The sequence below is a fragment of the Weissella bombi genome, from assembly GCF_900094835.1.
Classification (GTDB): Bacteria; Bacillota; Bacilli; order Lactobacillales; family Lactobacillaceae; genus Weissella; species Weissella bombi.
Map to the genome: position 1 here is coordinate 1 of NZ_FMAO01000002.1, position 57,671 is coordinate 57,671.

Annotated in this window: 51 protein-coding genes, 1 rRNA gene and 2 other annotated features (1 of these 54 running past the window's edge); of the genes, 20 read left to right on the forward strand and 32 right to left on the reverse strand. The window is 36.7% G+C overall.

Features of this window, described 5'->3' with window-relative positions:
- The 6 genes from GA0061074_RS02160 to GA0061074_RS02185 all read right to left on the reverse strand — a co-directional run.
- Window positions 1-167: ribosomal RNA gene (locus tag GA0061074_RS02160) — 16S ribosomal RNA — on the reverse strand; the annotation flags it as partial.
- Window positions 168-585: 418 nt separating this feature from the next.
- Window positions 586-1,287, reverse strand: coding sequence for an NAD-dependent protein deacylase (locus tag GA0061074_RS02165; RefSeq protein ID WP_092461472.1), 702 nt, complete (start codon window positions 1,285-1,287; stop codon window positions 586-588).
- 10 nt (window positions 1,288-1,297) lie between these two features.
- Window positions 1,298-2,248 (reverse strand): IpaB/EvcA family protein, encoded by a 951-nt coding sequence (locus tag GA0061074_RS02170; protein WP_092461473.1) that lies wholly within the window; start codon window positions 2,246-2,248, stop codon window positions 1,298-1,300.
- Window positions 2,249-2,263: 15 nt separating this feature from the next.
- Complete coding sequence (locus tag GA0061074_RS02175; RefSeq protein ID WP_341853152.1) at window positions 2,264-3,529, reverse strand: hydroxymethylglutaryl-CoA reductase, degradative; 1,266 nt, start codon at window positions 3,527-3,529, stop codon at window positions 2,264-2,266.
- A 143-nt stretch (window positions 3,530-3,672) separates the two neighbouring features.
- Window positions 3,673-4,143 carry a MerR family transcriptional regulator gene (locus tag GA0061074_RS02180; RefSeq protein ID WP_092461475.1) on the reverse strand — a complete coding sequence of 157 codons (471 nt, stop codon included), beginning with the start codon at window positions 4,141-4,143 and terminating at the stop codon, window positions 3,673-3,675.
- Between the two features lie 68 nt (window positions 4,144-4,211).
- Window positions 4,212-6,383, reverse strand: coding sequence for an LTA synthase family protein (locus GA0061074_RS02185; RefSeq protein WP_092461476.1), 2,172 nt, complete (start codon window positions 6,381-6,383; stop codon window positions 4,212-4,214).
- Window positions 6,384-6,539: 156 nt separating this feature from the next.
- On the opposite strand from GA0061074_RS02185, the gene GA0061074_RS02190 reads away from it, so the two are divergent.
- Entirely contained in the window at window positions 6,540-7,004 is a 465-nt protein-coding gene (locus GA0061074_RS02190; RefSeq protein ID WP_092461477.1) for a GNAT family N-acetyltransferase, read from the forward strand.
- Between the two features lie 59 nt (window positions 7,005-7,063).
- On the opposite strand, the gene GA0061074_RS02195 is transcribed toward GA0061074_RS02190, so the two are convergent.
- Together GA0061074_RS02195 and GA0061074_RS02200 are read right to left on the reverse strand one after the other, a co-directional pair.
- Window positions 7,064-8,032, reverse strand: coding sequence for a helix-turn-helix domain-containing protein (locus GA0061074_RS02195; protein ID WP_092461478.1), 969 nt, complete (start codon window positions 8,030-8,032; stop codon window positions 7,064-7,066).
- A gap of 148 nt (window positions 8,033-8,180) precedes the next feature.
- Window positions 8,181-10,547, reverse strand: coding sequence for an MMPL family transporter (locus GA0061074_RS02200; protein ID WP_092461479.1), 2,367 nt, complete (start codon window positions 10,545-10,547; stop codon window positions 8,181-8,183).
- A gap of 113 nt (window positions 10,548-10,660) precedes the next feature.
- Between GA0061074_RS02200 and GA0061074_RS02205 the strand changes: the two genes are divergently transcribed.
- A complete protein-coding gene (locus GA0061074_RS02205; protein WP_092461480.1) occupies window positions 10,661-11,164 on the forward strand; it encodes a TetR/AcrR family transcriptional regulator in 504 nt (167 codons plus the stop codon).
- 60 nt (window positions 11,165-11,224) lie between these two features.
- On the opposite strand, the gene GA0061074_RS02210 is transcribed toward GA0061074_RS02205, so the two are convergent.
- The 5 genes from GA0061074_RS02210 to GA0061074_RS02230 all read right to left on the reverse strand — a co-directional run bounded on the left by GA0061074_RS02210 (window position 11,225) and on the right by GA0061074_RS02230 (window position 17,550).
- A complete protein-coding gene (locus GA0061074_RS02210; RefSeq protein ID WP_092461481.1) occupies window positions 11,225-13,915 on the reverse strand; it encodes an HAD-IC family P-type ATPase in 2,691 nt (896 codons plus the stop codon).
- 194 nt (window positions 13,916-14,109) lie between these two features.
- Complete coding sequence (locus tag GA0061074_RS02215) at window positions 14,110-14,973, reverse strand: MetQ/NlpA family ABC transporter substrate-binding protein (protein ID WP_092461482.1); 864 nt, start codon at window positions 14,971-14,973, stop codon at window positions 14,110-14,112.
- A gap of 32 nt (window positions 14,974-15,005) precedes the next feature.
- Complete coding sequence (locus tag GA0061074_RS02220) at window positions 15,006-15,680, reverse strand: methionine ABC transporter permease (RefSeq protein ID WP_092461483.1); 675 nt, start codon at window positions 15,678-15,680, stop codon at window positions 15,006-15,008.
- Window positions 15,670-16,743: a methionine ABC transporter ATP-binding protein gene (locus GA0061074_RS02225; protein ID WP_092461484.1), complete on the reverse strand. Its 1,074-nt coding sequence runs from the start codon at window positions 16,741-16,743 to the stop codon at window positions 15,670-15,672. The genes GA0061074_RS02220 and GA0061074_RS02225 overlap by 11 nt, the downstream gene beginning before the upstream one ends.
- Before the next feature lie 36 nt (window positions 16,744-16,779).
- On the reverse strand, window positions 16,780-17,550 hold the full coding sequence (locus GA0061074_RS02230; protein WP_092461485.1) for an acetoin reductase: 771 nt from the start codon (window positions 17,548-17,550) through the stop codon (window positions 16,780-16,782).
- A 54-nt stretch (window positions 17,551-17,604) separates the two neighbouring features.
- Window positions 17,605-17,840 (reverse strand) — a binding site (T-box leader).
- Window positions 17,841-17,894: 54 nt separating this feature from the next.
- Window positions 17,895-18,134, reverse strand: a binding site (T-box leader).
- A gap of 107 nt (window positions 18,135-18,241) precedes the next feature.
- On the opposite strand from GA0061074_RS02230, the gene GA0061074_RS02235 reads away from it, so the two are divergent.
- Window positions 18,242-18,586, forward strand: a complete 345-nt coding sequence (locus GA0061074_RS02235) for a hypothetical protein (protein ID WP_092461486.1) — start codon at window positions 18,242-18,244, stop codon at window positions 18,584-18,586.
- Window positions 18,587-18,683: 97 nt separating this feature from the next.
- On the opposite strand, the gene GA0061074_RS02240 is transcribed toward GA0061074_RS02235, so the two are convergent.
- The 7 genes from GA0061074_RS02240 to dnaA all read right to left on the reverse strand — a co-directional run bounded on the left by GA0061074_RS02240 (window position 18,684) and on the right by dnaA (window position 28,881).
- Window positions 18,684-19,739, reverse strand: a complete 1,056-nt coding sequence (locus GA0061074_RS02240; RefSeq protein ID WP_174855272.1) for a Fic family protein — start codon at window positions 19,737-19,739, stop codon at window positions 18,684-18,686.
- Window positions 19,740-19,959: 220 nt separating this feature from the next.
- Window positions 19,960-22,539, reverse strand: coding sequence for a DNA gyrase subunit A (gyrA, locus tag GA0061074_RS02245; protein WP_092461487.1), 2,580 nt, complete (start codon window positions 22,537-22,539; stop codon window positions 19,960-19,962).
- 44 nt (window positions 22,540-22,583) lie between these two features.
- The gene (gene gyrB, locus GA0061074_RS02250; protein WP_092461488.1) at window positions 22,584-24,530 is read right to left on the reverse strand and encodes a DNA topoisomerase (ATP-hydrolyzing) subunit B; all 1,947 of its coding nucleotides are present in this window, start codon (window positions 24,528-24,530) and stop codon (window positions 22,584-22,586) included.
- A gap of 23 nt (window positions 24,531-24,553) precedes the next feature.
- Complete coding sequence (gene recF / locus GA0061074_RS02255) at window positions 24,554-25,705, reverse strand: DNA replication/repair protein RecF (RefSeq protein ID WP_092461489.1); 1,152 nt, start codon at window positions 25,703-25,705, stop codon at window positions 24,554-24,556.
- Entirely contained in the window at window positions 25,705-25,938 is a 234-nt protein-coding gene (gene yaaA / locus GA0061074_RS02260) for a S4 domain-containing protein YaaA (RefSeq protein ID WP_092461490.1), read from the reverse strand. The genes recF and yaaA overlap by 1 nt, the downstream gene beginning before the upstream one ends.
- Before the next feature lie 198 nt (window positions 25,939-26,136).
- Window positions 26,137-27,267 (reverse strand): DNA polymerase III subunit beta, encoded by a 1,131-nt coding sequence (dnaN, locus tag GA0061074_RS02265; protein WP_092461491.1) that lies wholly within the window; start codon window positions 27,265-27,267, stop codon window positions 26,137-26,139.
- A 201-nt stretch (window positions 27,268-27,468) separates the two neighbouring features.
- The gene (gene dnaA, locus GA0061074_RS02270; RefSeq protein WP_092461492.1) at window positions 27,469-28,881 is read right to left on the reverse strand and encodes a chromosomal replication initiator protein DnaA; all 1,413 of its coding nucleotides are present in this window, start codon (window positions 28,879-28,881) and stop codon (window positions 27,469-27,471) included.
- 700 nt (window positions 28,882-29,581) lie between these two features.
- On the opposite strand from dnaA, the gene rpmH reads away from it, so the two are divergent.
- The 5 genes from rpmH (at window position 29,582) to GA0061074_RS02295 (ending at window position 32,750) form a co-directional block, all read left to right on the forward strand.
- Complete coding sequence (gene rpmH / locus GA0061074_RS02275; protein ID WP_002828338.1) at window positions 29,582-29,716, forward strand: 50S ribosomal protein L34; 135 nt, start codon at window positions 29,582-29,584, stop codon at window positions 29,714-29,716.
- Between the two features lie 109 nt (window positions 29,717-29,825).
- Window positions 29,826-30,182 carry a ribonuclease P protein component gene (rnpA, locus tag GA0061074_RS02280; protein WP_092461493.1) on the forward strand — a complete coding sequence of 119 codons (357 nt, stop codon included), beginning with the start codon at window positions 29,826-29,828 and terminating at the stop codon, window positions 30,180-30,182.
- A 26-nt stretch (window positions 30,183-30,208) separates the two neighbouring features.
- Window positions 30,209-31,042, forward strand: a complete 834-nt coding sequence (locus tag GA0061074_RS02285) for a YidC/Oxa1 family membrane protein insertase (protein WP_092461494.1) — start codon at window positions 30,209-30,211, stop codon at window positions 31,040-31,042.
- Between the two features lie 150 nt (window positions 31,043-31,192).
- The gene (gene lepB, locus GA0061074_RS02290; RefSeq protein ID WP_092461495.1) at window positions 31,193-31,822 is read left to right on the forward strand and encodes a signal peptidase I; all 630 of its coding nucleotides are present in this window, start codon (window positions 31,193-31,195) and stop codon (window positions 31,820-31,822) included.
- Between the two features lie 124 nt (window positions 31,823-31,946).
- Window positions 31,947-32,750 carry a TIM barrel protein gene (locus GA0061074_RS02295; RefSeq protein ID WP_092461496.1) on the forward strand — a complete coding sequence of 268 codons (804 nt, stop codon included), beginning with the start codon at window positions 31,947-31,949 and terminating at the stop codon, window positions 32,748-32,750.
- A gap of 47 nt (window positions 32,751-32,797) precedes the next feature.
- On the opposite strand, the gene GA0061074_RS02300 is transcribed toward GA0061074_RS02295, so the two are convergent.
- Genes GA0061074_RS02300 through GA0061074_RS02320 form a run of 5 tightly spaced genes read right to left on the reverse strand, consistent with a single transcriptional unit; the run spans window position 32,798 to window position 39,743 of the window.
- Window positions 32,798-33,484 carry an ABC transporter ATP-binding protein gene (locus tag GA0061074_RS02300; RefSeq protein ID WP_092461497.1) on the reverse strand — a complete coding sequence of 229 codons (687 nt, stop codon included), beginning with the start codon at window positions 33,482-33,484 and terminating at the stop codon, window positions 32,798-32,800.
- On the reverse strand, window positions 33,471-34,412 hold the full coding sequence (locus GA0061074_RS02305) for an iron ABC transporter permease (protein ID WP_092461498.1): 942 nt from the start codon (window positions 34,410-34,412) through the stop codon (window positions 33,471-33,473). The genes GA0061074_RS02300 and GA0061074_RS02305 overlap by 14 nt, the downstream gene beginning before the upstream one ends.
- Window positions 34,413-34,420: 8 nt before the next feature.
- Window positions 34,421-35,281, reverse strand: coding sequence for an ABC transporter substrate-binding protein (locus GA0061074_RS02310; RefSeq protein WP_092461499.1), 861 nt, complete (start codon window positions 35,279-35,281; stop codon window positions 34,421-34,423).
- Between the two features lie 6 nt (window positions 35,282-35,287).
- The gene (locus GA0061074_RS02315; protein ID WP_092461500.1) at window positions 35,288-36,070 is read right to left on the reverse strand and encodes an NEAT domain-containing protein; all 783 of its coding nucleotides are present in this window, start codon (window positions 36,068-36,070) and stop codon (window positions 35,288-35,290) included.
- A gap of 4 nt (window positions 36,071-36,074) precedes the next feature.
- Complete coding sequence (locus GA0061074_RS02320; protein WP_092461501.1) at window positions 36,075-39,743, reverse strand: NEAT domain-containing protein; 3,669 nt, start codon at window positions 39,741-39,743, stop codon at window positions 36,075-36,077.
- A 196-nt stretch (window positions 39,744-39,939) separates the two neighbouring features.
- Between GA0061074_RS02320 and GA0061074_RS02325 the strand changes: the two genes are divergently transcribed.
- From GA0061074_RS02325 to GA0061074_RS02335, 3 genes are all read left to right on the forward strand, one after another.
- Window positions 39,940-40,608, forward strand: a complete 669-nt coding sequence (locus GA0061074_RS02325; protein ID WP_092461502.1) for a potassium channel family protein — start codon at window positions 39,940-39,942, stop codon at window positions 40,606-40,608.
- Window positions 40,609-40,898: 290 nt separating this feature from the next.
- Window positions 40,899-42,260: an amino acid permease gene (locus GA0061074_RS02330; protein WP_092461503.1), complete on the forward strand. Its 1,362-nt coding sequence runs from the start codon at window positions 40,899-40,901 to the stop codon at window positions 42,258-42,260.
- Window positions 42,261-42,399: 139 nt separating this feature from the next.
- On the forward strand, window positions 42,400-42,936 hold the full coding sequence (locus tag GA0061074_RS02335) for a helix-turn-helix domain-containing protein (RefSeq protein ID WP_092461504.1): 537 nt from the start codon (window positions 42,400-42,402) through the stop codon (window positions 42,934-42,936).
- A 53-nt stretch (window positions 42,937-42,989) separates the two neighbouring features.
- On the opposite strand, the gene GA0061074_RS02340 is transcribed toward GA0061074_RS02335, so the two are convergent.
- Window positions 42,990-43,514, reverse strand: coding sequence for a GNAT family N-acetyltransferase (locus tag GA0061074_RS02340; protein WP_092461505.1), 525 nt, complete (start codon window positions 43,512-43,514; stop codon window positions 42,990-42,992).
- A gap of 166 nt (window positions 43,515-43,680) precedes the next feature.
- On the opposite strand from GA0061074_RS02340, the gene GA0061074_RS02345 reads away from it, so the two are divergent.
- The 3 genes from GA0061074_RS02345 to GA0061074_RS02355 all read left to right on the forward strand — a co-directional run bounded on the left by GA0061074_RS02345 (window position 43,681) and on the right by GA0061074_RS02355 (window position 45,719).
- A complete protein-coding gene (locus GA0061074_RS02345; protein WP_472981114.1) occupies window positions 43,681-44,538 on the forward strand; it encodes a DUF368 domain-containing protein in 858 nt (285 codons plus the stop codon).
- Between the two features lie 335 nt (window positions 44,539-44,873).
- Window positions 44,874-45,188 (forward strand): DMT family transporter, encoded by a 315-nt coding sequence (locus tag GA0061074_RS02350; protein ID WP_092461507.1) that lies wholly within the window; start codon window positions 44,874-44,876, stop codon window positions 45,186-45,188.
- A gap of 18 nt (window positions 45,189-45,206) precedes the next feature.
- Complete coding sequence (locus tag GA0061074_RS02355; RefSeq protein ID WP_174855271.1) at window positions 45,207-45,719, forward strand: GNAT family N-acetyltransferase; 513 nt, start codon at window positions 45,207-45,209, stop codon at window positions 45,717-45,719.
- A gap of 24 nt (window positions 45,720-45,743) precedes the next feature.
- Here the strand turns inward: GA0061074_RS02355 and GA0061074_RS02360 are convergent, their stop codons facing one another.
- Window positions 45,744-46,148, reverse strand: coding sequence for a MerR family transcriptional regulator (locus GA0061074_RS02360; RefSeq protein WP_092461508.1), 405 nt, complete (start codon window positions 46,146-46,148; stop codon window positions 45,744-45,746).
- A gap of 90 nt (window positions 46,149-46,238) precedes the next feature.
- Between GA0061074_RS02360 and GA0061074_RS02365 the strand changes: the two genes are divergently transcribed.
- The 3 genes from GA0061074_RS02365 to GA0061074_RS02375 are packed head-to-tail and all read left to right on the forward strand — an operon-like array spanning window position 46,239 to window position 48,629.
- On the forward strand, window positions 46,239-46,973 hold the full coding sequence (locus GA0061074_RS02365) for an SDR family oxidoreductase (protein WP_092461509.1): 735 nt from the start codon (window positions 46,239-46,241) through the stop codon (window positions 46,971-46,973).
- Between the two features lie 21 nt (window positions 46,974-46,994).
- On the forward strand, window positions 46,995-48,005 hold the full coding sequence (locus GA0061074_RS02370; protein WP_092461510.1) for an alpha/beta hydrolase: 1,011 nt from the start codon (window positions 46,995-46,997) through the stop codon (window positions 48,003-48,005).
- Window positions 48,006-48,059: 54 nt separating this feature from the next.
- Window positions 48,060-48,629 carry a DapH/DapD/GlmU-related protein gene (locus GA0061074_RS02375; protein WP_092461511.1) on the forward strand — a complete coding sequence of 190 codons (570 nt, stop codon included), beginning with the start codon at window positions 48,060-48,062 and terminating at the stop codon, window positions 48,627-48,629.
- Window positions 48,630-48,679: 50 nt separating this feature from the next.
- On the opposite strand, the gene GA0061074_RS02380 is transcribed toward GA0061074_RS02375, so the two are convergent.
- From GA0061074_RS02380 to rlmH, 4 genes are all read right to left on the reverse strand, one after another.
- Window positions 48,680-50,032: a uracil-xanthine permease family protein gene (locus GA0061074_RS02380; protein WP_092461512.1), complete on the reverse strand. Its 1,353-nt coding sequence runs from the start codon at window positions 50,030-50,032 to the stop codon at window positions 48,680-48,682.
- A complete protein-coding gene (locus GA0061074_RS02385) occupies window positions 50,032-51,381 on the reverse strand; it encodes an amidohydrolase family protein (protein ID WP_092461513.1) in 1,350 nt (449 codons plus the stop codon). The genes GA0061074_RS02380 and GA0061074_RS02385 overlap by 1 nt, the downstream gene beginning before the upstream one ends.
- Before the next feature lie 360 nt (window positions 51,382-51,741).
- Window positions 51,742-52,611, reverse strand: coding sequence for a formate/nitrite transporter family protein (locus GA0061074_RS02390; RefSeq protein WP_092461514.1), 870 nt, complete (start codon window positions 52,609-52,611; stop codon window positions 51,742-51,744).
- Between the two features lie 466 nt (window positions 52,612-53,077).
- On the reverse strand, window positions 53,078-53,557 hold the full coding sequence (gene rlmH, locus GA0061074_RS02395) for a 23S rRNA (pseudouridine(1915)-N(3))-methyltransferase RlmH (RefSeq protein WP_092461515.1): 480 nt from the start codon (window positions 53,555-53,557) through the stop codon (window positions 53,078-53,080).
- 734 nt (window positions 53,558-54,291) lie between these two features.
- On the opposite strand from rlmH, the gene GA0061074_RS02400 reads away from it, so the two are divergent.
- Both GA0061074_RS02400 and GA0061074_RS02405 read left to right on the forward strand, forming a co-directional pair.
- Window positions 54,292-55,635: a TrkH family potassium uptake protein gene (locus GA0061074_RS02400; RefSeq protein WP_092461516.1), complete on the forward strand. Its 1,344-nt coding sequence runs from the start codon at window positions 54,292-54,294 to the stop codon at window positions 55,633-55,635.
- A 50-nt stretch (window positions 55,636-55,685) separates the two neighbouring features.
- Window positions 55,686-56,504 carry a Cof-type HAD-IIB family hydrolase gene (locus tag GA0061074_RS02405; RefSeq protein WP_092461517.1) on the forward strand — a complete coding sequence of 273 codons (819 nt, stop codon included), beginning with the start codon at window positions 55,686-55,688 and terminating at the stop codon, window positions 56,502-56,504.
- 236 nt (window positions 56,505-56,740) lie between these two features.
- Here GA0061074_RS02405 and GA0061074_RS02410 read toward each other — a convergent pair whose 3' ends face one another.
- A complete protein-coding gene (locus GA0061074_RS02410; protein ID WP_092461518.1) occupies window positions 56,741-57,439 on the reverse strand; it encodes a ribonuclease H1 domain-containing protein in 699 nt (232 codons plus the stop codon).
- Between the two features lie 127 nt (window positions 57,440-57,566).
- Between GA0061074_RS02410 and GA0061074_RS02415 the strand changes: the two genes are divergently transcribed.
- Window positions 57,567-57,671 carry the start of a GntR family transcriptional regulator gene (locus tag GA0061074_RS02415; protein WP_092461519.1) on the forward strand. Its footprint extends 273 nt past the window's final position, so the window shows 105 of its 378 coding nt (coding positions 1-105); it begins with the start codon at window positions 57,567-57,569; the stop codon falls past the right edge of the window.

The window sequence follows — 57,671 nt, forward strand, 5'->3', positions numbered from 1 at the left end:
CTAAGAGGTAGGTTACCCACGTGTTACTCACCCGTTCGCCACTCTTTGAAATCAAAAAATCAAATCAGAGCAAGCTCATCATATCAATTAAGCACAAAGCGTTCGACTTGCATGTATTAGGCACGCCGCCAGCGTTCATCCTGAGCCAGGATCAAACTCTCATTTTAAAAGCTTGAGTATAACTCATTAATTTGTTTTGTTTAACAGAAGTTAAACGAATTTACTAGCGAATTGACTTCGCAAATGTTTTTGTTTCAAGTAATAATACTTGAAGACCCTACACATTTGTTCTATCGAAACGATATTCAGTTTTCAATGACCTACGTCGTTGTCTCGCTGACAACTTAATCTATATTACATGATAAGCAATTCATTGTCAACAACTAATTTCATCAAATTATGAATTAATTATTTTAGAATGAATATACCAAGTAATACTGCCGGCTCATTTGCCAACTCATTAATAATAACAGGAATCTTAACGTTCGTCAACAGGTTATTAAGAACAAATTTTTACGAACATTATTTAGCACCTTAATAAAGAAAAAACTGGTACCTAAATACCAGTTTCTATCTATATAGAAGTTAAATATGCAACTCTTCAAAAAATTCACGTGCATCTCCAACAACTTGCTCTACATTAGCGGGTGCCGGAATCTCTTCTAGATTAACCGCCAAAATTGAAGCTGTTGATTGGGCATATTGCAATAACCCAGCAAATGGATATACCACAAAACTCGTGCCGACAATAACAACAAGATCGGCTTGCATCACCCACTTTGCTGCTTCATCTACTCTAAAAGGAATTTCACCATACAAAGTAATCGCTGGCCGTAGTAATGCACCATCTTCACGATACTGTGACTTTAGATATGATGTTACATCGCTTTTTACCCCATCAACAGGAGCGTAAATATTATAGAGTGACCCATGAAACTCAATAACATTTTTAGCACCAGCCTCCAAATGTAATCCATCTACATTCTGTGTAATAATGCGTGCACGATTTTCATACGTTAAATCAGCCATCTTTTGATGAATAATATTAGGCTTTGCATCCAAAAAATACATATTATCCTTCATGAACTGATACATCTTGTCTGGTTCCTTAGCTAAGGCATCCGTACTCAATAAATATTCTGGTGGTAATGAGACACCATCATAAATACCACCCTTTGAACGGTAATCTGGAATACCTGAAGCTGTTGAAACACCCGCACCCGTCAAGAAGACAATACTTTTAGCATCATCAAACAGTTGCTGTATTTCTGGTGTTACTAATGTCATGTTTAACTCCTTAACGTATTGCAAATGGTTGGCCAAGCTTAACCAACACTTCTTTTACCGGTGTTTGGTAAAGCTCTTTAAAGAAACTAGCCAAATCATCATCAGGTGCTGCCAAAACAAAGCTATTTTGTCCAGATGTCTTAAGTAAGCCAGCGTAAGCTTCTTTGCCGGTATTACGATCTTGCATCGTTAGGTGCTTAATATCAAATACTTGTGCTAACGGTAAACGTAATTGGCGTTCTGACAAAACTGGTGTCAAAGTTGCAAATTCATCAGCATGAATTTCAGGTAAGTTCCAAGTTACCATTTGCTCATCAAATAATTTAAAAGCTGCAACAACAGCACGATGAACAGTAAATGCATTTTTAATATCATCAACACGCATTGCGTCAAAAATCTTTTGTGCAGCAGTCCATGCTTGTGGATAGCGTTCTGCCATCGTTTCAACAATAGCGTCTGTTTCTTCTGGCGCATTGTGCAAAAATACCTGTAAGTCTAATAGTGTTAACAAACGCAAAGCATTTTCACTGTTATCTTGCGCTGTCTCTGGTGTTAATGTTTGTTGTACACCAGCAACCATCCCCTTAACAACATCTGCCGTCAACATACCATGTGCTACCTGTTCACGATATATAATTGCACGCAACGCTGGCTGATATAGATGAGTAGTCATAACCATCAATTGATCCGTTAAATCAATATCTTCATCTTTAAGTTGGAAATAGATTTGTGGATACCCATTTAATGTTAATAACATCATTAACAACTCAGATGTTGCCAAAAAGTCAGGCGCAGTACCATCAGTTACTTCAACCATCAAACGTGTTCCTAGCATCTCTGTAGAAACTTGATCATACGTAATCACACCGGTTGCCATTTCATTACCACGTAAAATTACTGAACCAGGATATATCTCATTTACTTGGTCCAATAACGTTAACGTCTCTTTTGTAAATTTCATATTATCTTCCTATCTTTAATCCGTTACTTCTTCTCGTAACTCTTGCAATAATTTTTTCGCTGATGTGGCATCCATCTTAGGTGCTGCATTTAACTTAGCTACTAATCGATCGATTTCACCCGCTTGTGCACCAACTTGCACTGCTAGAGACTTTGCTTGCAATGCCATGTGTCCAGCCTGAATACCTGTCGACACTAGCGCCCGCAACGCTGCCAAATTTTGTGCTAAACCAGTCGCCACAATGATGCTTGCCAGTTCTGTAGAAGTCGGTTCTCCCATAATATGATGATTCAATTTTACTGCAGGTACAATGCCAATAGAACCACCAACAACACCAACTGACATTGGCATCGTTGTTGTACCAATTAACTGATCAGCAACAACCTGCCAACAGATTAAACCTTGATACTGACCATCATGAGCCGCATAGGCGTGCAAGGCTGCATTAACAGCTCGCGTATCATTACCACTTGCAAGCACAACCGCTTCAATACCGTTCAAAATACCTTTATTTGCAGTTACCGCGCGATGTGGTGATAAAGTTTCCATATGACTAGCTAAAGCTATTTTTTGTGCAACTTCCTCACCAGCTAAACCTTGTTTCGTTGCTAAAGCTGCAACCGGAATGGCCACCTCCGCCGTAATTAATGATTCCGTACCATAATTTGATAAGATTGCCATCAAAACTTCGTACCCTTGTTGACGTAATTTTGCTGCAACCGCTTCGGCCATAGTATTAACCGTATTGGCCCCCATTGCTTCTTTGGTATCTACCAAAACATTCACTGCGACTGTACTGTCATCCATTGTTTCAATCAAAATCTCTTTGGCACCACCACCACGTTTAGCCATTGATGGATGTGCATCATTGGCACATTGTAACAATGAACGCTCATGTTCACGTACATAATTTGATAATGCTCGCACATCCGCTACATGAACCAATAAAATTTGACCACGCATTAAGTGTTTAGAAAATTTAGTCTGCACACCAGTACCTTGACGCATAATTCGGGCACCATTATTAGCAGCCGCAATGACACTAGGTTCTTCCGTTGCCATGGGCACGATAACTTTTTTGCCATCGACCGGCAAATTTAATAATAATCCGGTTGGTACACCAAAATTATAAATATAATTCTCAATTTGCTGTTCGCCAATATAATTATAATTTTCTTTGATTAAATCTTGTTCTGCATTTGTTAACTGTTGATTATTGACTAAGATATCAACTCGTTCTGACCAAGAACGCTTATAAAATTGTTGCCAATCTGCCATCATTCATTCCTCTTTATTCTATCTTTTATTAGTTTAACAGTTATTAACCTTTTTTTGCGGGACAGCATTTAATTTTTATACAAAAATATCTCGAAATCATCAACCAAATAATTAGTTAATGATTTCGAGATATTAATTAGCTTTACCTATTCAGCATGAGTCGTATCTTCATGCCAAGGTCGCACAGTATATTTTACTTTCTTATTTTCATCAATCTGGGCATACAAACGTTGTGTTTCCTCTTCATCAAAAAAGCCCAAATCAACAGCCGGCTCATCATCCAATGAAACCACCCCTTGAACACTTTGTCGAATAACATTGTGCAGAACATGCCAATTCTCTTGGTGTTCTTTTGTTTTTTTAACAGCAGCCTTTAACGTATAACCTTCATCTAAAAACTGCTTAATTGAAGCAACAGTTACATAAGCCGTATAATTATATATTCGTGCCTCTTGTTCGCCTTCTCGAATTAATGAAGAAATAATCCCTTTGCTTTCCCAATAACGTAATTGACGAGTTGAAGCTCCCGTCATTGTTGCTAATTCACCTATCCGAAATTGAAATAACTCTGATTCCAGGGCTTTCATTCGGTATGAATGATCTCCTGAAAATGCCATAATCGTTCTCCTTCAATTAATCATAATCGTATTAATTGTTAGGTTATTTGACAAATTTGTCAACCTTATTATGGATTAGGCGTAGCATCGCCACCATCAGTGTCGTCACCACCATCTGGGTTAACTTGTTGAATACGTGATGTATCTGACTTTGGTTTATCCTTTTCAGGCGCATCAGTTTCATATAACGATTGCGACTTTTTATCATTACGCTGATGCCATAGCGATGTTGACTCATTACCTCGTTGTTCATCTAAGGTCTTCAACTTAGCTAACCCATTTGAGTAATTATATTTCGAAGCATCAACAGATTGGTAACCCTTTGGTTTATAGAAACGCAACAAATCTTTTTGGTTGAGGTTATCAGAAATTTTCAATTTCTCACGCACTTCTTGCTTATACTTATCAATCTTAGCTTGCAATTTCTTAGAAGGATTTTGAATTACTTCACCAGTCTTATTATCGTATAATTCATGATTCGTATACGTATATTCCGGCGTTACAAAATCTTTATCTCGGAAAGCAACAACTTGTTTACGATTTGTACTCAACAAATCTTGTCCCAGTTGCACATACTTCTTTGAATCAACCCCTAGCAAATGTAACAACGTTGGCATCACATCAATTTCACCACCGTAAGTATGGTTAATGCCACCACCGTGCCAACCTGGAATATTTACCATAAATGGCACGCGTTGCAATTGTGCATTATCATAATCTGTCCAATCATTTGGATCCTTACCAAGAACAGGTGCTAATTGTTTATTCTCTGAGTTTGAAATACCATAATGATCACCATATAGCACAATAATCGACTTATCGTATAACCCTGATTTTTTCAGATAATTGTAAAATTCACCAATTGATTGATCAAGATAGTGATTCGTTTCAAAGTATCCGTTCACAACATCAGAATCCGTATCTGACGTCGTAAAGTTAGGATCTTTATCCTCGTCATCCAAACTATATGGGAAATGATTAGTTACCGTAATATACTTTGCATAAAATGGTTGCTGCATCTTTTCAAGATATGGAATTGAATCATAGAATAACAACTTATCCTTTAAACCGTAACCCATGGCTTTATCACCAGACGTGTCATAATAACTTGCATCAAAGAAATACTGGTAACCCATATTTTTATAAACATTATTACGATTCCAAAAACTAGCATTATTCCCATGGAAAACTGCTGATGAATAACCACCATTTTGTTTCAAAATTGAAGGCATCGCTTCAAACGTTTGGTCATTTCCTTGGGTTGCAAACAATGATCCTTGTGGTAAACCAAACGTTGAAGTCTCTAACATGTTCTCAGCATCGGATGTTTTTCCTTGTCCAACCTGATGGAAGAAGTTATCAAAAGCAATCGTTGAATCAGAATGATAAATGTTATTTAAGTTTGGCGTAACTGCTTGATTGTTAACCTTTAAATCAAGAGAAAACTGTTGGAATGATTCTAGATGAATAACAAAAACATTCTTACCTTTTGCAATACCTGCATACTTGGCATTTGCATCTGTATAATTCTTATTAACGTAATCCAACACATTATCAATATCTGACTTTTTAGCTGACTTACGCATTTCAGTTACACCATGCGTTTTAATCCCATCAAATACTGTATATGCATCAATTCCTAAATATTTCACCAACATTTTACTATCAAACTGACGCGTGATTAATTGCGGACGATCAGCCTCACCCAATACTAAGGTTGTCATAAATCCAAATATAGCAAAGGTTGATATGGCAAACCCCATAAATTTAGAAGTAGCCGTTTTATCAAAATGCATCTTTTTAAACAAAAAGAACGCAATGAAAATCGGAATATCAATCCAGAACAACAAATCATGAATATTGGTCAAAGCAAATCCTGATGCCCCTAGGCCCTGATTAACTTTGTCATAGCCCAACATAGTGGCAACTGACATAAAGTCCGTAAATTCACGATAGTAAATAACATTCAAATGCACCAACAATGTACTAATAATGTACATAATCGTTGCAACAGAATAGAATAATTTTGATTTTTTAAAATAAAAAGCGATTCCAATAAGCAATAATGCTAATGGTATCGGATTTAGTAATAGCGTTATATATTGAACAACGGAAGCACCTGAATACAGATGGAAATCCATTATATTTGCTAATTGTGTTTTCGCCCAGACCAATACAACTAATAAGACAACAAAGCCGAACCGTGTATTGACCCAAGAAAAACGACTCTTATGCGCCATAATAGTTTTTCTCTTCTTTCTAAAACTCGTTTATTAATTTTTTAAATTTAGTATCTTAACAATTATATCGCAAATCGTTTTATGACACCTTACTTCTTTCATAAAATGAATAAATTGCGCTAAAATAATAACAATATGTTTATTGGGAGATAGTGTATGAATAAAGAAAATTTTACCATCCAACACGCTTATGGCATTAGTGAAATTAGTAAAGCAGCAATCGCTATTAGAACACAAGTCTTTATGATTGAACAAAATGTACCTAAGTCGGTTGAACTAGATAATTTAGATGACCAAACCATCCATTACGTCGGTTTTCTAGATAGCAAACCAATTACGACAGCTAGAATTGCTGAAAACAATGAACATACTAATTGGCATATCCAACGTGTTGCCACCATCATGGAAGCACGTGGTAACGGCTACGCTGGTCAATTATTGAAGCAAATCATTGCTGATGCAAAACAAGCTAATATCCATAGTCTCGACTTAGGTGCCCAAGTCCAAGCCATCGGTTTTTACAAAAAAATTGGTTTCACTGCCGAAGGTCCCGTTTTCCAAGAAGCTAACATTGATCATCGTCACATGATTTTAGAATTAACTTCTAGCAACACTAATTAATACAAAAAAGGCCGTTTGCTAACTGAGGTTTACACCTCACAAGTAGACGGCCTTTCCTATTAATCAGCATTTATGACATTTTGATAATCCAAAACTGGTTTGATAAATTCTTGATATGATTGTTGTGATAGATAAGTAAATGTTGGCCAGAAACGGTCATCCACCATAAAGTTCAAAGCTTTAACAGTCGCTTCCCACAATTTCTTTGCTTCATCTTCTTGCCCATCTAAAGTTAGCTTAAGTACTTCAGTCAATTTCTTAACAAACGTAAAGTAACTACCATAATCAGGGAATCGATTTTCTTCAATATAGCTCATTGTTGCAGAAACATTTTCCGTATCCCCATTTTCCAATGCTAACAACAACATTTGGAAGTTTAATAATGCAACATTCCAAACCGCTGCTGGCGCAAAATGATCCATTTCAACTAATCCATAACCTTCTAAGGCAATCATCTGTTCAACTTGACCAGTCATCTCGCTAACCATCTTCTTTACCGTATCATACGGTACATGACGGATGATATTTGCAAATAACAACATGTCAGTTGATGAATATAATTCACGATTCTTCAAAAACTTCACAATTGTTGGTCGCGCAATTTCGACTAAACGGTATCGTTGACCAAGATCAATTACTTGAGAATTAATTGCACGCACAACATTTAATAGTAGACGTGTATTATGTGTTTCCTCAAATAAAGCAAGTACTTGGTACACCATATCTTCATTTGGTGTTTTAGTATACGAATGTAAATCTAACCCTAATTCTTTAATCGTCACATCGACTAATTCTGGTTGCGTTAGATAGATATGTAATAGTAATTCATCATATGATACGTCAATTGTTGTCAGCAAATTTACAAAAGTGGTGGCACTGACACGACCATTTCCCTTTAAATAATCATACAAACGTGATCTTGAAATATCGACAGACTCTAAAATTCTCGGAATAGAAATATTACGCTTTTTAATAAAATGTATTAAGGCATTCCGAACTGCTTCGGCGGGCACACGGTTTTTTTCCATTAATAATTATCTCCCACAAAGTATTCTAATAATATTATTATAACGCGAATTTGGCTCCTAACCGAAAAATTTATACTTTTTATATTAATTACTTTCTTCACTAATAAAAAGCCGTCCATGTTACATACATGAACGGTTTTACCATGATTTAATCCTTAAACTTATTGTAGTAGTTAGCACCTGGGAAATACCAATTTGCTCTACCAAATATCTTAATCGTGGCTGGAATAATAATCAAACGGACAAAGAAAGCATCAAATAAGATACCACTTGCCAATGAAATTCCAATTGCCTTAATAGTTGGATCTTGAACCAATGCGAAACTACCAAAGACAGCAATCATAATTAATGCTGCTGTGATAATAACTGGACCACTTTCTTGCAAACCAGCCTTCACCGCAAGCTTATTATCACCGGTCGTAATATAAGTTTCACGAATTCTAGATACCATAAATACTTCGTAATCCATTGCTAGTCCAAAGATAATTCCAATAACAATCACTGGTAAGAATGCTAATATTGGTGCTTTTTCACTAATATTGAAAAGACCATCTTGCATAATCATGGTTGTTAATCCTAATGAAGCGAATAACGACAAACCAAAGCCGATAATCGCCATAAGTGGAATAATAAATGACTTAAACATAAACATCAACAAGACGAATGCCAATACCATTACGATTCCCGTAAACATTGGGATAGCGTTATTCAACTTTTCTGAAATATCGATATTAACGGCGTTCGTTCCGGTCAAAGTAATCTTAGTATCATCACTCTTTTGCAATGAATCCGAATAGCTGTTAATCTTTTGTGCCAACGTTTCAGTTTTAGCTGACGCAGTATTCGTCTTAGGCATAACAATAATTAACGCATACTTTTTATCCTTACTAATTTGAGCTGGCACATCTGATATGGCAGCTTTCTTTACTTCTTGTGTAATCTTAGCTTGATATTCTTGCGTTGCTTTTTGAATTGCTTGTTGTTGCTCTGCCTGACCAGCAGTTGGATTAGACTTCATTAAGTCCATCACCTTAGCTTGCACATATTTTTGACCATCAGCCTTAATCTTCTCTTGCATTGCTGGTGACTTATACTTTGCAACAGCTTCTTTATTAACAACAGGTGCTAGCATTTTCACATTATCCATCTTGGCAATATGATCAGTAGCTTTCGTTAGAATCTTCTTGTTTTGTGCATCAGAATTTGACGTATCCAACTTTACAACACCAACTAATGTTGCGTTGTAACCATCCCCAAATTTATCTGCTGTCATCTCATAAGCTTGACGTTGTGTCGTGTTCTTAGGTAATGCACCATCAAATGGCATTCCCAAACGCATGTGTGACACTGGAATCATAAAGGCACCCAATACAATCACACTCACGATAACCATAATAATTGGATGGTTAACAATTGACTTAGTCATAAAACCATCTTTTTTCGTCTTCGTTGACTTAACAGCTTTATCAGATGGCTTAACAAACTTATGCAACAATGAAATTAGTGCTGGCAATAGTGTTACAGCTGATAATACCGCAAACACAACACCAACAGCTGCTGCAATTCCCATCTGTGTTAGGAAATCAATACCAACTAATGACAAACCAACAAGGGCGATGATAACTGTGACACCAGCAAACAAGACTGAACTTCCAGCACTTGATAACGTAACTGCCATCGCTTCATCTTCTGATATCACCTTACCAGTCTTATGCAATTCATTTTGTCGACTTGTCTTTAACTCACCAATAAAACGATGCAAAATAAACAAAGCATAATCAATACCAACAGCCAAACTAATCATAATTGATAGCGTTTGAGCGACACTAGCAATTGAAAAGACATTCGTTCCCAGCATCACCACAATTAGTCCACTTACTAGACCAACAATCGCCGTAATAATTGGCAAACCAGCCGTCACAAATGACTTAAATAATACCATCAACAAGACAAAGGCAATCAAAATTCCAATAATCTCTGACGTACCACCAATGTCATAATCCATCATGACATTTCCTGAATAAGCAACTTTCAAATTGTTTGATTTTACTTTATCATTCGTGATTTTTTGAATATCATTTACAACACTCTTTGAAACATTATTAGCTTCTTTTTTGAATGTTATGCTGATAATACCAGTTGTCTTATCTTCACTAATTGTTTGTGAGTCATAAGGACTGGTAATTGTCTTAATGTTGTCTTGATGATCAGCTTTAATCTTCTTAACAGCAGCATTAATCCGTTTCTTATCAGCCTGTTCCTGAATACTGTCGTCTTGTTTATTTTGCACAACAATATTCATTGTCCCGGCATCAACCGATTGATTAAATTCTTTCTTTAGAACACTCTGCACATCAGTTGATGGCACACCTGAAATCTTCAAATTTGTATTAAAATGAGATCCCATGGCAACCAAACTACCAATGAAAACAATCAATATTACTACCCAAGAAAGGAGAACTTTAAACTTATTGTTATAAGTCCATTTACCAAACCTGGCTAAAAAATTATTCATCTATTTTCTCCTCCATATTAAACTATTAACTTATAATTTAATTGATTTTGCGAATGGTGTCCATGTACAATAAATGTGAAGTGCACATCAAATGGTCATCGGAGGGCATTTATATGGGAAATTTAAGCCAAAAAAGAATGGAAAAAGTTATTTTTACCAGTTTCAAAGAATTACTGATAAAAAATAAATTTTCAGATATTAGCATCACTATGATTGCTAATCAAGCCCTCATCCATAGAAATACTGTTTATCATCACTTTACTGATAAATATGACTTATTAAATAAATATATTGAATATGAAGCTAAAAATTTTCCTATCGATTTTAGTAATTTTGAAAACCATCCATTCCAAAACATTCATGATTTACTCATAACATCATTTGAAAAAATTATTAGCTACCAAAAAGATGATCATGATTTTAATTTAATTATTCAAAATGGTTTCTTAAAATTAATCGTCAACGCTCAAGAAGATGATCAAATTTTTTGGTTCATTGGCAAGATTGCCAGTATTTTATTATGGAATGATTTTCATAATGGTTATTACGAATTAATTCGTGACTATCAAGCATTGGATAAAATTTATCAAACCGGTGTCTTCCCTAAAGTTGAATAATTGGTTTTACCAATAGAAAAAGCAACCCTGGTATTAATTAAATACTAAGGTTGCTTTATTTTATCTATCAACTTTTTTTAAACGACGGTACTTGTCTAGCTCAGTAATAACCAAAACAAGCAATCCGATTGCAATAACAATACTCCAATTAATTAATGACAATGGTCCCGTAGAGAAGATAGTATTCATAAATGGCAAGTAAGTAAATACTATTTGCAAAATAATCATCAAACCAATTGCACCAAACGCCATTGGATTCGTCCAAAATGACTTACTCAATACAGAATCTGCAGTTCTAATATTAAATAGATAGAAAATCTTACCAAATATTATTGTATTAACAGCCATCGTACTTGCAATTGAAAAACCAACTAAATTATCAAACCACTCAAAGACAACTAGCGCTCCAGCAGCAATAATCACGCTGACATAAATCATTTGAAAAACATCATATCGATTCATTAATTTTTCTGTCGTTTTACGCGGTGAACGGTTCATAATGCCTGGCTCAGCAGGTTCAAAAATGAATGCCAGTTGTAACGTCAATGCTGACACCATATTAATCCATAACAATTGAATTGCCGTCATTGGCATTGTCTGTTGTAATAGAATACTAAAAACAACAATTAACCCTTCAGCAAAACTTGTCGGTAACAAATACAAAATCGTTTTACGAATATTATCATATAATCGTCGTCCTTGCTCAATCGCCGTTTTAATCGTTGAAAAATCATCATTAGCCAAAACCATATCTGCTGAATCCTTAGCAACGTCTGTTCCTTTAATTCCCATGGCAACACCAATATCCGCCTTCTTCAAGGCCGGTGCATCATTAACGCCATCCCCAGTCATTGCTGTAACTAAATTATTTGCTTGATATGCTGCTATAATGCGCAGTTTATCTTGCGGTGTCGTCCGTGCAAACACATCATATTTTGTAACGACTTCAGCTAATTGTGCATCAGACAAATCCTCAACATCTGATCCTGTAATAACCTGAATATTTTCAGCTAACCCAAGTTGTTTACCGATTGCCTTTGCAGTGTCTGGGCTATCACCAGTAATCATTTTTACATAAATACCAGCTTGACGCATATCAGCAATGGCATCAATAACTTCTGGACGTGGCGGATCAATAATCGCTGCTAATCCCAAAAAGTTTATACCGTACTTTTGTAACGTATCATGCGTTACTTCTTCAACATTTTGTTCAACATCAATATATCCAACTGCAATCACACGCTTCCCTGATTGTGCAAATTCCGACGCTAATTCAGACCAATACTGACGATCAAAATTGCCATTTTGTTCTGCTAAATCAAATAATTTGTCAGGAGAACCCTTAATTGCAATGAAACGTTCATATCGTTGATTTTCTGCTAAACGCGCCATGTAACGATAATCCGAATCAAAAGGAATTCGATCAATTTCTGTTAGCTTAGGATTTTTTTGACCAAAGGCTTTGTAATATGCCGACAAAAATGAAGCATCTGTCGGTTCACCATTAATATTCCAAACACCGTCTTCTTCAGTTAAGAAGGTATCATTAGCTTGATGCCCCATAGTTAAAAACATTTCCAGTTGGTTATCTTGTGTAACATCTACAGGAATGCCATCGTACAAAATCTCGCCTACTGGTGCATATCCAGTCCCTGTAACTTTATAATGCTTTTTAGCAATGACAATATCTTGAATTGTCATCTCATTTTTAGTTAGCGTTCCTGTCTTATCAGAAGCAATAATATCTACTGCTCCCAATGTCTCAGCAGCAGGTAATGTTTTCACAATAGCATCTTTTTTCGTTAGTTTTTTAACACCTGTCGCCAAGATAATTGAAGTTGCAGCAGGCAAACCCTCAGGAACTGAACCAACAATCATCGCAATAATTGCCATAACTAATGTTGGTAATTCATAAATATTTAAAAACCATCCAAAAACAAACACTAATAATGCAACAGCAATAATTACCCAAGAGATACCATTACCCAAACGGTTCAATTCTCTCGTCAAAGGTGATTTTTCACCAGAAACATCCGCAACACTTTTTGAAATTTGACCAATTTGTGTATTTATTCCCGTCGCAACAACAATACCCGTTGCACTACCATTGGTAACAGACGTTGATGCGTACGCCATATTACCTCTCTCCGCTAGTGGTACTTTACCCACCAAAACGACTTCATCCTTTAACACAGAATCAGCTTCACCTGTCAAAGAAGATTCTTGCACGCGTAGATTATCGGCATCAACAATTCGTAAATCGGCAGGAACATTATCACCTGCTTCTAAATAAACTAAATCACCTGGTACCAATTCACGTGCGGGTACATCAAATCGTTCACCATTTCGCAAAACCGTTGCATCAACAGATAACATGTTTTTGATTTTATCCAACGCATTACTTGCATTTACTTCTTGTATATAACCAATTAATGCATTCACAATAACTACTAAACCGATAACTACAGCATCCGAATAATGCCCCATCAATAGTGTTAAAGCTGCTGCAACAATTAAAATATAAATAATAACACTGTTAAACTGTCTCAAAAAAATCAACCATTTAGGAACTGATTTCAAAGTAACTTCGTTATAACCGTGTATCCTTAGCCGTTTATCTATTTCATGTGGCTGAAGCCCTGCTGGATAATTTGACTGTAAATCATCAATGACCTGTACCCAATCTTGATTATAAAAATCTGACTGTTTGGACAACAGGCCGTCATCTGACTCACTACTCGATCTATTCATTTGTACACCCCTTTAAGGAAAATATTCTCTGCGTCTTGCTATTTAAGGTTGGCCGCTAGATACCTAATCTAGTTAGTCAGTTTCCCACGCATATGCGCCGCTACTCCCGCAAGTGTTACAAATAAAAAGTAAGTTAATTTCGCAAATAATATCATGCTTAACTTAATTCGTACATAAATCATCTTTTACTGTTACTACTTTAAATAACTAACCGGCTTCTTAACTTCAATCTTCGTACCATCATACGTATCCTTAATATATTTTTGAATAGCCGGATCATGGTACAAAGTAACTAATTTTTGATAGTCTTTTTTATTCCGATCACTAATATCCGCTGCCGCTGCTAAAATATTAATATTTTGGCGCGTACTCTGATTAATTTTTTCATGATACAAGGAATCTTTCATAACATTTAGCTTTCCTTCTAAGGCAACTGTATTCGAAATTAATGCCGCATCAACACTATTTAAAATACGTGGTCCAGTTGTATCATCTATTTTTTTAAATTTTAGATTACGTGGATTGGATACAACATCATCCGTATTACCTAATGCATCAAAACCGGCTTTTAATTTAATCAAACCAGCATCTTGCAATAACAATAAGCCACGCGAAGTATTTGCAGGATTATCAGCGATCGCAATTGTTGCACCTGCCGGAATATCCTTAAGTTTTTGATACTTATCTGAATATATACCCATTGGTTCTAAGTAAGTGGTTCCTAAATTCATTAACTTATGTTTTGGATTTTCATGATTATAAGATTTTAAATATGAATAAGACTGAAAAGCATTCACATTTACATTATGTTCTGCCGTAGCATTATTTAATTGCACACCATCATTAATTTGTTTAACCGTAATTTTTAAGTTAAGTTTTCGTGCTTCCTTACTTTTAGCAATGTGTTGCCAAACTTGATAGTCACTTCCCATTGAGCCCACGGTTATTTGTTCTGGCGCATGCGATATTTTATACGTGTTATACGTATGCAGACCAACTGCAATACCACCAAGAACCACCAAACTGCTGATTAGTATCAGCCAATTTTTTATTTTCACAGTTACGCCTCCTATATTTTGATTTGATGACCTTAAAATCGTTCAACCTTTTTGGCAATCCAATCGCCAATTATCTGAACAATGAACACCATCACCAAAATAACTAGCAAGGCAGCAATCGTGACATCATTTTCAAAACGCGCATAACCGACACTGATTGCAATATCTCCTAGTCCACCAGAACCGATTGCCCCTGCCATTGTCGTCAATCCAAGTAAACTAATAATAGTTACTATCGAAACACGTATAATATCAGGCAAGCATTCACGTAAATAAATACGATAAATAATTTCACCAGTACTTGAACCCATTGCCTGTGCCGCTTCAATCACTGATGGTTCAATACTTAAAAGTGCATTTTGAACTTGGCGCGCATAAAAAGGAAAAATACCAACAATTAACGGTACAAGTGCCGCCGGCGTACCAACCGTTGTACCAACAATATACTTTGTGATTGGTGCCATTACCGCCAATAAAATAATAAAAGGTACTGACCGTAACAAATTCACTAGTTTATCTAAGAAATTATAAAATGGTGGATCAGCATTAATACCACCGGGCTGCGTCACCACTAAAAAAATACCTGTTCCTAATCCTAAAACACCGGCAATTAATGCTGACCAAAACGTCATATACAACGTTTCCCAAGTTGCTTGCACAAATTGCGGCCAAATTGGAACAACATTTGGAAACCAATTAGCTAACATAAATCTGCTCCTCTCCCGTAGAAAAATCGGTTACAACAACGCCAACTGTTGTCAGATAATCCAATATTGTCGCAAAGTGTTCATCTGATGCCGTTAAGACAATTAGCATGTAACCTAATGACAACTGGGCAACTTTTTGTACATTCGCAAATAAAATACTAGCTGATATGCCGTATTTAATAGCTAGAGATGAAATAACTGCTTCACTGGTAACTTCACTAGAAAAACGCAAATATAACAATCGTTCATTAGATTGTAAGTTTTCAATTAGATGATCATCACTAATTTGTTGACGCATTTCGGTCACGTTAGCTGCTGATTCCACAAACTTTTGCGTTAAAGCTTGTTTAGGAGCCGTAAATACTTCACTAACTGAACCTTTTTCAATAATGCGACCCTTTTCCATTACGGCAACATTTTGACAAATTGACTTAATCACTTGCATTTCATGCGTAATCAACACGATGGTTAGCCCTAATTTTTCATTTAAATGCTTTAGTAATTGCAAAATATCTTCCGTCGTCTGTGGATCTAATGCACTTGTCGCTTCATCACTAATTAGAACATCAGGATTATTAGCCAGTGCTCGAGCAATGGCAACACGCTGCTTTTGTCCACCTGATAATTCATCTGGATAAGCCTTAGCGTATTCATCCAAACCAACTAATTTTAATAATTCCAACGCTTTAGCATGTCGCTTACTACGTGACATTTTTTGACTTAATAATGGATACTCAACATTATTTAAAACTGTTCGTGACCGTAATAAATTAAAATGTTGAAAAATCATCCCCACCTTTTTTCGCACACCACGTAATTCCTTATCATGCAAAGACAACAAATCCTGTCCCAAAATACTAACAGATCCTGTATCAGGTCGTTGCAATAAGTTGATGATACGTACTAAAGTACTTTTCCCGGCACCGGAATAACCGATAATGCCATAAATACTCCCCTTTTCGACCTGCAATGACACATTATCTAGCGCAACTAAATTTTCATTATTGCGTTTAAATGTCACGTTTATCTGTTGTAAATCAATTGCGATATTAGTTGCGCTCATCTACTAATCCTCCTTCCTTTTTTAACGCATATTGTGTTAGCTAAAGTGCATACCTCCATCAACTAGCATCGTTTGTCCTGTAATGTATGCTGCATTTGGTGAAGCAAACCAAGCAATCACCTCTGCAACATCGGCAGGTGTTCCTTCACGCCCTAAACCAATTTCGGTTAAACAATTTGCTTGCTGCTCAGGTACCGAAAGTCCTTTAATTTCAGCTGTTCTGGCATCAATACTGTCACGCAAAGGTGTGCGTACAATTCCTGGACTATATGAATTAACCGTAATTTGGTCAGCAGCTAACTCCTTAGCTGCTGATTGGGTTAACCCACGAATACCAAATTTTGATGCTGAATAAGCACTTTGTAGCGCTGATGCTTCTACACTAGCTAGTGATGCTGCATTAATAATGCGTCCACCATGACCTTGTGCTTTAAACTTTGTTGCAGCAGCTTGAATTCCCCAATAGGTTCCTTTCAAATTTACGTCAAACAAACGTGAAATTTTATCAGGATCCGAATCAATCACGGAATCAATAAAAGCAACACCAGCATTGTTGACGAAAACAGCTAATTCACCTAAATCGTTGATTGCATCTTCAACTAATTGAAAAACAGCTTCACGATCAGAAACATCAATAATATAAGCTTTTGCTTCAAATCCTTGATCACGTAAATTCTGTGCGACTTGTGTCACTGTTTGTTCATTGATGTCAGCAACAGCGATATTAAAACCATCTTTTGCCAATCGATATGCGGTTGCTTCTCCAATACCTTGTCCTGCACCAGTAATAATTGCTGTTTTTCCCATGTTTTTTCCCCTTATTCTGTATTATCCAAATAAAAAAGCCCCACTCCTGTTAAATACAGAAGCGAGGACATCGCGATACCATTCTGATTTGTTTGCCGATTACTCTAACAAACCTCATCACCCAAAATTGGGTTAGTCTAATAACGGTGACAAACCGCCTAACGCTTACAATATCGTTCACGTTACGTGATCATCGGCCATTTTTCATGTGCAATCCTTGTTACGACTCTCATCAACTGTCGTTTTTCTGTAAACATTTTTGCCATTACTTTCCGAATCATATCATTTTAGTTTTTATTAAAAAGCCTTGATAAACGTCAAAAACGCCCTCAAGAAATAAATTTCTCAAGGGCGTTCATCCGCGGTACCACCTTAATTCCTGGTAAAAACCAGCTTATTATGTCAGCTAACATAAATCATTACTGCATAATTAACTCGATATTGGTAGTCAACCATCGATGGTTTGCATACGCTCACCAATCTTTTGCTCCAAGACCATCTTCGACTAGCTTCATTATTTGCTCGCACCACCCGCAAATTCTCTGATAACGCCACTAATCTACTCATCTTTTCATCGCTTTTTAATTTGATTTTAATATGTCATGAATTCTATACTCATTTTTATAAACTGTCAACACTGTTTCACATATGAATTTTTGTTACACTAGCCATATAGAGGGGGCGTTAATTTATGACAAAACAATTCCGTGATAACTTAATTGGATTAATTGCCGCATTTATTTTTATAGTGGTCATGTTTATGACTGATCATCTTGTTTGGTTACTTTTAATAATTTTCGGTCCTAGCTTATTAATAACTTGGTTACTTAACAAGTATAAGCCTTTAAGAAAGGGTCCTGAAATTGCTTGGTGGAAAGCAGTACTTATCAATTTTTCCGCTTTTTTCATTGTTCTTATTATCGTTAAAGTTAGACTTAACGACCCTATTTTTAGTTTTGAGAGTCTAATTGCATTAATTGTATTTCCAATCGCCAATGCACTAGGGATATTAAGCCATCGTTCTAATCCAAACTAATCCTACAAACAGCTAAAAAGGAGGCCGGAACACAATGTTCTAGCCTCCTTTTACAATGAGCAGTTTATATTGGTCATGTTTATGATGTACCTAACGATTAATTTATTAGCTGATACTTAGTTGAGCGCCCTTGGCCAACTTTTTGAATCTTATGCTCTGTTTGTAACTCAGCCAAGGCCCGTTCTATCGTTCGTTGGCTGATGTCTGGCAATAGGTTCTCAAAGTCAGCTCTGCTTAGGGGTTCAAAAGACTTTTCTAATTTTTCTATTAGTCGCTCTGCTGGGGTTAGTTCCCGATTAATAATAATCTCGAAGCGCTCTGAGAAATTTTCATATGCTCGCAAAATAATTCCCACAAAATAGCGGACAAAAGGTGTATAGTCCTGCTCATTTTCCAACCATCCTACAGAACTTGCTTGTAATACTTCGTAGTAAGTTTGTTTCGATTCCTCAATCATCATCTCAATACTAATGTACTTGCCGACTAAATAGCCCGACTTGTACAGCAATAACAGTGTTAATAAACGTGACATCCGACCATTTCCATCACTAAACGGATGAATCGAAAGAAAGTCCAAAACAAAGCAGGGAATCAATAATAATGGATCTATTTCGTCTTTCTGAATGGCTTGATTGTATTGGTAACACAATTCTTTGATTAAATCCGGTGTTAAATAAGCTGGAGCTGGTACAAAGCGAACTTGTTCGCTACCATCCATATTCTTCTCTGTGATAACATTATCGCTACTCTTTAACTTTCCTTTATAATTTTTACCTGAATAATTATATAGGTTTTTATGTAATGTTAAAATATCGTTTGGTACCACTCGAATATATTCATAACTGTCATGAATAAGTTTCAAAACATCTCGATAACCGGCTATTTCTTCTTCATCTCGGTTCCGTGGTTTGATCTTTTCAGATACGATTTTCTTCAAGCGACCATCTGTTGTTGCAATTCCTTCGATTTTATTGGAAGCCTCTGTACTTTGAATCAAAGCCAAATCCGTTAGCTTATTTAATATCTCCGGTTTTGTTGTAACATATAGTTCTTGCTTTCCTTTATATTCATGAATCTTGGTCAGCATATTCAACAAATCATAGCTAAAGGTGAGTTTAACCAACTCATTATAATCAAATTTTTTCACCGCCATCCACCTCTTTTCTCCGCCATTTTAACTAATTTGGCGGAGAAAAACAAGTAGTGGCGGTGAAAATCAACTAGAAATTATTTCTTTCACTGCAATTTGCTATTAAGGCGTCGTTCTAATACAAACTAATCCTACAAACAGCTAAAAAGGAGGCCGGAACACAACATTCTAGCCTCCTTTTACAATAAGCAGATCAAATTCATGCAAAACTGCTTATTAATATTTACTTTTCTTCATCGTCTTCTGCGCGTTGCAATAATTCAGCAACTTCACTTGGTTGTTCACCATCTTCAGGCGCCGTTGGCAAATTATCAGAATTTGTTTCATCTGCATTTTCCGCTGACGCTGTCTCCTCTTCAGGAACGACGTGTTCAACCTTAGCAAAAGTTGATACCGAAGACCCATCATCCAAACGGATAACACGTACACCTTGTGTTGCACGACCTGTTTCAGAAATTGAATCAACAGTGAAGCGAATCATAACCCCTTTGTTAGTGGTCAACATGATATCCTCACTACCATCAACAACCTTCAAACCAGCTAATGGTCCGTTCTTTTCAGTAACTTGAGCGGTCTTGATACCTTTACCACCACGACCCTTAATTGGGTATTGATCAACAGGTGTTTGCTTACCATAACCATTCTCAGTAATAATCAAAACATGGCCATTTTGAGTGAGCACTTGTGCACCAACTACGTAATCATCTGGACGAAGCGTAATACCACGAACTCCTGCAGCTGAACGTCCCATTGAACGGACTGCTTGACTATTAAATGAAACGGCATATCCACCATGAGTACCGATAATAATATTTTGTGAATCATCAGTAATCAATACGTTAATCAATTCATCCCCATCGTGAAGGTTAATTGCCTTCAAACCATGGGTACGAATATTACCAAATTCATTAACTGGTGTCCGCTTTACAACACCTTTGCGCGTCGTAAAGAATAGGTAGTCCTCACTTTCGGCAGCATCACCACGGACATTGATAATAGCTTGAATACTCTCACCACTCTCAATACCTAACAAGTTAACTACTGGGATTCCCTTAGCAGTACGACCATATTCAGGTATCTCATAACCCTTCATCTTGTAAACTTTACCTGAATTAGTAAAGAACAATAGGGTATCGTGTGTTGATGTACCAATTAGTTCATCGATGAAGTCATCATTGTTAACACCCATACCTTGAATACCACGACCACCACGGTTTTGTGCGCGGAAGTCAGCTTGTGGCATACGCTTAATATATCCAGCATGTGTTAGTGACACAATAATGTCTTCTTCTTCAATCAAATCTTCATCTTCAATGCTGGTTACGTCACCGATTTGCAATTCAGTACGACGAGCATCCCCAAATTTATCTTGAATTTCAAGTAATTCAGTATAGATGATTTCATCAATTCTTTCTGGCTTAGCCAAAATATCCTTGAAGTCAGTAATTGAAGCCAACAAACCTTGATATTCTTTTTCAATCTTATCGCGTTCCAAACCAGTTAAACGAACCAAACGCATATCCAAGATAGCTTGTGATTGTTTATCTGACAAAGCGTAATCTGACATCAACTTTTGCTTAGCAATTTCTGATGTTTGTGATTGACGAATAATTGTAATAATTGCATCAATATGATCAAGCGCAATTCGCAATCCTTCCAAAATGTGAGCACGCGCTTGCGCCTTACGCAAATCAAATTCAGTACGACGACGAACGACCTTTTGTTGATGATCCAAATATGCAACCAACATCTCTTTTAGACTTAGTAGCTTTGGACGACCATCTTCAACTGCCAACATGTTGAAACTAAAGCCAGTTTGCATCAAGGTATTCTTGTACAAATTGTTTAGCACAACTGATGCTGATACGTCACGACGAATCTCAATTGCAATTCGTGTTCCTTCTTGGTCAGACTCATCATTAACACCAGTAATACCTTCAATACGCTTATCACGACCTAATTCAGCAATACGCTCAATTAATTTAGCCTTGTTAACCATGTAAGGCAACTCATTGACGATAATGTGTTCTTTTCCAGATTTTTCAGTTTCAATTTCCGTCTTTGCACGGACGGTTACGACACCTTTTCCAGTTTCGTAAGCTTTACGAATACCAGATTTACCCATCACTATTGCACCAGTTGGGAAATCTGGTCCTGGAATTGCTTCCATCAACTCAGCAACCGTAATATCAGGGTTCTTCATCAACATATGAAGACCTGAAATTACTTCACCTAAATTGTGCGGTGGAATATTAGTTGCCATTCCAACGGCAATTCCATTAGCACCATTGACTAGCAAATTAGGAAAACGTGCTGGCAAAACAACCGGTTCACGATCAGTACCATCATAATTATCCTGGAAATCAATTGTATCTTTATTGATATCACGCAACATTTCAGTAGAAATTTTACTCAAACGTGCTTCGGTATAACGCATAGCGGCAGCTGGGTCACCATCGACTGATCCAAAGTTTCCGTGACCGTCGACTAACATATAACGATATGAAAAGTCTTGTGCCATACGAACCATTGAATCATAGATTGCTGAGTCTCCGTGTGGGTGGTACTTTCCCATAACATCCCCAACAATACGTGCTGACTTCTTATGTTGCTTATCAGGTGTAACCCCTAATTCATTCATCCCATACAAAATACGACGATGAACTGGTTTCAACCCATCGCGCACATCAGGTAACGCACGTGCCACAATAACTGACATGGCATAATCCAAGAAAGATGTTCGCATTTGCTCGCCAAGTTTGGCAGGCTTAATGCGGCTGTTTTTTTGTTCTTCTTCAGCCATTTGATTTCCTTTCTCTTACTTTAAATGTTTACACAGTAATGAACTTAAACGTCTAATTCAGCGTATTGTGCATTCTCTTCAATAAACTTACGACGAGGTTCAACCTTATCACCCATAAGCATTGAGAAGATTTGATCTGCCTCAATGGCATCATCCATTTCAACACGTAGCAAACGACGTACGGATGGATCCATCGTTGTTTCCCATAATTGGCTGGCATCCATCTCACCAAGTCCCTTGTATCGTTGGATAACTGGTTTTGGAGAAGCTGGCAATGTTGGCAACAACGCATCTAATTCCTCATCCGCATCCAAATACTGAACATACTTACCCTGACGTACTTGATATAGTGGTGGCTGAGCAATGTAAATGTAGCCTGCTTCTAACAATGGACGCATATAACGATAAATTAGCGTTAGCAACAATGTACGGATATGAGCACCATCGACATCGGCATCGGTCATAATAATCAATTTATGATATTTTGCCTTTGTAACATCAAATTCTGCACCAAATCCTGTTCCCATTGCTGTAAACAATGAACGAATTTCTTCATTGGCTAAAATCTTTTCCATTGATGCTTTTTCAACGTTCAAAATTTTCCCACGAATAGGCAAAATGGCCTGAGTTAAACGTTCACGTCCTTGCTTAGCAGAACCACCGGCTGAATCACCCTCGACGATAAATAGTTCAGAAATTTCAGGATCTTTTGACGTGTTATCAGCCAATTTACCAGGCAAGTTAGCAATCTCTAGTCCAGACTTCTTACGTGTTGCTTCACGCGCACGCTTTGCAGCCATACGCGCTTTACCTGCAAGGATTCCCTTTTCAACAACTTGCTTAGCAATTGTTGGGTTTTCCATCATAAAGCGGGCAAAAGTATCTGAGAACATACGATCAACTGCCGTACGAGCATCAGAATTACCTAGCTTGGTCTTTGTTTGACCCTCAAATTGTGGGTCTGGGTGCTTAACAGAAACAATTGCTGTTAAACCTTCACGAACATCATCCCCAGAAAGTGCATCATCACTGTCTTTTAGTAGCTTATTCTTGCGTGCATAATCATTAATAACACGTGTCAAAGCTGACTTAAATCCTGTTTCGTGAGTTCCACCTTCATATGTGTGAATGTTGTTAGTAAATGACAATAGATTACTGTGGAAATCATCCGTATACTGCAATGACACTTCTACAGCAATATCATTTTCCATTCCCTCAACATAAATAGGTTCTTCGAAAATGACATCCTTATTGATGTTTAAGAACTTAACATATTCTTTGATACCACCTTCATAGTGGAATGACTCAACAATCGGCTCATCCGGACGCATATCAGTAATTGAAATACGTAAACCTTTATTCAAGAAAGCCAATTCACGAACACGATTCATCAATGTCTTGTAATCAAATACTGTTGTTTCACGGAAAATATCTGGATCTGGTGCAAAATGAACAATTGTTCCACGTGAAACAGGTTCATTATCTACTGGAACTTCGTGCATGTTTGTTTTAACATGACCACGCTCAAAGTCCATTGCATAACCTTTACCATCACGAACAACCAAAACATCCAAACTCGTTGATAGCGCATTAACAACTGAAGCCCCCACACCGTGAAGTCCTCCAGAAACTTTATAACCGCCACCGCCGAATTTTCCACCAGCGTGTAAAATCGTAAAGACTGTTTCAAGCGCTGACTTACCAGTCTTTGCTTGAATATCTACGGGGATACCACGACCGTTATCAATAACCGTAATTGAATTATCTTTTTCAATAGTTACTGTAATATGATCCGCAAATCCTGCCAAAGCCTCATCGATACCATTATCGACAATTTCCCATACAAGATGGTGTAGTCCTTGACTTGATGTCGAACCAATATACATACCAGGTCGCTTACGAACCGCCTCTAATCCTTCTAAAACTTGAATTTGACTGGCGTCATAGGCGTCTGCTTGCGTATGCATTTGTGAAACATCTTCTTCAGCCATGATTCCCTCCTTAAACTTAACGACTAGTTATTTTCACTAGTATTCTCTTTTGCAACATTCTCAGCTTCTACTAAATGTCCTGAATCAACATGAAATACTTTTGGTTCATGAATCAATTGCCGTGCTACATCACTCAATGAAGGCGTTGTAATAAACGTCTGTACCTTATCTTGCATAGCAGCTAATAAATGCGTTTGACGGTTACTATCTAATTCAGAAAGGACATCATCCAATAACAAAACAGGATATTCTCCTGTTTCTTCTTTCATCAAATCAATTTCGGCTAACTTAATTGCTAATGCAGTTGTTCTTTGTTGGCCTTGCGAACCAAAACTAGCAACGTCATGATTATTAACTTCAAAACTCAAATCATCACGATGAGGTCCCAATAAAGTTGTCCCCATGATAATCTCACGTTCACGTAATCGCTCAAAGCGCGTTAACATTTCTTGTTTGATTAAAGTTACGTCCTGCAAATGATCAACATCAAGTTGTGAAACATAATGAACCTGCAACTGTTCATTATCTTGTGTAATGGCAGCCTGAATTGGTTGTGCAGCATTATTTAATTTTTCAATTAAATTCTTACGTCGCATAATCAATTCACTACCAAAATTAACTAATTGCTCTGTCAAAACATCCAAATATAATTTGTCTGTTGCTTGTTTACTCTGCAATTGCTTTAAATAACGATTGCGTTGTTTTAAAACACCCTTATATTGGTTTGCGATATATAAGTATTTAGCACTCATTTGACTAAATTCACGATCAATAAATTGACGCCTGATTGTCGGCGAGCCTTTAACTAAATCTAAATCTTCTGGTGCAAATAAAATAACATTAAGTTGCCCAATATAATTAGCTAATTTAGCTTGATCTAAATGGTTAATTCGTGCTTTTTTACCCTTATTAGTAAGTTTTAACGATAGTGGAACATTACTATATTGTCGTGCTACCGTTCCGGCAACACGCGCTTCTTTTGCTTGCCAACCAATTAATTCTTTATCGGATGACGTACGATGTGAACGAGTTAAAGCTAAAACATAAATGGCTTCCAATAAATTGGTCTTACCCTGAGCGTTTGGTCCTAAAAAGACATTCACACCAGACGAAAAAGTGACATCTAACGATTCATAATTCCGAAAATTGTTTAGTTCTAACGACAATAATTCCATTAGTTTGCACTAGCACCTGTTCCATTAATAACAAAGCGGTCTCCTGATGGAATTGCCACAATGTCTCCTGGATATAATTTACGACCACGACGGTCATCAGGCTCTTCATTTACCAAGACGGTATTTTCACGCAAATACCACTTTGCCTGACCACCAGTTGCAATGACGCTCTCTTCTTTTAACAATTGCCCTAACGTAATAAAGGGGGCTTGAATTTGCACTTCTGTTGCCAATGTTTTAGTCCTTTCTACCGCTAAAAATAACGATATCTACACGAATTCATATTAAATTCATTATACGCTTTTTTTTAACTTTCTACAATCTCTATAAGGCGTTATAGCCCGTCTCAGGTTGTTTGCTTACTTTTAAATAAAAAAGCCGAAAACTGCTTTTTCTTCGTAAAATAGCAGTTTTCGGCTTTTGCCGTGTTTTTAGTAAGTTCGAACTGGTGTAATAAGTTGAATAAAGTTTGTTTCGTTATTTGTTGGTACCAATGTAAATGGATCTAAAGCCGTTTTAAATCCAATTTGAATTTGCTCATCACCAAATGAACGAAGTGCTTCACGCATGTAATCTGGGTTAAATGAAATCGTCAAATCATCCCCCGCCGTTTCAGCAGCAAAAATTTGTTCTTCAACGCGACCAATTTCTGGTGAATTTGATGAAATCAAAGACTTCTCACTCGTAATTGCAAATTGAATAACATTTGAACGTCCTTCATGACTAAGCAAAGCTGCACGTTCAATTGTTTGCAACAAGTCATGCGCATTGATAGTTAAAGTTGTTCGTTTTTCAGTTGGAATTAGACGTGATGCATCAGGATAATTTCCTTCTAATAGTCGTGAATAGAAAGTTGTGTTTTCTCCTAATTGGAAAATAACTTGGTTTTCAGCGACACGTACATCTACTTTTTCAACTTCATCTAACATTGCTTGTAATTGTGATAATGAAGTACCCGGTACGATAATATCAGCATTTACATCTGAATCTTCAAAACCAACTGTTCGTTGTGCCAAACGGTGACGATCAGTTGCAACTGCCGTTAAATTACCGCTAGCTAAAATAAAGTGAACCCCTGTTAAAATTGGTTGGCTTAATTGCTTAGAAACCGCAATTACGGTTTGACCAATAATTTCATTTAAGGTATCAGCAGCCAAAGTTAAGTTATTTCTAACTTCAATTTCTGGCAAATGTGGGTATGCACTAGCATCCTGCCCATTAATATCAAATTCTGCATTTTCAGATTTAATATTAGTTTGTAAACCAGCTGTGTTTGTTAGTTTAAATGTTTCACCTGGTAGACGCTTAACAATATTTGAAAAGAAACTTGCTGGTAGAACAATTGCTCCTGATTCAATAATTTGTAGATTTGCTTCGTCATCATTAACTGGAATTAGTATTTCAATTGAAATATCTGTATTTGATCCAGTTAATGTAAGACCTGTTTCATCAAGAACTAATTTAATTCCTTGCAAAATAGTCATAGATGTTCGTGATGAAATAGCTCGATTAACGTTATTCATTGCTTTGATAAAAGCAGCTCGATTAATTGTAAATTCCATTAGATCTCCTCAATGTACAAAAACATAATTATGACGTGCGTAATGCCTTATTTAATTATAAATAAAAAGATAATAATAATAATAAGGGGTGTGAATACTGTGGAAAACTCTTGCATATACCAATACACCAATAAATGGTCTATGTATATAAGCTTGTGGATAACTTTATATCATTTTACCATTTATTCACAAGTGTTATCGTTATCCGTTGCTCAATTCTTCACGAATTTTTTGAACTTGTTCAGCTAAAATACTATCATTTTCGATTGCATTTTCAATTTTTTCAGTTGAATGCATTACTGTTGTATGATCTTTGCCGCCAAATGCTCGTCCAATTTGTGGTAGTGAGTCTTGTGTTAGCTCACGGGCAATGTACATGGCGATTTGTCGTGGTACTACGATTTCTTTGTTTCGTTTTTTACCATTTAAGTCTTGAACAGTGACATTGAAAAAGTTAGCAACGGCTTCTTGAATTAATGGAATAGTAATAGCGCGTTGACGTTTGAAATTCATTGTTTCTAAGATTGTCCGCGCAGTTTCAACTGTAATTGGTACGTTTGAAAAACGCATTTTTCCTACAACTTGATTAAATACCCCTTCCAAATCACGGACATTTGTATCAACGGCTGCAGCAATTTCATCAATGACGTCGTTTGGAATGCTTAGATTTTCAAGATCGGATTTGTTTCTTAAAATAGCGACACGTGTTGGTAAATCAGGCTTAGTAATATTAGCTGAATAACCTTGACCAAAACGTGTAACCAAACGCATCTCTAATCCTGGAATTTCTTTAGGCAATTTATCAGATGTTAAAACAATTTGATGGTTTTCACGTGTGATGGCATTGAAGGTATTGAAGAATTCTTCTTGGATTTTTTCTTTACCAGCTAAGAATTGGACATCGTCTACCATCAATAAATCAGTTGATCGATACTCACGCTTGAAGGCTTCAGTTTCCTTTTGTCCGCGACGTAAAGCCTCGGTAAAATCATTGATAAAGTCCTCAGTTGTAATAAATTTAACGTTAGCATTTGGTGTGCGTTCCAAAACTTTGTTACCAATTGCTTGCATTAAATGAGTTTTTCCCAGACCAACACCACCATAAATTAATAGTGGATTCCATTGTGTACCAGGTTTGTCCGCAACGGCCTGCGCAACAGCATAAGCTTCACGATTTTCATCAGATGAGACAAACGTTTCAAAACGAAATTCGGGATTCAAAATTGATTGTGTGACAAATTCTGAAGCTAAACTTGCGTTGTTCTGGTGAGGTGTTGTTTCACTCGCTTCATCTTCTGGTAGATCAAATAAAGATGTTGGTTGTGGTGAAACATAAGTAACAGAAGGAATAATAAATGTTGGTTTACCAGTTAGATTCAGTGTTGCCGTCATGGCAGCTTGCATAAAAGCTTGGTAGTAAGAACTATTTGTATCTAACCATTCTGATGCAACTTGTTCATAGGTAGTTGCCAATTGTAAAGTGACGGTATTGTTTTCGTTTTCTACTAATTGCAGTGGTTTTAGTGTATCCACGTAATTGTTAAACGAGAATCCCTGCGAAATTGATTTCCGTAGTTCATCTTTGATGGCATTCCAAAGTTGGATCGGATCCATTTGGCAACCTCCTTTAAGGATTAAGATATCTTTTTTGTGGGTTTTCCACAGGACGTTAGCTGAGCCTATTTTCATAAGTAGCCTAAGTAGCCTAGTTCATCAAATTACATTTTAGCAGTATGTGGATAAGTTTTCCACAAGGAATATACCAGTAATAGCAACGATTTGGGCGTTTTTAGATAACAAAATGGGATATTAACATGCTGTGGAAATCTAAATCTTAGTTATCAACCGGATGTGAAACAAATTTTTGAGTAAATTCTGGAAAATGTGGATAACTTAGGGGAAAAACGAGAAATTTACAAGCAGTTGTTAACAAGCTAGGTTTGGTATAATCAGGTTTATAAGAGTTATGCACATTTCCACAGGGTAAAATGCATATAGTTTTACCAATATGTGGAACATGTGGATAAACTGTGGATTATGGGGAAAACTCACATAACGCTCTGTTACATTACCTGTTTTTATTAACATAACGTTCTGTTAGATTCTGGAAAACTTTTGGTGAAATAAGAGTTTTATAAATGTTAAAGATTTTTTTAAGAAACAATATTATTGATAATTATTTATGAATTAAAATGAGGTTAAGTAGCTAATATTCTTGATTTGATTAGGTGGTAATGGTACAATTGAATACGAATTGTGGTTTGGCCATGCCAACCGCAGGCCAAATCTAACTACGAATGGGAGGTGTATTCATATGAAGCGTACATACCAACCTAAGAAGCGTCACCGTGAACGTGTACATGGTTTCCGTAAGCGCATGAGCACTAGCAACGGTCGCAAGGTGCTAGCACGTCGCCGCCAAAAGGGCCGCAAGGTATTGTCAGCCTAATTAGGTCAGGCCTTTTATTAGGATTACTGATAATGATCGCGCATGAGTCGGCTATTTTGGCTGATTCATGCGTTTTCTTTTGTCATAAAAAAATTTGGAGCAAAAACAAATGCGTAAGAGTTACCGTGTAAAAAAAGAAGCTGATTTTCAATTAGTTTTTGAGCAGCATCACTCGGTCGCAAATAAAATGTTTATTGTTTACACAATGACGCGTGAACAACCTACCCACTTCCGTTTGGGAATTTCAATTTCTAAAAAAGTGGGTTTGCGTGGTCATGAGCGTGTGTGGGTTAAGCGTCGTATTCGTCAAAGTGTTTTGGAATTTAAGCCCAAAATGCGTTCGGATATTGATATTTTAGTTATTGCGCGACCAGCAGCACATGATCAAGACATGGCGATCATCAAAAAGAATTTAGAACATGTTTTTAAGTTGGCAAATGTTTTTGTCGATGAAGAAGCTGAATAAAAATATACTATATATGGAGAAAACGAATGCAGACTGCTAAAAAAATGTTTACCATGCGTTCGGCAATTACAGCCTTAGTCGCATTAATCATTATGATTGTAGCGGCCGTGATGTATGATGGCCAAGTATCTGGGGATGGATTTTGGCGTGGTATTATCATTGCTAACTTCTCGCGTTCTATTTTAGGAGTATCAGCCTGGTTTGGTAATAACTATGGCTTTGGAATTATTGTCTTTACTGTATTGATTCGTTTATTGATTTTGCCTTTGATGGTTTATCAAACGGGTTCAATGCGTAAGATGCAAGAAATTGCTCCAGAACTAAAGAAGTTACAACAAAAATATTCAAGTCGTGATCCTGAAACAATGCAAGCGATGCAAGCTGAGCAAAAAAAGTTGTATAAAGACGCAGGTGTTAATCCATTTGCTAGTTTTATTCCACTTATTGTTCAAATGCCAATCTTGATTGCATTGTATACAGCAATTCGTACGACTAATGTATTGGAAACGGGTACTTTCTTCTGGGCACAACTGGGAGAACGTGATCCGTACTTTATCTTGCCAATTTTGGCAGCATTGTTTACATTTGCTTCTTCATATTTGGTAATGATGGGTCAACCTGAAAAGAATGGTATGACGACATCAATGACATACATTATGCCAGTTATGATTTTCATCTTTGCTATTTCCGTACCGTCTGCCCTATCACTTTACTGGGTGATTTCAAATGCGTTCCAAGTGGCACAAACTTGGACGATTCAAAATCCATTTGAAATTCGACGTGAACGTGAAGCTAAGAAAGAAGCAGAACGTGCTAAGCAACGAGCAATTCGTAAAGCTGTTCGTAAACATAAGCGTTAATTTGAATATCAGAATCAAGATTAATAATCTTGATTCTTTTTTTTCGCAATTATCAAGAAAATAGCTTAACCTATTTTTAATTTTCGAACCCTATTGTATGAATTATGTTAAAATTAAACATTAATAATAATTTTTATAAGGAGCGTACCCATGAAAGCATTTCGTGAAATAATGTCTTGGGTGATTCCTATCTTAGTAGGATTGCTAGTTGCTGCTGGGATAAGGGCCTATTGGTTTACAATGGTTAAAGTTGATGGGTCTTCGATGGAGCCTAATTTAACAAGTAATGAACGAGTTTTTGTTTTTCGAACTGATAAGCTTGAAACTTCAAAAATTCATCGTGGTAGTGTAATTGTCTTTGATGCCCACGGTGAAGATCCTTCAGCAACAGAAAAGAAAGACTACGTAAAGCGTGTTATTGGTATGCCTGGTGATACTGTGAGTGCAGCTAATGGTGTTATTAAAGTTAACGGTAAAACTGTTAACCAAGATTACATTTCAGAATCTGAACAAACAGCAACTAATACAATCAATGATGTTGGTAATTGGAATTCATTGGCACAATTAGGAAATCGTCAAGGTTGGGAAGGCGATAAAACGATTAAGGTCCCTGCCGGTAAGTACTTTGTGCTAGGTGATCACCGTAGTGTTTCAAATGATTCTCGTTATTGGGGATTTGTTGATGATGACAAAGTCCTAGGTGTGGTAAAAGTACCATTCTGGGGTAATGAGACTAAGCGTGATAACATTAACACAGCTTGGAAATCATATTTTGAATAATTGTAAATTAAAGAGCAGGTAAGAAAATCATATTATTTTCTTGCCTGTTTTATTTTGCTATTACATATTTTAGTGAACGTTAGATTTAAACAGCGTATACTTGTTTCTACAGGGGGGTGGTATGATGCAATTAGGTTTGAAGGCAAGTACGAATAAAGCACAAATTGATGATCGCCTACAGTATCAACCAGATGTCTTTGAATTTCATTTGGAAGACACGGATTTTACAGCGGCAGGTTGGCAACATTTTATTAAGATGGTTTCTTATGTGAGTGATCAAGTACCGCATATTGTTTTTCATCATCCGATGAAATGGCACGGTCAACGCTGTGAATTGTACACGAATGCGGCGGTTAATTCAGCATTACACGATTTTGTGATGCAGAGCGCTACGCAGTTAATTAAATTGGCACAAGATGTCGATGCTTATGCACTTATTCATGGTGCTTATAAAAATAATGTGCCTAAAATTGTTGCAAATTGGTCGACAGTATCTAAAGCGCAAGATGTTGTATTTGAAAGAATGGATCAATTGCGCGAAATTGCACCGGATAATGTGGTTTTTGAAAATGGTACATCACCTGTTTATTCGTATGGGGATGCTGAATTTGAAAATCGGATTATTGCTGCTGACCTCCCTTTGGCATGTGATGTGAGTCATACCTTTATTTCAGTTCATGGTAATAACGATGCCCTTATAGCTAGTTTGCATCATCTTAAATCGCAAATTAAGCACTATCATTTGGTAGATTCAATGGGACAACGTCATGATAGTCTAACACTTGGCAAAGGCTTAGTTGATTGGCAACGTGTTTTAAATGAATTAAATCCACAAGCAAGTCGTATTTATGAAATTAATTTAGCAGATCAGCAGAATTGTAAAGAAATGCTGGCAAGTCATGAATATTTAACGTCACTAGAAAAATAAGTTAATAAAAAAGCAGCCCTGGATAATTTTTATCCAGGACTGCTTTTTTACTTAGGCTGAAGAATTACTTGATCAGCCGTTTGAATGAGCTGTAAGGGTGTGTTAAATGCGTTAGAAAGTAAATCTACTTGGTTATGCATCTGAACTGCCGGAGCACTCACTAATTCACCTGTTGGTTGTAGCAACCAGATATGTTGGCTATAACGAAAGGCTTGATTTAAATCATGAAGTACCATTAACACTGTTGTTTGACGCTTTTCTTGCAACTGTTGGAGCGTTTTTAAGAATAACTCTTGAAAATGCAAGTCTAAAAACGTTGTTGGTTCATCTAAAATCAACAAATCAGGTTGTTGTTGTAAGACAAATCCTAACCAAGCGAGTTGTTGTTGACCACCTGATAATGCAGGCATTTCTTTATCAAGTAAAGTATCAAGTTGTAAAGTTTTAATAACTTCTTGATCTAATTTGTCATCCGCTAATGTTAATAGTTCGCGAACGGTTAGCGGTTCAAATAATTGATTGTGCTGTGAAAGCAATGCAATTCGTTGTGGACGATTTTGAATTGTCCCTGTCGTTGGCAATAATTCGCCAGTTAACAGCTGAATTAACGTTGATTTACCAACACCATTTGGACCGATAAGCGCTGTGATTTGGTGATCAGGTAATTGTACTGAGAGATCGTCAAATAATTGATGATTATCACGGTTAAATGACAAGTGATTAATGTCGAGCATGATAACCTCCTTTTATTAACATCAGCGCGAATAACGGACCACTGATAACTAACAGAATAGCGCTTGTTGGTAGTTCTTTCGGTGCTAAAATCGTTCGAGCAATTGTGTCAGCATTTAGCAGTAGTAGGCTTCCCCACAATGCGGTTGGCCAAATTAAATGCTGACTTTTTTTGTTCGGACTCATGAAGCGTGAAATTTCTGGCAAAATCGCACCTAAGAAGAAGACAATACCAATCAAACTTGTTAAGGCACCAGTCCATAGACCAACTGCAAGTAAAACAAACCAGGTTGTTTTTTGTTCAGCAATACCTAGTAATTTTACCTGACGTGTTGGCAAAGCGAAGTATTTCAAGTTTGGCCAAACTATGATGAGTAATAAGCAACCTAAAATGGTCATAATTACTAATTGCATAACTTGTGACCAATCTACTGTGCTTAATGTCGGTAGCGGTACGCCAAGTCCCTCACTAGCAATGTTAGTTAAGGCTTGAAAAGTCATCGCCGTTGCGATTCCTAACAAAACAAGGCGTAACGGTGCTTGATGCTTAGGTGAAACTACGAACCAAGCGATTGTTAGTAAAATACCGGTAAGCCCACCAACGATGACATTAAAGTTGAGTACACTGGGGATGATAACAAGAACGGCCATTAATAAAAATTGGCTTCCGTTCATAATTCCCAAGATTGAGGTATCAACTAAATGATTACGTAATACAACTTGTAGTAGCAAACCACTGACGCCGATTAAGGCACCACCGATAGTAGCCACTAAAATACGTGGTAGGCGGTAATTAAGAATTAATTGCCAGGCATCATGTTGCCCTTGTAAAACCGAAGTGAGACTAATTGTTGTGCTACCAACTAGTAATGCAATAACTACGCTTATAAGAACCAACCCAGCTAATATAAAACGATAATATTTTTGCATTATCCCTCCTACTTGTTCAACCAAGTTTGAATCTGTTTATAAGCATCTGGTGCGTTGAGGTTAGCTGTCATGCTAAAGGTTGGTTCATTAGCATGATAAATCTTACCTTGTTGGACAGCGGGGATGCTTTGCCAATTAGATTGTTTGAATAAACTATCAAAGTTTTTAAAGACACTCTTTGGCATAGCATGCGCCATTGTAATAATAACGGTCGGCTTAGCTTGTGCAATTTGTTCAGCATTCATTGCAACAAATGGACTTGATCCTGAACCCACGACATGACCGCCAGCGCGATTAATTAAATCCCCTACGTAACTATTTTTGGTACCAACAAGGAATGAACCACCAGGCATCCCCATCAATAGCAAAACATTAGGTCGATTTTTAGGATGTTTAGTCGGCACATCTAACTGTGCATTTAATTTCTTACCTGCACTTTCTTTATGGTATGTCGTGCCAAGTTTTGTAATAGCCGACTGTAAATCGGTTAGCTTATTAAAGTTCAATTGTTGATGCTTAATGTTATCACTATCTAATTTTTGTTGATAGTCATCAGCAATTGCAGCATCTAGATAAACTAAATCGGGCTTCAATTGTCCAATTTTTTCAAGATTAGGTGCAACGTGGTTACCAACCTTTGGTAAATCACGATATTGTTTTGGCAATGTCTGTTTATTACCTGGTGTTGCAACACCAGCTAAAGGCACATCTAATTTGTTGAATACCTGAACTTGCGCATTCGTTGTCGCAACAATACGCTCAGTTGTTGCGTTTTCTTGAGTAGGACGCATCATCAACCAAATCCAGCCAACGCTAATTATTAATAAAACGACTAATAAAATCGTTAATATTTTTTGTTGTTTTCGCATCGTAACTTACTTCTTTTTCTTCAAATTAAACACAAGACCAAGAATGATACCTAAAGCTAAACCACCACCAACGATGGCAACAACTGGTAATTGCTTACCTTGTTCTGCATGTTTCTCTTCAGCAACTTGTGTCTTAGATTCTGACTTTGAAGTTACTTTGGCAGAAGATGAAGATTTACTACTTGCAACACTAGTGTCAGTTTCATTACTTTGCGAACTTGAACTAGTTATTGATTCACTTGCACTACTTGTCGTAACAGATGAACTGCTTGGTTGTGAACTAACTTGTTGACTAGAAGAAGATGCTGCAGGCTTGCTTGAAGAACTAGCTGCGGTTGCGGCGGGTACTTTAGAAGCATCTAATACTAAACCAACAATGTAGTTGTGATGATAATTAATACTATTAACGTCAACTTTAATTGCTGCATTATGACGGGCACTTAAGTTTGATGTGACGAAACTATACGTAATGGTCTGCGAATTACCAGACTCACCACGTGAAACATTTGCACCAGCACCATCAATGTTTAGTACTTGGACAGGATAGTTACCAAGATCTTTCCCAGTTGTAACAGTCGACGTTACGGTATAAGTATTGTTACCGTTTGGTGTAACTGTCGCAGAATGTGAAAAGTATGCAGCTGCATAAGAAGTGTTAGACGTACCATTTTCCAATACCTGCATAGGAACCGTATAAGATTCTGCATGAACAGCTGTTTGCATACCAAACATGCAAAGAACTAACGCGAACAATCCAAGAAGCGACCGAAGATATTTATTATTGAACATTTGCCTACCTCATCTTAAAGAAATTAGTCAAAAGGGCGACACCAACGTAACCCAATGCAGCAGCTAAAATACCACCAGCAACAATTAATACATTACGTTGTATTGTGTTATTGCTCTTAGCATCAGCTTGAGCATCTTTAGCTACTTGCGTTGTATCACTGTTTTTCTTGGCATGTGACTTGTCTTTATTGTCGTTTTTCGCATTGTCTTGCTTTTGATCGTCATTTTGAGAGTTAGTATTTGCACTATCTAAAGGCGTAAATGATGCACCGGTGATAGTATCCGAATTAAAGTCAGTAGCAAATGTTCCACGTGAAACATCAGAATCTAATGGACTAGTTGTAAGACCAGAAGCATCAGGTAGACCAGTTTGTGGCTGTGTTGCTTCACTAGCGTTATTTAATATGCGACCAATAACTAGACGAATCGTATATGTGTGATTGTAGTTAAGTGGTGCGGTAAATTGAACATGGATACGTGTTGCAATTGGCGCTTTAATTTCGTTTTCTGATAATGCTAGTCGATACGTTGATTGATAGTAATTACCAGTTTTGATAGTACTTACAAGATGTACTTGATGTGCACCATCAATAAATGAAATTGGGTTACGGCCCATCATAACAGGCGTGTGCGTTGTGATATATCCAGTGTATGATCCATTAGCATTGTGAACTAATTGAATAGTAGGCAAGAAATATTGCGCAGCAACAGATGTGCTGTTGTTATTACCATGCAAAATGGTTAGTTGATGCAAAACGGCATTTCTGATGGCGTTTTGATGACCAGTTGGTAATGAAACTGCCCCATTTACACCGCTTGGTGTCGTATTGTCTGTTTTAGTTTTGGTAAAATCAGTAGCTTTAGCATTGCTATTTTTAAGACTACTCAAATCAAAGACAATATCGGCATCGGGATGTTCCGTGAAATTAATGGCAGGAACGAAAATAGTCATATGTGCTTTCATTGTTTGGTAAAGTGAAGATACAGGTAGTGTTACTTGCCAAGCATTGCCATTTTTATGAGCAGTAACCCCATTAATTGAGAAAGCCTTCATCAATGACATTGCACCATTCTTAGTAGCAAACTTGACGGTAGCTTTGCCGTCGTTAACTAGAATATTTGCTGAAGCTGTCATGTATTGTTGCATCGTTGATTTTGTGTGCGTACCGGTTTTGTAAACACGGTAGTTGATGCTGTAAATGCCGTTATTCTTAAGACTTAACTTTTTGTTGCCTTTAATAGGCTTTGTACCAGTATTACTTGAAGAAGAAGCGCTAGAAGAACTTGAACTAGGCTTGCTTGAAGAAGCAGCACTAGAACTTGATGATGCACCACCATCATTATCTAATGCTTCAAGGCTCTCCATGTCAAAGCTAATGTCTGCACTAGGTGTTTCTGTGAAATTGATAGCGGCAACAAAAATAGTCATCTGGGCAGTTAGAGTCTTCTTCAAGTCCTTAGCTGGTAATGTCACAATCCAAGAATCACCTTTGGCTTCAGCTTTAACGCCATTAACAGAGAATTTTTGCATCATTGACATTGCAGCATTCTTTGTTGCGAAATCAATGGTTGCTTGGCCCTTTTTAACCGTTACCTTAGCTGATGACGTCATATAATTAGCCATTGCTGAACCTTCGGTAGTGTCAGACTTGTAAACTTTATAGTCTATAGCGTATTTACCGTCATTTTCAATATCAGGTTTAGCTGGTGTTGTTGGTTTGCTTGAACTAGTAGCACTAGAACTTGATGATGAACTACCACTGTTATCCAAGTTTTTAATGCTCTTCATATCAAAGACAATATCTGCACTAGGCTTTTCTGTGAAGTTGATTTGTGGTACTTCAATAGTCATTTGCGCAGTAGCTGTCTTAGCTAAATCTTTAACCGGTAGCTTTACAATCCAAGAATCGCCTTTGGCTTGTGCCTTAGCGCCGTTAATAGAAAATTCTTTCATCATTGACATTGCTTCATTCTTAGTTGCAAAGTCAATGGTTGCCTCTCCTTTCTTAACAGTTATCTTAGCTGATTGCGTCATGTAGTTTGCCATCGTTGAATCATCAGTAGTACCTGACTTGTAGACATTATAATTAATTGAATAAGTGCCGTCTTGCAAGATGTCTTTGTCAGGTTTTGCTGATGTTTCTGATGATGAACTAGATGATTGCTCAGGTTTATCATTAACTGGGTTAACCAGTGCAGGATTCATGTTAAATGTTATGCCTGATGGATAATCCATGACATGGCCCATTGCATCCACATGAGTGCTTGATGCAATTTTGACATTACCATCCTTGTCGGGCATCAAATCCTTGGTTGGAATAGTAAAGTCGACCGTAGTTTTACCATTTAGATCTTTCTTTTGACCATCAAATGTAACATTTGGAATCATTGCTGCCATGCTTGGGTCTCGGTAAGCAACCGTTACAACACTGGTAACATCGCCAACCTTAACATTGAACTTTGGCGCAAAGAAACGATCCATTTTACTGTCAGGACTAACTGCAATTTGGTAGTCGCCAGTTTTGAATGTCTTTTGTGCAGGCATTAATTGACTAACATTGAAAGTCAAGTTTGATGGGTAGTTCATGACATGACCCATTGCATCCACGTGAGTTGTTGATACAATTTTGACATTGCCATCTTTATCAGGTGTTAAATCCTTAGTAGGAATAGTAAAAGTGATGTTTTGACTTGTTACTTCCTTCTTCTGACCATCAAAAATCATATAAGGAATCATGCTAATCACTTTATCGCTGTTAAAGCTTAATGTGACATCAGTTGACTCCCCTTTGATATCAATATGAGCAGAAGGCTTTAAGAAGCGATCCATGCCTTGATCAGCACTCATCTTGACTTCTGTTCCAGCTAGAGCTTCACGTGTGGTTACTGCACTTTTAGCAGTTTTTGAATTATCAACTGTTGATGCGGCTGTGTCACTAGCTGCTTGCTGTGAATTATCTTGTGATGACTCAGTTTTTGAAACAGTTGATTTAGATGTATCAGTTGATGATACTGTGCTGTTTTCAGTGCTTTGTGAAGCGCTATTTTCAACAGATGACTCAGTTTTTGAACTAGTAACAACACTTGAACTTGGTGCTACTGATGATGAGCTGTTGGTAGTTGAAGCACTAGAAACGCTAGAAGTGCTAGAAGTGCTCTGTGAGCTGGCAGCAGTTTCAGGCTTGAATCCTTGGACAGCTAGACGAATTGTATAGTCGTGATCATAATTCATCATTGGAATATTAACGTGAATATTCGTCTTGATTGGTTGACCACTTGCTAATTCGCTAGCTGACAAACTCATTCGATAAACGGTTTGGTTATAACCGTTTGTTTGTGTGGTACCCATTTTTGTTACTTGGTGTTGGGTATCCTTACTAGAAATTGGTTCATCCCCTAAATTAACTGGGGTGTTAGATGTTAGGTAGGCATAATAGTTACCATTAGCTAACTTTTCTAATGAAATCGTGTTCAAATAGAATTGAGAAGCTGTTGAGGTAGCGTCTTTATCCCCTTGCAAAATTTGCAACTTATAACTTTGCTTTTGAGCAGTAGTTTGGGTCGTTTCAGCAGCGTGAATAACGGTGTCAACACTTGATACCGTTGAAGCTGTCAGCATACTTCCCAATGCAACTGTTGAAAACAATGTCGCAGTTCGTGAAAAAGTACTCATAGTTGTACGATAACTCCTTATAAAAAGTTTGATTTTGTCCAATATATGGGAATTCCAAGAAAATTCAAGAAATGTTCACAATTGAACATAGCTAATTTTAAAGCTTATTTTTAGGTTTATCAAGCAGCAGTTGTTATCACAGTTTAAATATGATTAGTGATAGAATAAGTAGAAGAAAAATTAAGGGGTTATGGATATGAAACAGACGTATGCAATCATTGGCTTGGGCCGTTTTGGTAGCTCGTTATTAGAGTCATTAATTGATGCTGATCAAGAAGTTTTGGTCATTGATAAAGATCCAAATTTAGTAGAGAGCTACATGGATATCGCAACCCATGCCGTAATTGCTGACGCACAGGATGAAGACGCACTACGTGATCTTGATTTGGCTAGTTTTGACCACGTCGTTGTTGCGATAGGTCATAATCAACAAGCGTCAATTTTGACGACTATTCTATTGAAGGATTTGGGCGTTCGTCACGTTGTTGCTAAAGCTGAGAATAATTTACATGCACGTGTGCTAGACAAAGTTGGTGCGGATCAAGTAGTACGTCCAGAAAGTGAAATGGCACATCGGCTAGCTGAACAATTGATGACACCAAACTTACTTAATTTTATTGATTTAGGTGATAAACATTCACTTGGTGAAATTAAAATTGGTAATTTGCGATTTGCAAATAAAGAAATCGCAGAGCTTGATGTTCGTAAGCGCTACGGTTTAACGATTATTTCAATTCGTTCAGAAGATCGAGTTGTTATTACGCCGGAACCTGATGAAATTATTCAAGTTGGGGATGTTTTAACAGTAGTTGGTGAAACGAAAGATGTTAAACATTTTGAGTCTTTGGTTGCGAAAGTTAGATAATATTGTCTTGACTATTACCGTTAAACGGCACATAATTAACCCTACTAATTCCAATCTCAATGAAAAAAGAGGTTACTAGTAAAATACATGATGTTAGAAAATTTGCGGTTGATGAAAGCAAATGATTGTAAACTAGTAATGGCGCTTTTGGAGAGATGAAAATTACCTGTAATTAAGTGGCTTAGTCATTGGCTAAGAATTAGGGTGGAACCGCGTTATCAAACGTCCCTATGTCAAATTTAATTTGGCATGGGGACATTTTTTTGTCCTCATGCAGTGAGGTATATATTATGAATAACGATTCGGAACGTGAGCTATCACGTGGACTCAAGGCACGCCATGTGCAGATGATTGCCATTGGTGGTGCGATTGGAACAGGGCTATTTCTGGGTTCGGGTTCGGCTATTAAAGCAGCAGGACCTTCCCTAATTTTGGCTTATGCGATTACTGGGCTGTTTGCATATTTAATGATGCGTGCAGTTGGTGAATTATTATTATCTAATACAAAAATTCGATCATTTATTGATTTTGTTAGAATTTATCTAGGTGATAAGTGGGAATTTGCGATTGGTTGGGCTTACTGGTTAAGTTGGTCAAGTTTAGCCATGGCAGATTTAACAGCGAGTGGTATTTATCTACGTTATTGGTTCCCAACTTTACCGCAATGGGTGACACCACTGATTGTGATTGTTGTACTTGTAACGTTTAATTTAATTAATGTGAAATGGTTCGGTGAGTTAGAATCATGGTTTGCATCGATTAAAGTCTTTGCTATTTTGGCTTTGATTGTTGTTGGTATCGGTTTGATTTTGACTGGTTTCCATACTGGTGGGAATACGGCTAGCTTTTCAAACTTGGTTTCACATGGTGGCTTTTTTGCGACTGGTTGGCAAGGATTTATCATGGCATTTCCAATGGTTATCTTCGCCTTCACTGGGATTGAAATGGTTGGTTTGACTGCTGGTGAGACTGAAAAGCCAGAGCGTGATTTACCAAAGGCTATTAATTCAGTTCCTATCAGAATTGGTTTGTTTTATGTTGGTGCGATTGGCATTATCATGTCAGTTTATCCTTGGAATCAAATTGATACGACACAATCTCCCTTTGTTCAAGTCTTTGCCGGTTTAGGAATTAAGTTTGCAGCAACGTTAATTAATTTCGTTGTTTTAACGGCAGCATTGTCAGCAGCGAACTCTGCTATTTTCTCAACATCACGTACATTATATGTGTTGGCTAAGAATAGACAAGCGCCACATTCGTTAGCAAAGGTATCAAAAAATATGGTACCTGTTACGGGGATGTTAGCTTCATCAATTGTCTTTTTAGTTGTTGTCTTGTTGAACTACTTCTTCCCTTCAAAGATTTTCACGTTAATCACGAGTGTCGCAACGATGAGTTTTATTTTTGTTTGGATTTTGATTATGGTTGCACATATTAAATATAAGCAATCAACGGCATCAAAAGACAATCCATATAAAATGCCATGGTTCCCAGCAACTAGTTACGCTACTATTTTGTTCTTCCTTGTTGTATTGGTAATCCTTACAATTGATGGTGCAACAAGATGGTCAGTGATAACGACAATATTATTCTTTATTGTATTAGTTGGTGGTTATAGCTTGTGGTCTAAGCGACATGATGAGCTTAAATAGATAATTATATTAAGTTGGTACAAAATATTTTGTGCCAACTTTTTTTGTGGAAATGTTGTTGTGACGGGGATGCAACTAATAGGTGCTAGGTTATTTAGGTAGAATTTGTTAAGTTAATAGCAATGGAGGTATGGGCATTATGGATTTAGGGACGAAAATAAAAGTACAACGAGAGAAGAAGAATTGGTCGCAACAAGAATTGGCTGATCAAATACATATTTCACGTCAATCAATTTCCAAGTGGGAACAAAATAAAGCGGTACCCAGTATTACTAATATTGTGATGATGAGTAGTCTATTTAATATTTCATTAGATGAATTAATGAAGGATGATGAAAGTTTGGTAGAAAAAATTGATGCACAGATAAAAATTGCAAGAAGTTTACGCAATATTATGATTAGTGTGTTAATTGCATTCATTTTGTTTATTATTATTGAGTCATTTCACGTGAATATTTATGATATTAGTGAATATTTCACGGACACCGCATTGTTAGTTGTAATTATTATTATGTTTAAAATAGATTGGCACCAATTAGATAAGGTTATACCAAGAAAAATTAGTTTATTAATTGTAGTCGCCCTAGTCTTATATTTGATTCCGGGAATTAATGATTTTGTAATGAGTTGTATTGAAGGTTTTAAAGAGGCTGTAAAAGATTCTAGAAATGGTTAGCACAAAAAAAGGTTGAGACATTTTGTCTCAACCTTTTTGATATGGTAACAAATCTAATCAGTTAATAATAATTGAAATGCCAATCGATCACCATTTGGTACAGGCATTAGCACATGACCACGATATTCGAAGCCGGCTTTTTTAACCGTTTTTTGCATACCTTGATTAATTTTATGCGTATCAATACGGATATCTCGATAACCATGATCTAAGGATAGTAACACTAAGTCATGGATTAGTTTATGCGCTAAACCTTGTCCACGAACGTTGGCATCGATGGCGATGCGATGTAGTGTCATATATTGTTTTTCGTTACCTGACCATGAACCATCGATATCTTCGTAGGCTTGTTCTGGGCCTGGAACCAGTTTACCAACACCAGCAATAGCATGATCATGAATTAAAACATAAACAATACCTTCTTGAATATCATGCACAAATTCATCACGTTTTGGTTCGGCTTTTCCTTGCCATTGTGGTGAATTTTGACTGCCTAAATAAGCTACGGCCTGTTGAATAATGCTAAAAATCGCATCAACGTCTGCTGGTTTAGCTAAACGTGTATAAGTTAAAGGCATACTTTACTCCCCCTATGGAATTTTATTTTTAATTTATTATAGCAAATATCTAAAGAAGTAATTTTGAGAAAATAAGTTAATAAAAAGCTCTTTTTTAACTTATTATAAGCTTTTATCAGATATAATAGAGAGAATTAACATAAATATTTATAAAGTGATAAATGAAATGAGGGCAACGTCAATGCAAAAACGACCAGGAGATACTATCTTCCGTGCTGTTAAGGGCGCATTAATTGGATCAGGATTTATTTTACCAGGGATTAGTGGTGGTGCTTTAGCTGCTGTATTTGGGTTATATGAACGTATGATATTATTCATGGCTAATCCATTTAAAAATTTTAAATCTAATTTTCTGTTCTTTTTGCCAGTTGGCATTGGCGCTTTAATTGGTATTTTTCTACTTTCCTTCGTGATTAGTTTTATGTTGGGCGAAGTAGAAAATGTGGCACGTTGGTTTTTCATTGGTGCCATTCTGGGAACGGTACCAACCTTATGGCAAGAAGCTGGTAAACATGGTCGCTCTAAATTTGACCTTGGTATCATGGTTGTTACTGGAGTACTGATGTTGCTATTCCTATGGTTTGGACAGCCCCTATTTTCAACTATGACGCCTAGTACGGGTGCTTGGTTATTATCAGGTGGCTTAATTGGGTTAGGTTTATTAGTTCCAGGGCTAAGTCCATCAAACTTTTTGATTTATCTTGGATTATATAAAGGTATGAGTGATGGGATTAAAACGGGTGATTTATCAGTATTGGTTCCATTGATTATCGGTTTGTTAGTAATCGTTTTAGTCTTTGCAAAAGTGATGGCGTACGTGTTTAAAGTTGCTTATGCAAAATTATTCCATGCCATTTTTGGAATTGTCATGGCTTCTACCGTTATGATTGTACCATTGGATTATACTGGGTTTACCATTTGGCATTACTTGTTCGCAATAGCTTTATTAGTATTAGGAACTTGGCTTGGTTGGTGGATGGGCCGCCTAGAACAGACGGTAAAAGTCACTAATTCATTGGAATGAGGTTGGGATAAAATGCATTAATTATAAGCCTGTAAGCTTAGTAGCATAAACGCGTTCCAAAAGTCTGAAGCCTCAATGTAACGCAATTACCGTAATCCTTGTCCTTCGCGTTGCTACGGCCAAAAATTACGGCAATCACGTTACACACCGGCTTCAAAACGACTTTTGTCTCGCTCTCAGTTTGGTTAAACTTATATCTTGAATTTTAATTATATATAGGTTAGAATTTGATTCATAATTTACGAATGACGTCGCCGGACGTGCAAGCAATTAATAACTCTCTTAGGCCAATGCGAGAGTTATTAATTGCTTTTTTTATTTGAAAGGAGACTCGTATGAGTTGGATTTATTTATTTATCGCTGGCCTTTTTGAGGTTTTTTGGGCAACAACTATGAAATTAAGTCATGGTTTTACCAAGTTAAATTTTGCTATTTTGACGGTTGTTGGAATGATATTTAGCTTTCTTTTCTTGGCACAGGCTACTAAGCATTTAAACCTAAGTATTGCCTACCCCGTTTGGACTGGTATTGGTGCAGTTGGCGCTATTATAGTCGGTGTATTTATCTTTAAAGATCAATTATCAGCTATGACTATTTTCTTCATAGTATTGTTGGTAATTAGTATTATTGGTATTAAATTAACTAGTTAATTGATAGGAGCTTTTATCATGATTGCAATTAAACAAATTACATTATCAGAATTACCTGAGCTACAAAAAATAAGTCGTCAGACATTTTTAGATACGTTTGGGTCAGATAATAGTGCTGCTAATATGAAAGCTTATTTGGACCATGCATATGGGGATGAGCCTTTAACTAAGGAATTAACAGATCCTAATTCTTTCTTTTTCTTTGCGGAAGATAATCAGCAAATATTAGGTTATTTGAAGTTAAATATCAATCAAGCACAAACTGAAACACAAGGACCAACAGCTTTAGAAATTGAACGTATCTATGTTAACAAAGCGTTTAAACACCAAGGACTTGGTACTAAGTTGTTTCAAAAGGCTATCGAAGTGGCTAAGTATCATGGGAAAAGTGAAATCTGGCTAGGGGTTTGGGAAAATAATGCGGCAGCGTTAAAGTTTTATCATAAATTGGGTTTTGAACAAATTGGTGATCATGTCTTTCAATTAGGAGATGACCCGCAACGAGATTTAATTATGCTAAAAAAGTTATAGTCATACAAAAAAGCAGGTTGCAATTTAAACATTGTGACCTGCTTTTACGTATTCTTCAGTACCATCGGCAACTGCTTGTGTATAGTAATGACATTTATAGTTAATGGTATCTAGTGTTTTTTGGAGTTCAGCCATTTGCCCTTGAACTGATTGCTGTAGTTGTTGGAACATATTAAGGCGCTGTTGGAGGGTCTCATCCCCCGTCTCACACCATTCAATGAAAGTTTTAATGTCCTTAATCGACATATTTGATTTTTTTAAACATTCAATGATATTAATGGTGTCCAAGTTTTCTTGTGTGAAAATTCTGGTACCTGCTGTATTTTTTTGTAAATTTGGAATTAAATGCTCTTTGTCATAATAACGGATAGTTGAGATTGAAAGATTAAATTGTTTAGCAACCTCACCAATTGAATAGACTGTTGTCATAATTACTACCTTCCTTATTGTTTGACCTAAAGTTAGGTTTAGGGTTTAAAGTAATCGTATCATATATGTAACCAAGGGGGAAACGAATATATGTCAATTAAAGATAAGGTAATTGTTATTACAGGTGCTTCCAGTGGTATTGGTGCTGCAACGGTTGTGAATTTAGCAAAACAACATGCAAAGTTAGTTATTGGTGCACGACGTGTAGATAAATTAGATGAGCTAAAAGAAAAATATTCTGAAGCAGAAATCATTACACAAAAAGTCGATGTTACTAATTTTGATGAGGTTAATGACCTAGTAACAACGGCAATTGATCATTTTGGAAAAATTGATGTCCTATTTAACAATGCAGGTATTATGCCGATTAATCCTTTAATTAAGGGTGCTCGTGATGAGTGGCAAAATATTTTAAATGTTAATGTTATGGGTGTTCTTAATGGTATTGCGGCTGCTTTACCAATCATGCAATCGCAAAAGTTTGGGCATATTATTGCAACCGATTCGGTAGCTGGTCATGTCGTTGTACCTAATTTAGCAGTTTATAATGGGTCAAAATTTGCGGTACGAGCAATTATGGAAGGCTTGCGGCAGGAACATCATAATGATGGCATTCGTACTTCAATCGTGTCACCTGGTGCTGTGGCAACTGAATTATATAAATCATCCACTGATGAAGCAACGCAACAAGCAGAACTAGAAAACGAAAAGGAAATTGGGCTTTCTGCTGAAAATGTGGCGACTGCTGTTGCTTATGCAATTGATACGCCTGACAACATGGATATTAATGAAATTATTATTCGACCTATCAAACAACCAGTTTAATTATATGAAAGAGGTAGTATGATGACTAAAATTTTAAATGATACACGTGTATTTACAATAAATCCAAATATAGATGTGCAAGATGTTACATTTCAAAATAGATTCGGTTTTGTTTTAGCAGGTCACCTTTATAAGCCGTTGAATTTTGAAGAAGGAAATAAATATGCAGCAATTGTGATATCAGGACCTTTTGGAGCTGTTAAGGAGCAATCAAGTGGTTTATACGCACAAACTTTAGCAGAACGTGGTTTTGTTACCTTGGCATTTGATCAATCTACAACTGGAGAGAGTTCAGGAAATGTTCGTAATATGGCATCACCAGACATTTTTACAGAAGATTTTTCAGCTGCTGTTGATTTTATTGGTATGCAAGATTATGTTAATCGCGAAAAAATTGGTGCTTTAGGTATTTGTGGACTTGGTAGTCATGTGCTTGCTGCAGCTGCAATTGATAAACGTATTAAAGCTGTTGCAACCAGTGTTATGTACGATATGGGTGAATCAATGTGGCAAGGTATAGATGGTTCTAAGACGCCAAAGCAACAAGATATTGAACGTGATTATTTAGCAGAACAACGTTGGCATGATGCTGAAAATAATACTCACGAAGACGGACCACATGAGTTACCATTCGATGAAAATGACCAACCAATTCATTTAACAAGTATATTGCCAGATAAATTGGATGAAGATGCAGATCCAGTAACTACCGACTTTTTCCACTATTATAAGGAACGGGCTTTCCACCCTCGATCAGTTAATTCAAATGGTGCTTGGGCAGCTACGAGTCCTTGGAGTTATTATAATTTTAGCTTGCAGCAGAAAATTTCTGAAATCGCTCCTCGACCAACACTAATTGTAACCGGTGAGAAAGCACATTCTCGTCATATGGCAGAAAAATCATATGAGTACTTGCACGAACCTAAGGAATTAGTGATTGTGCCTAATGCAACACATGTGGATTTGTATGATCAAATGACATTAATTCCCTTTGATAAATTTGAATCATTTTTTAAAGGTAATTTAAAATAAATTTTCCTTATTTGGTATGCTAGAGGTTAATTAGAGAAATTTAGGGAGCGCAATATGGAAATACAAGAATTAATAAATAAGATGGACGCAGATCACGTTATACCTGAAAATTCAGAACTGAATCGTGCAATGCATGACGTGTCTTCAGAAACACGCCGTTTGTGTATGACTTTAAACACAGGTGTTTACACCGATGATGAAATCAGAGACCAATTTTCTCAGATTATTGGCAAAACGGTTGATTCAGCGTTTACGCTATTTTTACCTTTTACAACAGATTTTGGTAAAAATATTGTTGTTGGGAAAAATGTATTTATCAATTCAGGTTGTCGTTTTCAAGATCAGGGTAAAATTGAGATTGGTGACAATAGTTTAATTGGTCATAACGTTGTCATTGCAACGATTAATCATGATTTAGATCCAAAACATAGAGGAACTTTGCATCTACAACCTGTGAAATTAGCAAATAATACATGGATTGGTTCTAATGCCACCATTTTAGCCGGTGTTACGGTTGGCGAAAATTCAGTCGTTGCTGCTGGTGCGGTGGTTACCAAGGATGTGCCGGCTAATACAGTTGTTGCAGGTACCCCTGCTAAAGTTGTTAAACATTTGGAATATTAAATAAAAACGGAAGTAAATCACTAATCTGCTGATTTGCTTCCGTTTTATTATTATGCAGCCTCTGCTTGAGTGGCCGTCTTAGATTTACGATTTAGAATTAAGTTCAAAACAATTGCAGTAATAGCAGCAACAGCGATTGGTGATCCAATCAAATATTGTAGCATTTGTGGCGCAGCTTCCTTAAATTTATCAGGTAGCAAAGCCAAAGCCATTGTGACTGAAATTGGGATACCAATGATATAACTTTGGTTACCGGCAGTTTTCAAATCACCAATGGTATTTAGTCCATTTAACATGATAATGACTAATACAACGGCACCAATACCACCAATTACTGGGGATGGAATAGAAGCTAATAATGCGGCTAACTTACTGAATAAACCTAGCCCCATGAACCAGACACCTGCGGCAACAAAGACCTTACGGCTGGCAACACCAGTGATTGAAACAATACCAGCGTTGGTTGAATAACCAGTCATAGGAACACTACCGATTAATACAGAGACTAGACAACTAATTCCCTCACCAATCATACCGTGATTCCACTGCTTACCTTTGATCTCTTTACCTGTGACCGCACTCATAGCAAACCAAGTACCCGTCGTTTCGGCTGTTAAGACCATGTAAATGATAATGAAAGTAATCGTAGCCGATAGATTAAAATTAAAACCATAATGGAACATGGTAAATTTTGGAAAACTAAACCAAGCGGCTGAAGACAAACTACTCCAATCCATACGCCCCATAATCATTGAGGCAATAATACCGACAAACATGGTAATGACGATTGAAGAGACTTTCAAAAAGCGATGTAATTTAGCGACGTAAGTTCCAACTGTGACAACAACCAATAACGTTCCAACGGTGATACCGGCTAAAGTAATGTTTTCAAAGTCATTACCGGCGGCGTGGAAAATATTACTGTTCATCATATTAGGTAAGTTTCCTAACCCAACACAGGTGATGATCGTTCCACCGACAACGGGTGGCAAAAGCCGGTTGATAATTTTTTCATACCAACCTGACATCCCCAATAGAATCAAGAACAAAGCACCAATCAAGCAAGACGTTAGAACAACTGACATACCACCGTTGCTACCACCATTAGCAAAATAAATACCAACAATGGCACTTGCAGGAACGAATGATGGTCCCTGTGAAAGTGGCATCTTCATGAAGATTGCTGTTTGAATGATCGTTCCAAAACCACAGGCTAGAAAAGCAGCTTGTAGAAATGAGGAAGTTTGCGTTGCACTTAATGCTAACATACTAGCAATCAATAATGGCCCAACGTAGGCATCCATTGCTAGAACGTGCTGAAGCCCTAAGACGGTTGCTTCAGATGTTGGTAAAGAGTCGTCAGGACCTAAAATTAAACCATCTGCTTTTTTGTTTTCTGCCATTATTTGATTTCCCCTTTAGCGACAAGTCCTTGTGTTAAGACGACATCAATTTCGTTGGTAGTTGTTTCGTACATTAATTTTTCAAAGCGTGTATAAGGTGTTTGTTCGATAAATTCAGGATACTTTGAGTGCACAACTTGTAGGTCTGCAAAAGCGCCTTCTTCAATAACACCGGTGTTAAGGTGCAATGTCTTAGCACCACCAGCAGTTGCAAGATAAAAGGCTGTATCTGCTGTGATACGTGCATCCCCAACACCACGTTTGTCAGCTTCAATGCTGTTGTCTACACCATCGCTAAGCATTGCTGAAGCCATGGCAGCTTGACGTAGTGTTTGGTAAATGCTTGGTTCATAACCACCACAAATATCAGTACCAAGACCGACGTTAATGTCCTTTTCAAGGGCTTTTTTAACAGGCAAAACGGCTGTTCCGTGGAACCCATTTGAAACTGGACAGTGTGCAATTGCGGTACCACGTTCTTGGAAAAGATTTAAGTCAAAATCATTTAGTAGCGTACCATGCGCCATGATGGCTTTATCTGTTAACAAACCAGTTTCATCAAGCATTTCTGAGTCGCGCTTATTATAGTTATCCAAGGCGTAGGCATCTTCTGTGTTGTTTTCACTACAATGTGATTGAATCAATAAGTCATATTTCTTAGCTAATTGTCCAAGACCACGCATACCTTCTAAAGTACATGATGTTAAATAACGTGGTGTGATAACGGCTTGCATTTTAATAAATTGACCGGCGTTCATTTTATCGACAGTTTGGATAAACGATTCTGTATCAGCCAATGCACTTTCAGTTGATTCATCATGATAGTAATCAGGGCATTCGTCAGGATTGTCCATAACAACCTTGCCGATTAGACCACGTTGGTGGAATTTTTGACATGACTTAACTAATTCAACGTTTCCAGCGTTATCAAGTGATCCGAAGTACAACACTGTTGTTGTCCCGTTATCAATTAATGTTTGAACAAGATTGTCATATACCTTGTGTGCAAATTCAGCATCTGAGAATTTAGCTTCTAATGGGAATGTGTAATTGAAGAACCAATCTTCTTCAAAGCTGTTCAAAGCTTGGCTAATGTTTGGCCATTGTGGTGCGTGTACGTGAGTATCGATAAATCCTGGTAGCAGATATTGGTCGTCTGCTAATGTCCATAAAATATTATCTGCTTTAGCTTGATCTAAAACAGTTTGGTACGATGAATCGTCTTGTTGAACGATTTTGCCAATTTGACCTTCATCATTTAAACACACTAGGCTGTTTTCATGAAAAGCAACCTTGTTTGAAGATACAGCAGAATAATAACTACCTTGAATAACTTTTGTAAAATGCACGACTCATTCACCTCATCTTTAAATTTCACTAATAACTTAACATTATAAAATATATGAGTAAATAAAGTTCGTTTTGTAACTAGTGTTTAAATTATTCTTTTTTTTGATGAATTATATGAAGTTTAATTTATTTATCCCCTTTTAAAGGTACTAAATAAAGTTTAAATTGAACTAATTTGTTAAACTTATAACAATAATAATATTAAATATTTTTATCTAAATATAATTAATGTTCGTGTTTATTGAAGAATAGAACGAGCCTTATTTGTGACCTTATAGATTCTAAAATATATAATTTACATATTTTTTTGGACAAAAAAAGAGTCAAAGAGAATTCTTTGACTCGAAGTGTATTTATTTTTAATCAACGTAATTTGTCTTAGTTTTGTTCATCCAAGCATATGTCATACCGATGACCAAGGCACCACCAACATAATTACCAATTAAGGCGAAGAATAAGTTGTGTAGCACGCTTCCTAGTGTCATACCAGCAATTGTACCGTGTGATGCAAAGAATGCTAGTGAGAATGCTGGGAAGTTTGCGATAACGTGTTCGTAACCCAAGAAGGCGAAGATAAAGATAACAAAGATAATTGCCATAACCTTACCTGCATCGTCCTTCATACGAAGGTTAATGAAGAACGCCGTGTTAACAATGATGTTAGCAAAGATAGCTTCAACGAAAATTTGAATTGATGACTTGCTTAGCTTAGCAGCAATTCCATCAAACAAATAATTAGCTGATGGTAGATCCTGGAAAGGACCTGTCAATGAGATTAGGTAAGCAAAGAAGATACCACCAATCAAATTGAATAATAGCGTCGTACCAAGAACCTTAGCTGCCGTTGAAAAATGAATTTTCTTACGGTAAACACCAACTGTAACGAATAACATATTTGATGTTCCAAGTTCGGCACCCATGAAAATGATCATAACCAATGACCAACTAAACATGAAAGCGAAAGTGAATTTACCAGATCCTGGCAAAAACTTTTCAGCTTGCAAAGCAGTTCCGAAAGCTGCGGCCGTTCCTAATGTTAGGAACAACGTTGCCAACATGGCACGAGCAGCGTAACGAGCATAACTGCTTTTGAACAAGGCAACCTTATTCATTAATGACTCATCTATTTTTCTAAATAGTGGTGATTTCTCAACCGCTTCTTCCTTAGCATTAACAGCGTCTACGCTAGGCACTTCAGCGGCATAATCTCTTGTATGTGGTATATCCATGTTGATTTCTCTCCTATAAATTTTTAAGTTTATGATTTATTGAGAAACACAACATGTTAAATGACAGACATTTTTGACGTTACGCATTAATAACCTAAATTAGTAAAATCCTCACATGGTACTAAATTTAATGACTAATAATTAAAAAAACGGTTCGTCTAGCCCACACTAGATTATGCCGTATTTACAATTAATAATTACGCCATTTTTAAGTCATTGGCGTTAATAAAATTTTATCTGCGCATTCTTTTGTAATGCACTCACTCATAACATAACTCTTAAACATAAAAATAAAAGATGCAAACGCTTACACCTTTTTCCTACAAGAAATAGCTTACTCTGATATTGTCCGAAATTCAAGAGCAATTTTATAAAAAATAGCAAATTAAATGGAATTAGTATATATTTTTGTATCTAATAAAAAGCACACTGCTAAATATGGCAGTGTGCTTTTGGGACAACAATCCTATTTATGGTACGGTGTGTGGGCATTTATCATGAAGCTTCGGTAAATTTGTTCAGTTAAGACAAGACGCATCAATTGATGTGGTAGTGTGAAACGGCCAAAACTAATTTGCGTATTAGCACGCTTTAATACCTCAGGTGCTAATCCTAAAGATCCACCAATAATGAAAGTTAAGTCTGACTTGCCTTGTACTGTTAGGCGTTCGATTTCAGCCGCAAGTTCTTCACTAGAACGCTCTGTTCCTTTAATAGCTAATGCAAAGACATATTCTTTATCTTTTATTTTACTTAGAATGCGTTCGCCTTCTTTGCTCATAACTTGGTCCATTTGAGCTTGTGAAAGTTGTTCGGGTGCTTTTTCATCAGGTACTTCAATGATGGAAACTTTTGCAAATTTATGCAATCTCTTAGTATATTCAGCGATACCATCTTTTAAATATTTTTCTTTTAACTTACCAACACCGATAATTTTTATGTTCATTGTTCGTGTCCCTTTCCATAAATAATGATTGATTTTCGAAATTTTCTTGCCTTAATGTGGATAAGTTAGAAAAATGATAATAAAACAAAGGTTATCCACAAGTTAATAACAGGGTTAAAAACAACTATAAACACTATTATATCAGACCTTTAAAAGGTTTACGTTAACATTTTTATTCAGTTATACACAGTTGTGAATTGTGCTTGTGTATAATTAGAAAAAAGTTATCATAACGGCATTTGTAAACGCTATATTAATTGAATTATCCATAATATAAGAATAGTCTCAAAAAGTTATACACAGATAAAATTTCATATTTCATGTTTTTTCACAAAATATATAAGGTAATTAAAAGAAAAATATTCGATTTTAGCCGTATAATCAGCCGTATTTTACTTGATTATTTTAGGTAAAACGGTTTAATGACGTATTATTTTCAAAAAAATACATGAAATTATCTTAAAAAGCAAAAATTTAATAAGGTTTAACCTAATTTTAAGCTAAAACCCTAATTTAATAACGTTTTGTTCGATATGAGTGTTTTGAACAGGTTATCCACATTGAGATATTAGTTGATTTAATAAGGTTTTCTTGGGAAAAATCAGAAGTTATTAACAAGTTATCCACAGATGACGGTGGAATACGTGGACTTTTCCCCTAGTTGTCCACAAAAATCTGTGAAAAACTTTTGGGTTCCTCCTGTATAATATAAATATGTTGGGAGATACTTAATTATGAAAAAAATATTTAGCAAATTAACGCCCCCTCAGGTTTTAACACTGGGATTTTTGGTTATTATATTTGTTGGTGCTTTTGTATTAAGGATGCCTATGTCACAGCAACCAGGTGTACATGTTAATTTTATGGATGCATTGTTCACAGCTGTGTCAGCAACAGCAATTACAGGACTTACAGTTGTTAATACAGCGACGACTTGGTCAACGTTAGGACAGATTGTATTGCTTGTGATGATTGAAATTGGTGCTTTAGGGTTTATGACGTTTGCGGTTTTGCTATTTGCGCTGACTGGTCAACGTTTGGATTTAAAAGCACGCTTGATGGCGCAACAAGCGCTGAATCTTCGGAACTTAGCTGATGTTAAAAGTGTGTTATCTTATGTGTTTTCATTGTCAGCGATTATTCAATTGATTGGTGCCGTACTGATGTTACCGGATTTTATACCTCGCTTTGGTATTACTAAAGGTATTTATCTTAGCATTGCGTCATCTATTTCATCATTTGGAAATGCTGGTTTTACATTTTTTGATAAACCTGTTTCTTTCTTGCAAAATGATCCTTATATTTTGATTATTTGGATGTTGTTGATTACGGCTGGATCATTAGGATTCCTAGTGTGGCGCGATTTGTTGTTGTTTTATAAACAACAACGAGTTAGTTTGCACACTAAAGTTGCTATACACGTGTCTGGTTGGTTGATTGGTATTAGTTTTGTGTTGTTCCTTATTACAGAAAAGTTACTAGCGCCACTTATGGAGACGACCTCTTTGGGAAATCGAATTGTGGATAGTTTGTTTTTAGCAGTTGTACCCAGAACAGCCGGATTAGAAGTGATTCCACTATCTAATTTATCCGCAGCTGGTATTATGATTATTACTTTCTTGATGTTTGTCGGTGGAACTCCTGGATCAACGTCTGGTGGTATTAAAACGACCACGCTAGGAATTTTGTGGATGCAATCAATGGCAGCCTTACGAGGTCAAGAACAAGTTAACTTCGGTGGTCGTCGTTTTAGCCAAAAGATTGTAATTAAAGCAATGATGTTGGCTGTTATTTCAATTGTTTTTGTGGCAGTAGTTTCTTTGTTATTAACAATGACAGAGCATATCCCTAAGGGACAAGGTTTGGAATACATTGTTTTTGAAGTTATTTCAGCTTTTTCTACAACGGGCTTTTCTTTGGGACTAACCCCTCATTTAACAAGCTTTGGAAAAGTTGTCATTATGATTGTGATGTTTATCGGTCGTGTTGGCCTTTACACAGTTATGTTCTCGGTTATGAATATTCGTGATAAGCCACGTAAATTCCAATATCCTACTGAGGAAGTAATTATTGGCTAAAATGAAAGAAGTTGCGTAAACTGTTAGGTAAAATGATGGGAGTTTAAAGCATGTCAGAAATTAAAATGATTGCGTCAGACTTAGATAGTACGTTTTTTAATGATAAAAAGCATTATCATAAAACGCACTTCGCTGCTGTTCTAAACAAGTTATTGGCGCAAGATGGCCACTTTGTTGTTGCGAGTGGTCGCGATGTTGAATCAGTTGATCCAATATTTAAATCATTTGCTGGAAAGTATGATTTAGTTGCTGATAACGGAGCTGTTGTACGTACAGCTGATGGCGAGATTATTCAAATGGTTGGCTTACACGTAAAAGATGTGGCGACGATTATGGAGGTTGTGAATGCAATGCCTTTCCAACCCCGCCATGGCGCTTTCTTTACGGGAATTACACAAACATACATGTTAAAGTCGCAGGCACGAATTAATTTGGTTTATAAAGCCAAAATGGCTAAGTATTATCCAAATTTGAAATTTATTGATTCAGTTGATCAAATTAATGAACCAATTTTAAAAGTGACGATTACGTATGAAGAAAAGAAAACGCAAGAGTTTATTGATGCAGCTCGTATCACCCTAGCCGACCGTGGTCACGTGACAACATCTGGTTATGGTTCGGTCGATATTGTGGCACCAAAGATTAATAAAGCGAATGGCTTGCAAACGTTAGCTAGTCATTATGGCTTTAAGTTGAATGAAAATCTAGCAGCATTTGGCGATGGATTAAACGATGCTGAAATGTTAGCTGCTGCAGCTCGGCCATTTGCAATGATTAATGGTGATGAAAGTTTGAAAGAGCTTTATCCTCTAGCAATTGATGATAATAATCATGATGGTGTATTGAAAACGATTGATACGTTAATTTAGATAAATTTGTTAAAAAGCCAACTTTGATGTTGAATCAAGGTTGGCTTTTAATTATGCAAAAATGTATAAATATGCATAAGTTATCAAAGCGCATTCGCAGAGAGTATGTTTGAAAATTAAGCGCGTTAATATTTTGTTCCCCTTTAAAAATCAAGCTAATGATTTTACTTGACTTTTAAAGTGAACGACTTCACAATACAATATAAAAAAAGCAGCCAGACTAGCTGGCTGTTGGATTATGATAGGTTATCCATTGCATCATTAAGTAGTTGATCAACGGTGATATTACCGTTACTTGTGGCATGACCTTTGACCCAAATGAATGATAGTCGTTCTGCAAGCGGTGGAATTAATGCGTAAATCTGTTGCCAAGCTGCTAAGTTAGCAATCTCACCAGAACTTTTACGCCAGTTATTATTTGCCCAGTTATACATCCAATTTGTAACACTATCTAATACATATTTTGAATCACTAACGATGGTAACTGGTGTTGAAACTTTGGCCGCTTGTAATAATGCATTAATGAGGGCTAGAATTTCCATTTCATTATTTGTGCGACCAAAATAGGCGCCACTGTCCGTATAAACGGGATCGGTTAGATTAGAACCATGATAAATAGCGATTGCCCAACCGGCTTTGTCACTGGCTTTAACGTGACCGCCGGCAACATTACCGGTATTACGGCTGCCACCGTCAGTGAAAATGTAGTATTGGTTGGGATCTGCTTTAAATTGCCCATTATAAGCGGTTGTATATTGACGTGATTGATCATTTTGTACAGCTATTTGTGTATCAAACCAGGCTTGTGCTTCAGTTTTTGTGGCGAAACCTTTGAATTTAGGAGCAGGCTTCGTACGTGTATACGCTTGAACTTGCGACCAAGGTTTTGTATAAAGACCTTGGTATTGATTACCAACAATGGCATAAGTTTTCATAGTAAATATGTTGTCCTTAATCATGAATTTAGTGACCTAATCATAACGTATTTTTGGTGATACTGCCAAGTTGACAGTTCACTCTGTTTCAGTGTAGTATAACAGTGCAACACTGAAAGGAGCTAACATGGAATTTAGTTCGAATCAACCGATTTATTTACAAGTTGCAACTTGGCTAGAACAACAAATCATGGAAGGTAAGTATCAAGCAGGTCATAAGATACCTGGGGTA

Bases quoted from the DNA above. Each gene is read 5' to 3' on its own strand.
- GA0061074_RS02165 (WP_092461472.1), bottom strand. From the start codon at position 1,287: ATGACATTAGTAACACCAGAAATACAGCAACTGTTTGATGATGCTAAA.
- GA0061074_RS02170 (WP_092461473.1), bottom strand. From the start codon at position 2,248: ATGAAATTTACAAAAGAGACGTTAACGTTATTGGACCAAGTAAATGAG.
- GA0061074_RS02175 (WP_341853152.1), bottom strand. From the start codon at position 3,529: ATGATGGCAGATTGGCAACAATTTTATAAGCGTTCTTGGTCAGAACGA.
- GA0061074_RS02180 (WP_092461475.1), bottom strand. From the start codon at position 4,143: ATGGCATTTTCAGGAGATCATTCATACCGAATGAAAGCCCTGGAATCA.
- GA0061074_RS02185 (WP_092461476.1), bottom strand. From the start codon at position 6,383: ATGGCGCATAAGAGTCGTTTTTCTTGGGTCAATACACGGTTCGGCTTT.
- GA0061074_RS02190 (WP_092461477.1), top strand. From the start codon at position 6,540: ATGAATAAAGAAAATTTTACCATCCAACACGCTTATGGCATTAGTGAA.
- GA0061074_RS02195 (WP_092461478.1), bottom strand. From the start codon at position 8,032: ATGGAAAAAAACCGTGTGCCCGCCGAAGCAGTTCGGAATGCCTTAATA.
- GA0061074_RS02200 (WP_092461479.1), bottom strand. From the start codon at position 10,547: ATGAATAATTTTTTAGCCAGGTTTGGTAAATGGACTTATAACAATAAG.
- GA0061074_RS02205 (WP_092461480.1), top strand. From the start codon at position 10,661: ATGGGAAATTTAAGCCAAAAAAGAATGGAAAAAGTTATTTTTACCAGT.
- GA0061074_RS02210 (WP_092461481.1), bottom strand. From the start codon at position 13,915: ATGAATAGATCGAGTAGTGAGTCAGATGACGGCCTGTTGTCCAAACAG.
- GA0061074_RS02220 (WP_092461483.1), bottom strand. From the start codon at position 15,680: ATGTTAGCTAATTGGTTTCCAAATGTTGTTCCAATTTGGCCGCAATTT.
- GA0061074_RS02225 (WP_092461484.1), bottom strand. From the start codon at position 16,743: ATGAGCGCAACTAATATCGCAATTGATTTACAACAGATAAACGTGACA.
- GA0061074_RS02230 (WP_092461485.1), bottom strand. From the start codon at position 17,550: ATGGGAAAAACAGCAATTATTACTGGTGCAGGACAAGGTATTGGAGAA.
- GA0061074_RS02235 (WP_092461486.1), top strand. From the start codon at position 18,242: ATGACAAAACAATTCCGTGATAACTTAATTGGATTAATTGCCGCATTT.
- GA0061074_RS02240 (WP_174855272.1), bottom strand. From the start codon at position 19,739: ATGGCGGTGAAAAAATTTGATTATAATGAGTTGGTTAAACTCACCTTT.
- gyrA (WP_092461487.1), bottom strand. From the start codon at position 22,539: ATGGCTGAAGAAGAACAAAAAAACAGCCGCATTAAGCCTGCCAAACTT.
- gyrB (WP_092461488.1), bottom strand. From the start codon at position 24,530: ATGGCTGAAGAAGATGTTTCACAAATGCATACGCAAGCAGACGCCTAT.
- recF (WP_092461489.1), bottom strand. From the start codon at position 25,705: ATGGAATTATTGTCGTTAGAACTAAACAATTTTCGGAATTATGAATCG.
- dnaN (WP_092461491.1), bottom strand. From the start codon at position 27,267: ATGGAATTTACAATTAATCGAGCTGCTTTTATCAAAGCAATGAATAAC.
- dnaA (WP_092461492.1), bottom strand. From the start codon at position 28,881: ATGGATCCGATCCAACTTTGGAATGCCATCAAAGATGAACTACGGAAA.
- rpmH (WP_002828338.1), top strand. From the start codon at position 29,582: ATGAAGCGTACATACCAACCTAAGAAGCGTCACCGTGAACGTGTACAT.
- rnpA (WP_092461493.1), top strand. From the start codon at position 29,826: ATGCGTAAGAGTTACCGTGTAAAAAAAGAAGCTGATTTTCAATTAGTT.
- GA0061074_RS02285 (WP_092461494.1), top strand. From the start codon at position 30,209: ATGCAGACTGCTAAAAAAATGTTTACCATGCGTTCGGCAATTACAGCC.
- lepB (WP_092461495.1), top strand. From the start codon at position 31,193: ATGAAAGCATTTCGTGAAATAATGTCTTGGGTGATTCCTATCTTAGTA.
- GA0061074_RS02295 (WP_092461496.1), top strand. From the start codon at position 31,947: ATGCAATTAGGTTTGAAGGCAAGTACGAATAAAGCACAAATTGATGAT.
- GA0061074_RS02300 (WP_092461497.1), bottom strand. From the start codon at position 33,484: ATGCTCGACATTAATCACTTGTCATTTAACCGTGATAATCATCAATTA.
- GA0061074_RS02305 (WP_092461498.1), bottom strand. From the start codon at position 34,412: ATGCAAAAATATTATCGTTTTATATTAGCTGGGTTGGTTCTTATAAGC.
- GA0061074_RS02310 (WP_092461499.1), bottom strand. From the start codon at position 35,281: ATGCGAAAACAACAAAAAATATTAACGATTTTATTAGTCGTTTTATTA.
- GA0061074_RS02315 (WP_092461500.1), bottom strand. From the start codon at position 36,070: ATGTTCAATAATAAATATCTTCGGTCGCTTCTTGGATTGTTCGCGTTA.
- GA0061074_RS02320 (WP_092461501.1), bottom strand. From the start codon at position 39,743: ATGAGTACTTTTTCACGAACTGCGACATTGTTTTCAACAGTTGCATTG.
- GA0061074_RS02325 (WP_092461502.1), top strand. From the start codon at position 39,940: ATGAAACAGACGTATGCAATCATTGGCTTGGGCCGTTTTGGTAGCTCG.
- GA0061074_RS02330 (WP_092461503.1), top strand. From the start codon at position 40,899: ATGAATAACGATTCGGAACGTGAGCTATCACGTGGACTCAAGGCACGC.
- GA0061074_RS02335 (WP_092461504.1), top strand. From the start codon at position 42,400: ATGGATTTAGGGACGAAAATAAAAGTACAACGAGAGAAGAAGAATTGG.
- GA0061074_RS02340 (WP_092461505.1), bottom strand. From the start codon at position 43,514: ATGCCTTTAACTTATACACGTTTAGCTAAACCAGCAGACGTTGATGCG.
- GA0061074_RS02345 (WP_472981114.1), top strand. From the start codon at position 43,681: ATGAGGGCAACGTCAATGCAAAAACGACCAGGAGATACTATCTTCCGT.
- GA0061074_RS02350 (WP_092461507.1), top strand. From the start codon at position 44,874: ATGAGTTGGATTTATTTATTTATCGCTGGCCTTTTTGAGGTTTTTTGG.
- GA0061074_RS02355 (WP_174855271.1), top strand. From the start codon at position 45,207: ATGATTGCAATTAAACAAATTACATTATCAGAATTACCTGAGCTACAA.
- GA0061074_RS02360 (WP_092461508.1), bottom strand. From the start codon at position 46,148: ATGACAACAGTCTATTCAATTGGTGAGGTTGCTAAACAATTTAATCTT.
- GA0061074_RS02365 (WP_092461509.1), top strand. From the start codon at position 46,239: ATGTCAATTAAAGATAAGGTAATTGTTATTACAGGTGCTTCCAGTGGT.
- GA0061074_RS02370 (WP_092461510.1), top strand. From the start codon at position 46,995: ATGACTAAAATTTTAAATGATACACGTGTATTTACAATAAATCCAAAT.
- GA0061074_RS02375 (WP_092461511.1), top strand. From the start codon at position 48,060: ATGGAAATACAAGAATTAATAAATAAGATGGACGCAGATCACGTTATA.
- GA0061074_RS02380 (WP_092461512.1), bottom strand. From the start codon at position 50,032: ATGGCAGAAAACAAAAAAGCAGATGGTTTAATTTTAGGTCCTGACGAC.
- GA0061074_RS02390 (WP_092461514.1), bottom strand. From the start codon at position 52,611: ATGGATATACCACATACAAGAGATTATGCCGCTGAAGTGCCTAGCGTA.
- rlmH (WP_092461515.1), bottom strand. From the start codon at position 53,557: ATGAACATAAAAATTATCGGTGTTGGTAAGTTAAAAGAAAAATATTTA.
- GA0061074_RS02400 (WP_092461516.1), top strand. From the start codon at position 54,292: ATGAAAAAAATATTTAGCAAATTAACGCCCCCTCAGGTTTTAACACTG.
- GA0061074_RS02405 (WP_092461517.1), top strand. From the start codon at position 55,686: ATGTCAGAAATTAAAATGATTGCGTCAGACTTAGATAGTACGTTTTTT.
- GA0061074_RS02410 (WP_092461518.1), bottom strand. From the start codon at position 57,439: ATGAAAACTTATGCCATTGTTGGTAATCAATACCAAGGTCTTTATACA.